This window comes from Enterobacter sp. 296B2 (assembly GCF_034106185.1).
Classification (GTDB): domain Bacteria; phylum Pseudomonadota; class Gammaproteobacteria; order Enterobacterales; family Enterobacteriaceae; genus Enterobacter; species Enterobacter cloacae_N.
Window position 1 is genome coordinate 57,672 of sequence record NZ_JAWNCA010000007.1, and the last position, 57,671, is coordinate 115,342.

Consider the following 57,671-nt stretch of genomic DNA (forward strand, 5'->3'; position numbering starts at 1 on the left):
TCTGGGCGTTAACGGCTGCATTATCTCAGGGATTGTACTGGGCTCGCTCTACGGCCTGATGCCGCTCTACCTGAACCATCAGGGGGTCAGTGATTCCGGAATCGGCTTCTGGATGGCGGTGATGGTGAGCGCGGGTATTGTGGGTCAGTGGCCGATTGGCCGCCTGGCGGACCGCTTTGGTCGTCTGCTGGTGCTGCGCGTTCAGGTCTTCGTGGTGATCATGGGATGCCTCGCCATGCTCAGCAACGCCGCGATGGCGCCCGCGCTGTTTATTCTGGGGGCTGCCGGCTTTACGCTCTATCCGGTCGCGATGGCCTGGGCCTGTGAGAAAGTTGAACATCACCAACTGGTGGCAATGAATCAGGCGCTGTTACTGAGCTATACCATCGGCAGTTTATTAGGGCCGACGTTTACCGCGATGCTGATGCAGAATTATTCCGATAATTTATTGTTTATCATGATCGCCAGCGTGTCGTTTATTTATCTCTTAATGCTGCTGCGTAAAGCGGGCGAGCATCCAACGCCTGTGGCTCACGCCTGATTAAATAAAAGCCTGTCTATGACAGGCTTTTTTATCCCTGTCACATATAAGACTTTTACGTATTGTTTGTTTTTCCCGCCTGGCGATAATTCAAATGAGTTCTACCACTAAAAGGCAACAATCATGTCTATACGTCGTTTTTCCACTACCGCACTTGCCGTAGTGTTGTCTTTAACGTTTGCAACGGCTCCGGTCATGGCTAATCCTGGTAACGGGAACGGCGGTGGTCACGGAAACGGTGGCGGACAAGGTAATGGCGGCAATCATGGTAACGGGAATTCTGGTAACTCCGGTAACCATGGTAATAAGCAAAATAGCGGACAGGATAACCCTGGAAAATCGGATAAGAGCTTCAAAAACAGCAAAGATGTCGGTAATGACGTTGATGCTCGCGTGAGCTTCGATCATGCCCGCCACCTGGCACTGAATTACGGCTTAACGGGCTATGAGTCTCTGCCTCCGGGTATTGCAAAAAACCTCGCTCGCGGTAAACCACTGCCTCCGGGCATTGCGAAGAAAACTGTGCCAGCGTCTATGCTCGGCCAGCTTCCTTCCTACCCTGGCTATGAATGGCGCGTCGTGGGTGACGATCTGGTCTTAATTGCGCTGAGTACGGCGATTGTGACTTCCGTTATTAACGGCGTCTTTAAATAGAATATAAAAAGGCCCGGTTCTCACCGGGCCTTCTCTTTAATACATGACCTTGTGACCGTACTGCTCAAGAATACCTTTCACGCGCTCCATCGTCTCTTTCTTCGGCGGCTTCACGCCATCGAGTTTGTACTCTTCGCCCATCGCCACCCATTTGTGTTTACCCAGTTCGTGATAGGGCAGAAGCTCAATTTTCTCGACGTTGCCCATGTCGCGGGTAAATTCCCCCAGGCGGTGCGCGGAATCATCGTCATCTGACCAACCGGGAACTACAACGTAGCGGATCCAGGTTTTGATGCCTTTGTCGGCAATGTATTTGGCAAACTCCAGCGTACGGTGGTTAGAAACGCCAACCAAATTCTGGTGGATCTCATCGTTCATCTGTTTGAGATCGAGCATCACCAGATCGGTCACTTCGAGCAGTTCATCAATAACCGGATCGTAGCGGCGCACAAAGCCGTTGGTGTCGAGACAGGTATGAATACCTTCTTTACGGCAGGCGCGGAACCAGTCGCGGACAAACTCAGCCTGCAGAATAGCTTCACCGCCGGACGCGGTCACGCCACCGCCGGACGCATTCATAAAGTGGCGGTAGGTCACCACCTCTTTCATCAAATCTTCCACGGTGACTTCTTTACCGCCGTGCGTGTCCCAGGTATCACGGTTATGGCAGTACAGGCAGCGCATCAGGCAGCCCTGGAAAAAGGTAATAAAGCGGATCCCCGGGCCATCGACGGTACCACAGGATTCAAAGGAGTGAATGCGACCAATAGTTGACATTGCGGTGATATCTCCGAATTTGGCCCATCCGGGGGCCTGTGTAGTTGCACAGCTCAAAGGCTATGTCGAGTCTGTTTTGGCTGTTATCCATAGAGTATAGATAGCGGACAAAAGAGACTGATGAAGCGAGGGTGTTAAAAAGGCCCCACTTGCGTGGAGCCTTTATTGTACGCTTTTTAACGCGTGATTTCAGTCAATTCCACTTACATGGACTGAGTGAAAGTACGGGTGATAACGTCCTGCTGCTGTTCTTTAGTCAGGGAGTTAAAACGTACTGCGTAGCCAGATACGCGGATGGTCAGCTGAGGATATTTCTCAGGGTGTTCCATCGCGTCGAGCAGCATTTCACGGTTCATTACGTTCACGTTCAGGTGCTGACCACCTTCGATGGACGCTTCGTGGTGGAAGTAACCATCCATCAGACCCGCGAGGTTAGTTTTACGCACTTCGTCGTCTTTACCCAGCGCGTTTGGCACGATAGAGAAGGTGTAAGAGATACCATCTTTCGCGTAAGCAAACGGCAGTTTAGCAACGGAGGTCAGAGAGGCAACCGCACCTTTCTGGTCACGACCGTGCATTGGGTTAGCACCTGGGCCGAATGGCGCGCCAGCACGACGACCGTCTGGGGTGTTACCGGTTTTCTTACCATACACAACGTTAGAGGTGATGGTCAGAACAGACTGAGTCGGGATAGCGTTACGGTAGGTAGTCAGTTTCTGAATTTTCTTCATGAAACGTTCTACCAGGTCAACTGCCATGTCATCAACGCGAGCGTCGTTGTTACCAAACTGCGGATATTCGCCTTCGATTTCGAAGTCTACGGCCAGGCCGTCTTCGTCACGAATTGGTTTAACTTTCGCGTATTTGATTGCAGACAGGGAGTCAGCAGCAACGGACAGACCAGCGATACCACACGCCATGGTGCGGATAACGTCACGGTCGTGCAGCGCCATCAGAGAGGCTTCGTAGCTGTACTTGTCGTGCATGTAGTGGATAACGTTCAGTGCAGTGACGTACTGTTTAGCCAGCCAGTCCATGAAGTGGTCCATGCGCTCCATGACTTCGTCATAGTTCAGCACGTCACCTTTGATTGGCTCAGACTTAGGACCAACCTGCATTTTCAGTTTTTCATCAACGCCGCCGTTGATAGCGTACAGCATGGTTTTCGCCAGGTTTGCACGCGCACCGAAGAACTGCATTTGTTTACCAACAACCATTGGGCTTACGCAGCAAGCGATAGCGTAATCGTCGTTGTTGAAGTCCGGACGCATCAGGTCATCGTTCTCGTACTGCAGAGAAGAGGTGTCGATGGACACTTTAGCGGCGAATTTCTTGAAGTTCAGAGGCAGTTTTTCAGACCACAGAACGGTGATGTTCGGCTCCGGAGAAGGACCCATGGTGTACAGGGTGTTCAGGAAGCGGAAGCTGTTTTTGGTAACCAGCGTACGGCCGTCAACGCCCATACCACCGATTGATTCTGTTGCCCAGATTGGGTCACCAGAGAACAGTTCATCGTATTCAGGGGTACGCAGGAAGCGAACCATACGCAGTTTCATGACCAGGTGGTCAATCATTTCCTGAGCGTCTTGCTCGGTGATTTTGCCTGCTTTCAGGTCACGTTCGATGTACGCATCCAGGAAGGTAGACACGCGACCGAAGGACATTGCTGCACCGTTCTGAGACTTAACCGCAGCCAGGTAGCCGAAGTAGGTCCACTGGATAGCTTCCTGAGCGTTGGTTGCAGGACCAGAGATATCGCAGCCGTATTTCGCAGCCATCTCTTTGATCTGACCCAGTGCGCGGTGCTGTTCAGCAATTTCTTCACGCAGACGGATAGTCGCTTCCAGGTTTACGCCGTTTTCCAGATCGGACTGCAGGGAAACAAACTGCGCGTACTTGTCTTTCATCAGGAAGTCGATGCCGTACAGCGCAACGCGACGGTAGTCACCGATGATACGACCACGACCATATGCATCTGGCAGACCCGTCAGAACGCCAGATTTACGGCAGTTCAGAATGTCTTTGGTGTAAACATCGAATACGCCCTGGTTGTGGGTTTTGCGGTATTCGGTGAAGATTTTTTTCAGCATTGGGTCCAGCTCGCGGTTATACGCTTTGCAGGAACCTTCAACCATTTTGATACCACCGAACGGGATGATTGCGCGTTTCAGTGGTGCTTCAGTCTGCAGACCAACGATTTTCTCAAGGGCTTTGTTGATGTAGCCAGCATCGTGAGAAGTGATGGTGGAAGCAACGGAGGTGTCAAAATCAACTGGCGCGTGAGTGCGGTTTTCCAGTTTAACGCCTTCCATTACGCTGTCCCACAGCTTGGTGGTCGCATCAGTTGCGCCAGCCAGGAAGGATTCGTCACCTTCATACGGGGTATAGTTTTTCTGAATGAAGTCGCGGACGTTTACTTCATTCTGCCAGTCACCTTTCGCAAAACCTTCCCAGGCTGTGGCTAACTTTTCATTAAGCTCGGACATGTAACACCTACCTTCTTAAGTGGATTTTTTATTTACTGCCTGAGAAAACCATCAATGATGATCGTCGCCACGCAGGTAAATGACCCAGTATGTCAACCCAACTAACAGACCCCCACCGATAATGTTCCCGATAGTGACGGGGATCAGGTTATCAGTAATGAAATTCATAATAGTCAGGTGAGAGAAACTTTCCGGGGATGAACCAACTGCGGTCCAGAACTCCGGGCTTGCAAAGTTGCGGATAACAATCCCCATCGGGATCATGAACATATTCGCAATACTGTGCTCAAAGCCGCTGGCAACAAACATCGCAACCGGCAGAACCATAATCATGGCTTTATCCATCAGGCTACGACCCGAGTAGCTCATCCAGACCGCCAGGCAGACCATCAGGTTTGCGAGGATGCCGAGAGCAACGGCTTCGATAAATGTATGGTGCATTTTGTGGTCGGCAGTTTGCAGGACGTTAAGGCCCCAGCCGCCGTTGGCGGTCATATACTCGCCTGAGAGCCACATCAACAGAACAAAGAGCAGACAGCCAATCAGGTTACCAACGTAGACGTTAAGCCAGTTGCGCGCCAGTTGACCCCAGGTAATTCTTCCGCTGGCCTTTGCCACGACAATCAGCACCGTTGAGGTGAAGAGGTCGGCGCCGCAGATGACGCAGAGAATCAGGCCCAGTGAGAAGCAAATACCGCCAATCAGTTTAGCTATGCCGAAAGGCATTCCGGCAGTACCGGTGGTGGCGGTGATGTAGAAGACGAAAGCGATTGAGATGAACACACCTGCGGTGATCGCCAGATAGAACGTCTTCATCGGGTGTTTCGTTGCTTTATAGACACCCGCTTCTTCGGCAACTTTTGCCATCGCGGCGGGGAGTAAAAGATCAAAAGGGTTGTCAGCTTTCACACTAACTCTCTCTTTATTAAGTCGGCGACGAGATACTAACAAAGCATTATAGAAGAGAAATTGATATAGATCATATCTCGCCTGGCTTATAGGCCCGCAGTGTGTATGGTTTTACAACAAATGCGGAGTAAGTATTTGATTATCCGTATAAAAATAAATTTTAAAAGTTATGAAAAGAGTTGAATTTTTTCGTTCGGCCCCCTTCGAAACAGTTAATTAATATGGGGTATTTACCATAAAAAGTAACAATAAAGCCCAGGCAAATATTATTATATTTACCCATGTTTAACTTTATTATTACAATCAATAATCATTGCCGAAGAGAATAAAAAACGGGGCAATGAAATTGCCCCGTAATATAGCCCAGACGATTGAATACGCCTACTGCTGTTAATGTTATGTGCGCTTATTTTGACCAGTAAGCGGCTTTTGCTTTCTGCAGCTTTTCATAGGCCTTCAGCAGAGACTGATGCGCCGGGAAGGCTTTCAGATCGCTGTCAACTGCCTGCAGACCGTAGAACGGCTCTTCACCGCTCAGCGCCGCGCTGGCGGCTTCAACCGCTTCAGCACCGTACATACGTACGAAAGCGTTCAGGTACTGCAGTGGCTCGCGATCGTCTTCCTGTGCAAGCAGCAACAGGGTTTGCAGACAGCGGTAATAGTTGGTGCGCTCGGCGGAGAAGACCGACTGGTTAAACTCCATGGTCCATTCGGTCCAGGCCAGGGCCTGATCCAGATCGCCGCCCGCCAGCGCCAGCATCGCTTTCAGTTCGCCGATGCGCAGGGTGTACCAGCCGTTGTCTTTCCCGGTCGCCAGACCCAGCAGTTCGCGCACGCGGGTAAAATCATCGTGACCCTCATCGTCCAGCTGGGCGATCAGGTTGAGATAATCTTCTTTCTCCCACTCGCTGCCCGGCAGGGACAGCAGGGTCTCACGCAGGTGCGCGCCCATGCTGTTGTTAGCCAGCCACAAATCTTCCGCCGGATAGATGTCGGACATGCCGGGCACGATGATGCGGCACGCGTAAACGCCCAGGTGTTCGTAGTCGGCAATGTAGACTTCCTGATCTTCGGCGTTGAAGATTGCCATCAGCGTGGCGAACTCTTCTTCCGTGGTACCGGCAAAGCTCCAGTCCACGAACGGATAGTCCGCGTCCTGCTTGAACATATCCCAGGAGATCAAACCGCTGGAGTCGATGAAGTGGGTTTCGAGGTTGGTATGCTCGGCCACTTCTTCATCGTCAAACGTTGGCGGGGTAAACACGTCGAGATCTTTCAGGCTACGGCCCTGCAGCAGCTCGGTCACGGTACGCTCCAGCGCCACGCCGAAGTCAGGATGCGCGCCGAAGGAGGCAAAGCAGGTGCCGTTAGTCGGGTTAAACAGCACGACGCAGATAACCGGATATTTACCGCCCAGCGAGCCGTCGTAGGCAAAGATTGGGAAACCTTCCGCTTCCAGCTTCGCGATGGATTCCACCACGCCCGGGTAGCGCGCCAGCACGTCCGCCGGGATCTCCGGCAGGCTGATGGATTCAGCGATGATGCGGTTTTTAATGTGACGCTCGAACACCTCAGACAGGCCCTGAACGCGCGCTTCGTTGCGGGTGTTACCGGCGGACATGCCGTTGGACACATACAGGTTGCCGACGATGTTCATCGGAATATAAACGGTCTGCTCGTCAGACTGACGGGTGAACGGCAGGGCGCAGATACCGCGATCTTCGTTACCCGACTGCAGATCGATCAGCATGCTGGCAGTCAGTTCGTTTTCTGGATCGTAGAAAGCGCGCAGGCGTTGATCGAGGATCCCTTCCGGCAGTTCGTCGTCTTCGGTCAGCGGGAACCATTTTTCGTTCGGATAGTGAACGAAAGGACCGTTGGCGATGGTTTCACCCAGCCAGAAGTCAGCAAAGAAATAGTTGGTGGACAGACGCTCAAAATACTCACCCAGCGCAGAGGCCAGTGCCGCTTTTTTCGTCGCGCCTTTACCGTTGGTAAAGCAGAGCGCGCAGTCTTTGTCGCGAATGTGCACGGACCAGACGTGAGGCACCGGGTTGAGCCAGGAGGCTTCTTCGATGTTAAAGCCCAGGTCGGTCAGTTTCTGCTGGAAGCGAGCGATGGAATCTTCCAGAGCGGCGTCTTTGCCGGGGATAAACGTTTGAGTCATGGCGTTCACTTTTATCGTACGTAAAGCGCGCAATGATACGGGTTTTGCGTGACGGGTGCTATCTCCGGCGAAAATAAATGGCTGGGCTATGCTTAGTGACAGTAACTGACTGTTAAGGCATAGAAAAATGAAAGCATTTGATCTCCAGCGGATGGCGTTTGATAAAGTTCCTCCTGAATTTCTGGGCGAAGTGGCGCTGCGCAGCCTGTATACCTTCGTACTCGTCTTCCTGTTTCTTAAAATCACCGGCCGTCGCGGCGTTCGGCAGATGTCGCTGTTTGAAGTGCTGATCATTCTGACGCTGGGCTCGGCGGCGGGAGACGTCGCCTTTTATGACGATGTGCCGATGGTGCCGGTGTTTATCGTTTTTGTCTCGCTGGCGCTACTTTACCGTCTTGTCATGTGGCTGATGTCGAAAAGCGAAAAGCTGGAAGATCTGTTCGAAGGGAAGCCGGTGGTTATCGTCGAGGACGGCCAACTGGCCTGGCAAAATGTGCAAAGCGCCAATATGACCGAGTTTGAGTTCTTTATGGAGCTTCGCCTGAACAGCGTTGAGCAACTGGGGCAGGTGCGTCTGGCGATTATGGAAACCAACGGCCAAATCAGCGTCTATTACTATTCTGACGACGAGGTGAAGCCGGGACTGTGTATCCTGCCGGATATGCTCATAGAGCGTTTCAGAACGGTACCTGAATCAGGCGAGTATGCTTGCGTAAGATGTAGCCATGTTGTCGCGATGCAGCCAGGGGAGCGTCAATTATGCCCCCGCTGTGCAAATCCGGAATGGACGAAGGTTAGCCGGGCCAAACGTATTACCTGACAGCCATTTTGTCGGTTTTGTCGTATCGAGGCGGCAGAATGTTTTGTGTGACGCGGGGCACATTTCCCCGGTCATAAGTTTTAGACATTGCGGCGCGTGTCACTGAATGATAAAACCGATATCCACAGTTATAACTTATGGCTTTTAGCGTGGTGAGGGGAAATGGCTCAAGTCTTTAATTTCAGTTCAGGTCCGGCAATGTTACCGGCAGACGTGCTTAAACAAGCTCAACAGGAGCTGTGTGACTGGAACGGTCTGGGTACGTCGGTGATGGAAATCAGCCACCGTGGTAAAGAGTTTATTCAGGTGGCCGAAGAGGCAGAAAAGGATTTTCGCGATCTGCTGAATATTCCCTCGAACTACAAAGTATTGTTCTGCCACGGCGGCGGCCGCGGTCAGTTTGCAGGCGTACCGCTGAATATCCTCGGTGACAAAACGACGGCTGACTACGTTGACGCGGGTTACTGGGCGGCAAGCGCCGTTAAAGAAGCGCATAAATACTGCACGCCGAATGTTATCGATGCCAAAGTGACCGTTGACGGCCTGCGCGCCGTGAAGCCTATGAGCGAGTGGCAGCTTTCTGATAACGCCGCCTATCTTCACTACTGCCCGAACGAAACCATTGACGGGATTGCCATCGACGAGACGCCAAACTTTGGCAAAGATGTTGTGGTTGCCGCCGACTTCTCCTCCACCATTCTGTCTGCGCCACTTGACGTCAGCCGCTACGGCGTTATCTATGCGGGCGCGCAGAAAAATATCGGTCCTGCGGGTCTGACTATCGTCATCGTGCGTGAAGACTTGCTGGGTAAAGCGCATAAATCCTGCCCGTCGATTCTCGACTACACCGTGCTGAACGATAACGACTCCATGTTCAACACCCCACCAACGTTTGCCTGGTACCTCTCCGGCCTGGTCTTCAAATGGCTGAAGCAAAACGGCGGCGTGGCGCAGATGGACAAGGTGAATCAGCAGAAAGCCGAACTGCTGTATGGCGTGATCGACAAGAGCGATTTCTACCGCAACGATGTAGCGAAAGCTAACCGTTCCCGCATGAACGTGCCATTCCAGCTGGCGGACAGCAGCCTGGACAAAGTGTTCCTGGAAGAGTCCTTCGCGGCAGGCCTGCACGCGCTCAAGGGCCACCGTGTGGTGGGCGGCATGCGTGCCTCTATCTATAACGCGATGCCGCTGGAAGGCGTTAAGGCCCTGACGGATTTCATGATCGACTTTGAACGTCGTCACGGTTAATTTGCTGTTTTTCACCCCCGCAGCGTCCCTGCGGGGTTTTTATTATGTTGAGTTGAGAGTTTAGTTTTCATGGAATCCCTGACGTTACAACCTATCGCGCGGGTAGATGGCACCATCAATCTGCCTGGTTCAAAAAGTGTCTCGAACCGCGCTCTGCTGCTGGCAGCTCTGGCAAACGGCACCACCGTCCTCACTAACCTGCTGGACAGCGATGACGTGCGCCATATGCTCAATGCGCTGAAAGCGTTGGGCGTTCATTACACACTCTCTGACGATCGTACCCGCTGCGAAGTGACCGGCAACGGCGGCGCACTGCAGGCGAGTGAAGAGCTTGAGCTGTTTCTGGGCAACGCGGGTACCGCGATGCGTCCGCTGGCGGCGGCCCTGTGCCTGGGGAGCAACAACATCGTGCTGACCGGCGAGCCGCGTATGAAAGAGCGTCCGATAGGTCATCTGGTAGATGCCCTGCGTCAGGGCGGCGCGCAGATTGACTATCTGGAGCAGGAAAATTATCCGCCACTGCGTCTGCGCGGGGGCTTTACCGGCGGTCACGTCGAGGTTGACGGCAGCGTCTCCAGCCAGTTCCTGACGGCACTGCTGATGACCGCGCCGCTGGCCCCACAGGATACGGTTATCACGATTAAAGGTGAGCTGGTCTCCAAACCGTATATTGATATCACGCTGCACCTGATGAAAACCTTCGGCGTTGAGGTGGAAAACCAGTCTTACCAGCGCTTCGTGGTGCGCGGGGCACAGCGGTATCAGTCTCCGGGTAACTACCTGGTGGAAGGGGATGCGTCATCCGCGTCCTACTTCCTGGCCGCGGGGGCGATTAAAGGCGGTACGGTAAAAGTGACCGGCATTGGCCGCAACAGCGTGCAGGGCGATATTCGTTTTGCGGACGTGCTGGAAAAAATGGGCGCTATTGTCACCTGGGGCGATGACTTCATCTCCTGTACCCGCGGCGAGCTGAACGCCATCGACATGGACATGAACCATATCCCGGATGCGGCGATGACCATTGCCACGGCGGCGCTGTTTGCCAAAGGCACCACCACGCTGCGTAACATCTACAACTGGCGCGTAAAAGAGACGGACCGCCTGTTCGCAATGGCGACAGAGCTGCGTAAAGTCGGCGCTGAGGTAGAAGAGGGCGAAGATTACATTCGCGTTACCCCTCCGGCAAAACTGCAGTTTGCGGAAATCGGGACCTATAACGATCACCGTATGGCGATGTGTTTCTCGCTGGTGGCGCTGTCCGATACCCCTGTGACCATTCTCGATCCGAAATGTACGGCAAAAACCTTCCCGGACTATTTCGAACAGCTGGCGCGCATTAGCACCCTGGCATAATGAATACCTGCCGCATCACCTGATGCGGCATTTCCTTACGCTTCCTGACGATCTTTCCCGCTCATTTCTTCTACACTCTGCTTCAATCATTCCGCAATTTGCACGCAAAGGTAACAGTTGCGCACGTTGGCGCGTATAATGCGCGGCGTTCATGTTAACGGTATGCCTTATTTAAGGAGAAAAAGATGACGGCAATTGCCCCGGTAATCACCATTGATGGGCCGAGTGGCGCAGGGAAAGGTACTCTGTGCAAAGCGATGGCGGAAGCATTGCAATGGCATCTTTTAGATTCGGGAGCAATCTATCGCGTGCTGGCGCTGGCTGCGCTGCATCATCATGTGGATGTCGCCTCTGAAGAAGCGCTGGTACCGCTGGCTGCGCATCTGGATGTGCGTTTTGTTTCCACCGATGGCAACCTGGAAGTGATTCTGGAAGGTGAAGACGTGAGCGGCGAAATCCGTACGCAGGAAGTCGCTAATGCGGCCTCTCAGGTGGCCGCTTTCCCACGCGTTCGCGAGGCGCTGCTACGTCGGCAGCGTGCGTTTCGTGAAGCCCCGGGTCTGATCGCTGACGGACGCGACATGGGAACCGTAGTATTTCCTGATGCACCAGTAAAAATTTTCCTTGACGCCTCTTCGGAAGAGCGTGCTCAACGCCGCATGCTTCAGTTGCAGGAAAAGGGGTTTAGTGTTAACTTTGATCGCCTTTTATCCGAGATAAAAGAGCGCGATGACCGCGATCGTAACCGCGCCGTCGCACCACTTGTTCCTGCAGAAGATGCTTTAGTACTGGATTCAACCAGTTTAACTATTGAGCAAGTGATTGAAAAAGCGCTACAATATGCGCGCCAAAAACTGGCACTCGCGTAATTGCGACCGATTTAGCAGTACCCCCGCTGCAATGGACTGACGGCGGGTATGTGAAACAACCCCATCCGGCACGGAGCCAGGTGGACGTTAATATTAACCTGAAGATTAAACATGACTGAATCTTTTGCTCAACTGTTTGAAGAATCCTTAAAAGAAATCGAAACCCGTCCGGGTTCCATCGTTCGCGGTGTTGTTGTTGCTATCGACAAAGACGTAGTACTGGTTGACGCCGGTCTGAAATCTGAGTCCGCCATTCCGGCTGAGCAGTTCAAAAACGCCCAGGGCGAGCTGGAAATCCAGGTTGGTGACGAAGTTGACGTTGCTCTGGACGCAGTAGAAGACGGCTTCGGCGAAACCCTGCTGTCTCGTGAGAAAGCTAAACGTCACGAAGCATGGATCACGCTGGAGAAAGCTTACGAAGAAGCTGAAACTGTGGTCGGTGTTATCAACGGCAAAGTTAAAGGTGGCTTCACTGTTGAGCTGAATGGTATTCGTGCGTTCCTGCCAGGTTCACTGGTAGACGTTCGTCCAGTCCGTGACACCCTGCACCTCGAAGGCAAAGAGCTTGAGTTCAAAGTAATCAAGCTGGACCAGAAGCGTAACAACGTTGTTGTTTCCCGTCGTGCCGTTATCGAATCCGAAAACAGCGCAGAACGCGATCAGCTGCTGGAAAACCTGCAGGAAGGCATGGAAGTCAAAGGTATCGTTAAGAACCTCACTGACTACGGCGCATTCGTTGACCTGGGCGGCGTTGATGGCCTGCTGCACATCACCGACATGGCGTGGAAACGCGTTAAGCACCCAAGCGAAATCGTGAACGTGGGCGACGAAATCACTGTTAAAGTGCTGAAATTCGACCGCGAGCGTACTCGTGTATCCCTCGGCCTGAAACAGCTGGGCGAAGATCCATGGGTAGCTATCGCTAAGCGTTACCCAGAAGGTACTAAACTGACTGGTCGCGTAACCAACCTGACCGACTACGGCTGCTTCGTTGAAATCGAAGAAGGCGTTGAAGGCCTGGTGCACGTTTCCGAAATGGACTGGACCAACAAAAACATCCACCCATCCAAAGTTGTTAACGTTGGTGATGTAGTGGAAGTGATGGTTCTGGATATCGACGAAGAACGTCGTCGTATCTCTCTGGGCCTGAAACAGTGCAAAAACAACCCATGGCAGCAGTTCGCGGAAACCCACAACAAGGGCGACCGTGTTGAAGGTAAAATCAAGTCTATCACTGACTTCGGTATCTTCATCGGCCTGGACGGCGGCATCGATGGCCTGGTTCACCTGTCTGACATCTCCTGGAACGTTGCAGGCGAAGAAGCAGTTCGTGAATACAAAAAAGGCGACGAAATCGCTGCAGTTGTTCTGCAGGTTGACGCAGAGCGTGAGCGTATCTCTCTGGGCGTTAAACAGCTCGCAGAAGATCCGTTCAACAACTGGGTTGCACTGAACAAGAAAGGCGCAATCGTAAACGGTAAAGTGACTGCAGTTGACGCTAAAGGCGCAACCGTAGAACTGGCTGACGGCGTTGAAGGTTACCTGCGCGCTTCTGAAGCTTCACGTGACCGCGTTGAAGATGCCACTCTGGTTCTGAACGTTGGCGACGACGTTGAAGCTAAGTTCACTGGTGTTGACCGTAAGAACCGTGCAATCAGCCTGTCTGTTCGTGCTAAAGACGAAGCTGATGAGAAAGATGCAATCGCAACTGTTAACAAACAGGAAGATGCAAACTTCTCTAACAACGCAATGGCTGAAGCTTTCAAAGCAGCTAAAGGCGAGTAATATCAGGTTCTCGGCATCATTTGAGCTGTAACGCATTTACAGCGCGAAGGATGAGGAGCAGACTTGACAGATTGCAGGATTCGTCCTGTAATCAATAACAAAGGGCGGCTACGGCCGCCCTTGTTTAATGAGTTGTTCAGCTAATTGGTTTGAAAGGAACCGGAGGAATCATGACCAAGTCAGAATTGATTGAAAGACTTGCCAGTCAGCAACCGCATATCCCTGCCAAGGCAGTGGAAGATGCCGTAAAAGAGATGCTGGAGCATATGGCCTCCACTCTTGCCCAGGGCGAGCGCATTGAAATCCGCGGTTTCGGTAGTTTTTCTCTGCACTATCGTGCTCCACGTACCGGGCGTAACCCGAAAACTGGTGATAAAGTCGAGCTGGAAGGTAAGTACGTTCCACACTTTAAGCCGGGTAAAGAGCTGCGCGATCGCGCCAATATTTACGGCAACTGAGTTTAGCCTGCCGGTTAAACTGGGTTCGAAAGAAAGCACCTGCGGGTGCTTTTTTTGTACCCGTCGCTTTCTTTCTGAAGGTGCCCCGCATTTTCCGTTTCGTTTTCTGTAACGCATAAAATACATTGCTGCGCTTGCTGTAAATCGCATTCTTCTTACCTGACGACCCGCACCACCCGCTAGCATACTGCCACCCTGAAACAGGGAGGTAGCAATGGGAATTCCCGCTTTAGGTATCTGCGCCATTCTGGCGATAGCCCCGTTACTCTGGTTACCCGAACTGCCATCGCGTTATACCGTGTGGATAATGATGGCTGGCGGGGCTGCACTGGCCGCACGCCAAAACGTACGGCTGAAGTATGTGGGGCTTACGCTGCTCTTTTGCGTGTGGGGCATTCTGGCTGCGCAAGAGAGCGTCTGGCCGATGCAGCATTTAACCGCAGGTGCCGTACAGGCCGAGGTAGAAATCGCCGCCACTGATGGTGCCACTGTGCATCAGGGAAAAATACTCACCGTTGATGGCCAGCGCTGGTGGGCGTCAACGGGCGTAACGCTTTATGGTCATTATCTGCCGCAGAAAGCGTGTGCCGGTCAGCGCTGGGCAATGACCCTCAGGCTCAGGCCGGCTCACGGCGAACTGAACGACGGAGGGTATGATCCCCAGCGCAGCGCTATTGCCCGCCATCAAACGCTGAGCGGGCGCTTTACCCATGCAGAACTCGTCGATGGGCGTTGCAGTCTGCGAGCGCAATACCTGACGTCGCTGCAAAACCGACTTTCTGCTTATCGCTGGGGCGCGGTGATCCTCGGGCTGGGGATGGGGGAACGTCTGGATGTTCCAGGAGAAATAAAAGACCTGATGCGTGAAACCGGCACGCTGCATCTGATGGCGATTTCGGGCCTGCATATCGCGCTGGCGGCCTCCATCGTCTGGTTGCTCACGCGCGGGCTTCAGTTTTTATTACCTTGCTATCGTGTCCACTGGCAAATGCCTCTGCTGGCCGGGTTATGCTTTGCCGCTTTCTACGCCTGGCTGACCGGCCTGCAGCCGCCCGCGCTACGCACGGTCATCGCACTTGCCATGCTGGCGGCGCTGCGCATCGGTGCCCGGCAGTGGTCTCCCTGGCAGGTGTGGATCTGCTGTGTCGCGGCGATCCTGGTAAGCGATCCCTTAGCCATACTATCGCAGAGTCTGCTTCTGTCTGCATTTGCCGTCGCCGCGCTGATTTTCTGGTTTCAGTGGCTACCGCTTCCTGACTGGCAACGGGCTCGACGTATTCGGCCGCTGCTGAACCTTCTCTATCTTCAGGTCGGCATGCTGTTGCTTCTCATGCCGTTACAGGTTCTGATTTTCCATGGCTTTAGCATTTCATCATTGATCGCCAATCTCTTTGCCGTTCCGCTGGTGACGTTTGTCTGCGTACCGCTGATTTTACTTGGCATGCTGCTCCATCTGCTGCCACTGGCGGGGCTGGAAAGCGGCATCTGGTATACGGCCGATAAGACGCTTGCCGGGTTGTTCTGGCTGCTGATGCGCCTGCCAGACGGCTGGCAGAGTGTGGATCAACGCTGGCAGTACATGACGTTACTGCCCTGGCTTATCATCATCGGCTGGCGTTTTCGTGCCTGGAAAACCGTTCCTGCCGTTTGTCTGGCTGGAACTGTCTTACTGGCATTTCCCCTCTGGCGAACGGCGAAAAGCGACGCCTGGACGCTACATATGCTGGATGTAGGGCAGGGGCTGGCAATGGTCATTGAACGGCAGGGTAGAGCTATTCTCTATGATACCGGGCTCGCCTGGCCGGGCGGGGATAGCGCGCAGCGGTTAATTATACCGTGGCTGCGCTGGCATCACCTGCGGCCAGAGGGGGTTATTCTCAGCCATGAGCACCTCGACCATGCGGGAGGCCTTGCATCGTTACAAAAGGAATGGCCTGAGGCGTGGGTAAGAAGTCCGCTGCGCCTGGCGGGGCATCTTCCCTGTTTTCGTGGGCAAAAATGGCGATGGCAAGGGTTAACCTTCTCCGTCCACTGGCCTCCTGAAAATTATCCGGCTCAGGGGAACAATCACTCCTGCGTGGTAAAAATTGACGACGGCGAGCAGAGCGTTCTGCTGACGGGAGACATTGAAGCACAGGCAGAACAGGCTATGCTTAGCCATTACTGGAAACATCTTACGTCAACACTCATACAGGTACCGCATCACGGCAGCAATACCTCGTCATCATTGCCGCTGGTACAGCGGGTGGAGGGACAGATTGCGCTGGATTCAGCGGCCCGCTACAACGCATGGCGGTTCCCGTCGGCTAAAGTGGTCCGGCGTTATCGAAAAGAGGGGTATATCTGGCACGATACCCCCCATTCCGGGCAAATATCGGTGACGTTTTCGCACCATCGCTGGCAAATCCGGCGCTTGCGGGATCAATTTTTACCACGTTGGTATCATCAGTGGTTTGGCGCGCCCGTAGATAACGGGTAGAATATGCGGCTATTTCAACAAATGCTGGTTTTTTGAATGCATAACGACAAAGATCTCTCCACGTGGCAAACCTTCCGCCGACTCTGGCCGATGATTGCACCTTTTAAAGCAGGCCTGATCGTGGCGGGTGTAGCGTTAATTCTCAACGCAGCCAGCGATACTTTTATGTTATCGCTCCTCAAACCGTTACTGGATGACGGTTTTGGTAAAACGGATCGCTCAGTGTTGCTATGGATGCCTCTGGTGGTTATCGGGCTGATGATCTTACGTGGTATCACCAGCTATATCTCCAGCTACTGCATCTCCTGGGTTTCCGGGAAAGTGGTTATGACCATGCGCCGTCGTCTGTTCAGCCACATGATGGGCATGCCGGTCTCATTCTTTGACAAGCAGTCTACCGGGACGCTGCTGTCCCGCATCACCTACGACTCAGAGCAGGTAGCCTCCTCGTCCTCAAGCGCACTGATTACCGTCGTGCGTGAAGGGGCGTCGATCATCGGCCTGTTCGCGATGATGTTCTATTACAGCTGGCAGCTGTCGATCATCCTTATCGTTCTGGCGCCGATAGTTTCTATTGCTATCCGTGTCGTCTCGAAGCGCTTCCGCAATATCAGTAAAAATATGCAGAACACCATGGGGCAGGTGACGACCAGCGCAGAGCAGATGCTGAAAGGGCATAAAGAAGTGTTGATCTTCGGCGGTCAGGAAGTCGAAACCAAACGCTTTGACAAAGTCAGCAACAAAATGCGTCTGCAGGGGATGAAGATGGTTTCGGCCTCTTCCATCTCTGACCCGATCATTCAGCTGATTGCCTCACTGGCGCTGGCGTTCGTTCTCTATGCGGCAAGCTTCCCGAGCGTAATGGAGACACTGACGGCGGGTACCATCACCGTGGTCTTCTCCTCTATGATCGCCCTGATGCGCCCGCTGAAATCCCTGACGAACGTGAACGCCCAGTTCCAGCGCGGGATGGCCGCCTGCCAGACGCTGTTCAGCATTCTGGATTCCGAACAGGAAAAAGACGAAGGTAAACGCGAGGTAGAGCGTGCGCGCGGCGACGTTGAGTTCCGCAACGTGACCTTCACCTATCCAGGCCGCGAAACGCCGGCTCTGCGCAATATCAACCTGACGATTCCGGCAGGTAAAACCGTTGCGCTGGTAGGCCGCTCCGGCTCCGGTAAATCCACCATTGCCAGCCTCATCACCCGTTTCTACGACATTAACGAAGGTGAGATCTTGCTGGATGGTCACGACCTGCGGGAGTACACCCTGCAGTCGCTGCGTAACCAGGTTGCGCTGGTTTCTCAGAACGTGCATCTCTTCAACGATACGGTTGCCAACAACATTGCTTATGCGCGCACTGACGAGTACAGCCGCGAGCAGATTGAGAACGCCGCGCGTATGGCCTATGCAATGGACTTTATCAACAAGATGGATAACGGTCTGGATACGATAATCGGTGAAAACGGCGTACTGCTCTCCGGCGGTCAACGCCAGCGTATCGCCATTGCGCGCGCGCTGCTGCGCGATAGCCCGATTCTGATCCTGGACGAAGCAACCTCTGCTCTGGATACGGAATCTGAACGCGCGATTCAGTCGGCGCTGGATGAACTGCAGAAGAACCGTACTTCGCTGGTGATTGCGCACCGTCTGTCCACTATCGAGCAGGCGGATGAGATCGTCGTGGTTGAGGACGGCATCATTGTTGAACGCGGAAGCCATGCTGATCTGCTGGAACACCGCGGCGTTTACGCCCAGCTTCATAAAATGCAGTTTGGCGAATGATTGCACGCATCTGGTCCGGTGAATCTCCGCTGTGGCTGCTGCTTTTGCCGCTCTCCTGGCTGTATGGCCTGGTGAGCGGCACTATTCGCCTGTTTTACCGTCTGGGGATCAAGCGCGCCTGGCGCGCGCCGGTGCCGGTTGTAGTGGTGGGTAACCTCACGGCGGGCGGCAACGGCAAAACGCCGGTGGTGATCTGGCTGGTAGAGCAGTTGCAAAAGCGCGGTATTCGCCCCGGCGTGGTGTCGCGCGGCTATGGTGGCAAAGCGGCGCATTACCCATTGCTTCTGTCGGCGGAAACCACGACCGCAGAAGCGGGGGATGAGCCAGTATTGATTTTCCAGCGTACCGGCGCGCCGGTTGCGGTCTCCCCGGTGCGCAGCGACGCCGTTCAGGCACTGCTTGCCGAACAGGCGGTACAAATCATCATCACTGACGATGGCCTGCAGCATTACGCTCTGGCGCGTGATAAAGAGATTGTGGTTATTGACGGGGTTCGCCGTTTCGGCAACGGCTGGTGGCTGCCTGCTGGCCCCATGCGCGAACGCGCTTCGCGACTGAAGTCCGTTGATGCAGTGATTGTGAACGGTGGAGAGGCAAAATCGGGTGAAATCCCGATGAACCTGCAGCCGGGTCTGGCGGTCAACCTGGCGACGGGTGAACGCCGGTCGGTTGCTGAGCTAACTTCACTGGTGGCAATGGCGGGGATTGGCCATCCGCCGCGCTTCTTCGCGACGCTGGAGCAGTGTGGCGCCCGGCTTGAAAAACGCGTTCCGCTGGCCGACCATCAGGCGCTGGTGGAAGGGCAGGTGGATGCCCTGACCGTGCCCGGACAGTCGCTGATCATGACCGAAAAAGATGCGGTGAAATGCCGTGCCTTTGCGAAAGAAAACTGGTGGTATCTGCCGGTTGACGCTGAACTCAGCGGCGAACAGCCGGAACACTTGCTCAAGGAACTGATTGCGTTGGTGCAGTAGAGACTTACGCGGTTCTGGTGGCGCTTTGACTGACAGGAAAACGCATGTCTTTACCGCAACTCTCGCTTTCAGCCGCACGTCATTTACACCTTGCCGCGCAGGGGCTGCTCAAAAAGCCCCGCCGCTGCGCGCAGCCTGCCGATATCCTCTCTACCGTCCAGCGCATGTCACTGCTCCAAATCGACACCATTAATATTGTGGCCCGTAGCCCTTACCTGGTGCTGTTTAGCCGTCTGGGAAGTTATCCTTCGCAGTGGCTGGATGAGGCGCTCTCCAAAGGGGAGCTGATGGAGTACTGGGCGCACGAAGCCTGCTTCCTGCCCCGCAGCGACTTTGCCCTGGTGCGCCACCGTATGCTTGCCCCGGAAAAGATGGGCTGGAAATACCGGCAGGCGTGGATGCAGGAACACGCGGCCGAAATAGAGCAGCTTATCAGCCATATTCAGGAAAAGGGCCCCGTTCGCTCCGCTGATTTTGAACATCCCCGCAAAGGTGCAAGCGGCTGGTGGGAGTGGAAACCGCACAAGCGTCATCTGGAAGGATTATTCACGTCAGGCAAAGTCATGGTCATTGAACGGCGTAATTTTCAGCGCGTTTATGACCTGACGCATCGCGTGATGCCCCACTGGGACGACGAGCGCGACATGCTTACTCAGGAGGCCGCCGAGGCTATCATGCTGGAAAACAGCGCCCGCAGCCTGGGTATTTTCCGTGCGCAATGGCTGGCAGATTATTACCGCCTTCGCCAGCCCGCGCTGAAGCCGCTGTTGGAGATATGGCAGCGCGAACAGCGAGTCATTCCCGTCACGGTGGAAACGCTGGGAGAAATGTGGCTGCATGCGGATCTCCTCCCTCTGCTGGCCGAGGCCCTGGAGGGGAAACTCCGGGCAACGCACAGCGCGGTGTTGTCACCTTTCGATCCGGTGGTCTGGGACAGAAAGCGCGCCGAGCAGTTGTTCGATTTCAGCTACCGGCTGGAGTGCTATACCCCGGCGCCAAAGCGGCAGTACGGCTATTTTGTTTTACCGCTGCTGCACAAGGGGCAACTGGTCGGCCGCATGGATGCCAAAATGTACCGCAAGACCGGCACGCTGGAAGTCATTGCGCTTTATCTGGAAGAGGGCGTCAGGGTCACTGCGAGCCTGGAAAAAGGGCTAACGTTCGCCATTAGCGAGTTCGCGCGCTGGCAGGGAGCTCACGACGTGACGCTTGGCCGGGTACCTGACGGGTTATTCACATCCTGTCGAAGTGGCTGGGAAACAGGCACTCCCTGAAAAGGGAATGTGTTAAGCTTTAGCGATTACCCATACGGAGGAACTATGGATCACCGTTTACTTGAAATTATTGCCTGCCCGGTATGCAACGGCAAACTCTACTACAGCCAGGACAAACAGGAGCTGATTTGCAAGCTGGACAGTCTGGCCTTCCCGCTGCGTGACGGCATTCCGGTATTGCTGGAAAACGAAGCCCGTTCCCTGGTGGCAGAAGAGAGCAAACCATGAGTTTTGTCGTCATTATTCCTGCGCGTTATGCCTCAACGCGTCTGCCGGGTAAACCGCTGGTGGATATCAACGGCAAGCCGATGATTGTGCATGTCCTTGAGCGGGCGCGTGAGTCCGGTGCCGACCGCATTATCGTTGCAACCGACCATCCTGATGTCGCCCGCGCGGTTGAAGCCGCAGGCGGTGAGGTGTGCATGACCCGCGCCGATCACCAGTCCGGCACCGAGCGTCTGGCTGAGGTGGTTGAGAAATGTGGTTTCAGTGACGATACCGTCATCGTAAACGTGCAGGGCGACGAGCCGATGATCCCGGCCGTTATTATCCGTCAGGTGGCGGAGAATCTGGCGCAGCGCCAGGTCGGTATGGCGACGCTCGCGGTGCCCATTCACCACGCTGAAGAGGCATTCAATCCGAATGCGGTGAAGGTTGTCATGGATGCCGAAGGCTACGCGCTCTATTTCTCGCGCGCCACGATCCCCTGGGATCGCGATCGCTTTGCGGTATCAAAAGAGACCATCGGTGATTCCTTCCTGCGCCATATTGGGATCTACGGCTATCGCGCCGGCTTTATTCGTCGCTATGTTGCCTGGGCGCCGAGCCCGCTGGAGCATATCGAAATGTTGGAGCAGCTTCGCGTCCTCTGGTATGGCGAAAAAATCCACGTTGCCGTTGCCCGCGAAGTACCGGGAACGGGTGTTGATACGCCGGAAGATCTTGAGCGCGTCCGCGCCGAGCTGCGCTAATCCCGCCTGCATCCCTCCTTTCGGGGGGATGTCCTCTCCCCGCTAATTCCCCTTTCTTTACCCTAATTGATCTCTTCCGGGTGACATCTTCACGCTGTGCGCTCATTATAAAAGCAGTAGTCTTAATGGGGGTAATCTCATATGGAACAGCTGCGTGCCGAACTTAGCCATCTTCTGGGTGAGAAGTTAAGCCGGGTCGAATGCGTGAGTGAAAAGGCCGATACCGCGCTTTGGTCGTTGTATGACAGCCAGGGCAACCCGATGCCGCTGATGGCCAGAAGTTTCACCTCGCCGGGCGTTGCCAGGCAGCTTGCGTGGAAAATGTCGATGCTGGCGCGGGAGGGGACCGTCCGTATGCCGACCGTGTACGGCGTGATGACGCATGAGGAACACCCCGGTCCGGACGTACTGCTGATTGAGCGTTTGCGCGGCGTGCCCGTTGAAGCGCCCGCGCGCACGCCGGAACGCTGGGAGCAGCTGAAAGACCAGATTGTCGAGGCGCTGCTGGCCTGGCACCGTCAGGATAGCCGCGGGCTTGTCGGTCCGGTCGACAGCACTCAGGAAAACCTGTGGCCGCTGTGGTATCGCCAGCGGGTGGAAGTGCTGTGGGGGACGCTTAACCAGTTCAACAATACCGGTTTAACCATGCAGGACAAACGTATCCTGTTTCGTACCCGCGAGTGCTTGCCGGCGCTGTTCGAAGGATTTAATGACAACTGCGTTCTGATCCACGGCAATTTTACTCTGCGCAGCATGCTAAAGGACTCCCGCAGCGATCAGCTTCTGGCAATGTTGGGGCCGGGGATCATGCTCTGGGCGCCGCGCGAATATGAGCTGTTCAGGCTCAGCGACAGCGGGGCGGCGGAAGGGTTACTGTGGCACTACCTTCAACGCGCTCCCGTTGCAGAGGCGTTTCTCTGGCGACGCTGGCTCTACCTGCTCTGGGACGAAGTGGCGCAGCTGGTCAACACCGGACGTTTCAATCGCGCCAACTTCGATCTTGCGGCGAGGTCACTCCTGCCCTGGCTCGCCTGACGATCCTTTCAGCCACTGCCAGAGGCGTCCGAGCGTCTCGTAGCCGACGCGATCGCTATGCATCAGCCACATCGGAGATGGAATAATCCGCTCCCATGGGTTGAGCGGCGCGCTGATGGCCATCTGGTTTGCCGGTGCGGGAAGCGGGTGCAGACCTTGTTTCTCGAAGAAGATCATCGCTCTTGGCAGGTGCGAGGCGGAGGTCACCAGTAAGAACGGAACATCGCCAATCGCCTGCTTCACCGCAGCGGCCTCTTCCTCGGTATCCTTTGGGCTGTCCAGGGTGATAATCGAGGAACGCGGGACGCCGAGCGATTCCGCGATTCTGGCACCCGCTTCCGCCGTACTCACCGGGTTCGTTTTTGCCGCCGCGCCGGTGAAGATCATTTTTGATCCCGGATTCGCCAGCCAGAGGCGAATGCCCTCGTTTAGCCGCGGCAGGCTGTTGTTAATCAGGTTCGAGCTGGGGGCCCAGTCAGGATCCCATGTATATCCGCCGCCCAGCACCACGATGTATTCAACTTTCTGGTTTCCCTGCCACGTTGGGTACTTAGCTTCGATGGGACGTAACAGGCCATCCGCCACCGGTTGCAGGCTCAGCAGCAGCAGGACAAGCCAGCCGAACGTGATAAGCGTTTTGCCACTTTTCTGAAAGCGACTAAACCACACCAGCGCCAGCCCCAGCGCAATGATGATGAGTAGCAGCGGAAGGGGAAGCATCATCCCTCCAACGTATTTCTTAAGGGTAAAAAGCATCCTTTTTGGTTCCTTTTTTGACCATATAGCAGGTGATTACCCGTGATATTACACCAGAGAGGTTCATTCTCCGCGCGGGTGTGACAAAATAGCGGTTTTGCAGTTAGCGAGTGGAACTCTCCCAATGCGGGATCGCAATTTTGATGACATCGCGGAAAAGTTTTCGCGCAACATTTATGGCACCACGAAAGGGCAGCTCCGTCAGACGATCCTCTGGCAGGATCTGGACACCATTCTGGCTACCTTTGGCGGCCAAACGTTGCGCGTGCTGGACGCCGGAGGCGGTGAAGGGCAGACGGCGATAAAAATGGCCGGGCTCGGTCATCACGTCACGCTTTGCGATCTTTCTGCTGAAATGGTCGCCCGCGCGACGCGTGCCGCAGAAGAGAAAGGTGTGAGCGACAACATGCATTTTATACAATGCGCCGCTCAGGACATCGCACAGCATTTGGAAACCCAGGTTGATCTGATATTGTTTCATGCGGTGCTGGAGTGGGTAGCCGATCCGCTAAGCGTGTTACAAACCCTGTGGTCGATGTTGCGCCCGGGCGGCACGCTGTCGCTGATGTTCTACAATGCTAACGGCTTCCTGATGCACAATATGGTGGCAGGAAACTTCGACTATGTTCAGGTCGGGATGCCCAAAAAGAAAAAACGCACGCTTTCCCCGGACTATCCGCGCGATCCGCAGCAGGTTTACGGCTGGCTGGAAGAGATTGGCTGGCAGATCGTCGGGAAGACGGGCGTCAGGGTGTTTCATGATTATCTGCGTGAAAAACACAAACAGCGTGACTGTTTTGACACCTTAACAGAATTAGAAACGCGGTATTGCCGCCAGGAGCCTTTTGTCAGCCTTGGCCGCTATATTCACGTCACCGCGCACAAGCCGCAGATGCAAGGATAACCTATGAGTGAATTTTCCCAGACAGTCCCCGAACTGGTTGCCTGGGCCAGGAAAAACGATTTCTCCATCTCGCTGCCGGTAGACAGACTCTCTTTCCTGCTGGCGGTTGCCACGTTGAACGGCGAGCGGCTGGACGGTGAAATGAGCGAGGGTGAACTGGTGGATGCGTTCCGCCACGTCAGTGATGCGTTTGAGCAAACCAGCGAAACCATTAGCGTGCGTGCCAACAACGCGATCAACGATATGGTGCGTCAACGTCTGCTGAACCGCTTTACCAGCGAGCAGGCGGAAGGAAACGCCATCTATCGCCTGACGCCGCTGGGCATCGGCATCACCGATTACTATATTCGCCAGCGCGAATTTTCCACGCTGCGTCTTTCCATGCAGCTCTCGATCGTGGCCGGTGAGCTTAAGCGCGCCGCCGATGCGGCGGATGAAAACGGTGACGAATTCCACTGGCATCGCAACGTTTACGCGCCGCTGAAATACTCGGTGGCCGAGATTTTCGACAGTATCGATCTCACCCAGCGCCTGATGGACGAACAGCAGCAGCAGGTGAAAGACGATATCGCGCAGCTGCTGAATAAAGACTGGCGAGCGGCCATCTCCAGCTGTGAACTTTTGCTGTCAGAAACCTCTGGTACGCTGCGTGAACTGCAGGATACGCTGGAGGCCGCAGGGGACAAGCTGCAGGCCAACCTGCTGCGCATCCAGGACGCGACCCTGGCGCACGACGATCTGCATTTTATTGACCGTCTGGTGTTCGATCTGCAGAGTAAACTCGACCGCATTATCAGCTGGGGCCAGCAGTCGATCGATCTGTGGATCGGCTATGACCGCCACGTGCATAAATTTATCCGTACCGCGATTGATATGGATAAAAATCGCGTCTTTGCCCAGCGTCTGCGTCAGTCGGTACAGACCTACTTTGATGCGCCGTGGGCGCTGACCTATGCCAATGCCGATCGTCTGCTGGATATGCGCGACGAAGAGATGGCATTGCGCGATGAAGAGGTGACCGGTGAATTGCCGCCGGATCTGGAATACGAAGAATTCAACGAAATTCGCGAGCAGCTTGCGGCCATGATCGAAGAACAGCTCGCTGTCTACAAAACCAGACAAGCGCCGCTGGATCTTGGACTCGTGGTGCGCGACTATCTGGCGCAATATCCTCGCGCGCGCCATTTCGACGTTGCCCGCATTGTGGTAGACCAGGCGGTGCGCCTGGGTATCGCGCAAGCAGATTTCACCGGACTGCCGCCGAAGTGGCAGCCAATTAACGATTACGGAGCCAAGGTACAGGCGCATGTCATTGACAAATATTGAACAAGTGATGCCAGTTAAGCTGGCACAGGCGCTGGCGAATCCGTTATTTCCGGCGCTGGACAGCCAGCTGCGTGCCGGTCGTCACATTGGCCTGGACGAGCTGGATAATCACGCCTTTTTGATGGACTTCCAGGAGTACCTGGAGGAGTTTTACGCCCGCTATAACGTGGAGCTTATCCGCGCGCCGGAAGGCTTTTTCTACCTGCGCCCGCGCTCCACGACCCTGATCCCGCGCTCTGTTCTCTCCGAGCTGGACATGATGGTCGGCAAAATTCTTTGCTATCTCTATCTCAGCCCGGAACGTCTGGCGAATGAAGGGATCTTCACCCAGCAGGAACTTTACGACGAGCTGCTGACGCTGGCGGATGAGAGCAAGCTGCTCAAGCTGGTGAACAACCGCTCCACGGGGTCGGATCTCGATCGTCAGAAATTACAGGAAAAGGTTCGCTCTTCCCTGAACCGTCTGCGCCGTCTGGGGATGGTCTGGTTTATGGGCCACGACAGCAGCAAATTCCGCATTACGGAATCGGTCTTCCGCTTCGGCGCCGACGTGCGTGCGGGCGATGACGCGCGTGAAGCGCAGCTTCGCATGATCCGCGACGGTGAAGCGATGCCGGTGGAAAACCATTTGCAGCTCAACGACGAGCATGAAGAGAATCTGCCGGATAGCGGGGAGGAAGAGTAATGATTGAACGCGGTAAATTTCGCTCACTGACGCTGATTAACTGGAACGGCTTCTTTGCCCGAACGTTCGATCTGGATGAGCTGGTCACGACGCTCTCCGGCGGTAACGGGGCGGGGAAATCCACCACCATGGCGGCGTTTGTTACGGCGCTGATCCCCGATCTGACGCTACTTCACTTCCGTAACACCACCGAAGCGGGTGCGACAAGCGGCTCCCGCGATAAGGGGCTGCACGGTAAGCTGAAAGCGGGCGTCTGTTATTCCGTGCTGGACGTCATTAACTCGCGTCACCAGCGCGTGGTGGTGGGCGTGCGCCTGCAGCAGGTCGCCGGTCGCGACCGTAAAGTGGATATCAAACCGTTTGCCATCCAGGGGCTGCCAACCTCCGTGCAGCCGACCGCGCTGCTCACGGAAACCCTGAACGAACGCCAGGCGCGCGTGTTGACGCTGCAGGAGCTGAAGGACAAGCTCGAAGCTATTGAAGGCGTGCAGTTCAAGCAATTCAACTCGATTACCGACTATCACTCCCTGATGTTCGATCTGGGCGTGGTGGCGCGCCGTCTGCGCACCGCATCAGACCGTAGCAAATACTACCGTCTGATCGAAGCCTCCCTGTACGGCGGTATCTCCAGCGCCATTACCCGCTCCCTACGAGACTACCTGCTGCCGGAAAACAGCGGCGTGCGTAAGGCCTTCCAGGATATGGAAGCGGCGCTGCGTGAAAACCGCATGACGCTGGAAGCGATTCGCGTTACCCAGTCTGACCGCGACCTGTTTAAACACCTGATCAGCGAAGCCACTAACTACGTGGCGGCGGACTATATGCGTCACGCCAACGAGCGCCGCGTCCATCTCGACCAGGCGTTAGAATACCGCCGCGAACTGTTTACCTCCCGTAAACAGCTGGTGGCCGAGCAGTACAAGCACGTCGAGATGGCGCGCGAGCTGGGCGAGCACAACGGTGCCGAAGGCGATCTGGAAGCCGATTACCAGGCTGCCAGCGATCACCTGAACCTGGTGCAGACCGCGCTGCGCCAGCAGGAAAAGATCGAGCGCTACGAAGCGGATCTCGATGAGCTGCAGATTCGTCTCGAAGAGCAAAATGAAGTGGTGGCCGAAGCCGCCGAGATGCAGGAAGAGAACGAAGCCCGCGCCGAAGCTGCCGAGCTGGAAGTGGACGAGCTGAAAAGCCAGCTTGCAGATTACCAGCAGGCGCTGGACGTGCAGCAGACGCGTGCGATTCAGTACAACCAGGCGCTGCAGGCGCTACAGCGTGCGAAAGAGCTGTGCCATCTGCCAGACCTGACGCCGGACAGCGCCGACGAGTGGCTGGATACCTTCCAGGCCAAAGAGCAGGAAGCCACCGAGAAACTGCTCTCGCTTGAACAGAAAATGAGCGTCGCGCAAACGGCGCACAGCCAGTTTGAGCAGGCTTATCAGCTGGTGGTCGCGATTAACGGCCCGCTGGCGCGTAATGAAGCCTGGGACGTAGCCCGTGAACTGCTGCGCGACGGCGTGAACCAGCGCCATCTGGCCGAGCAGGTGCAGCCGCTGCGTATGCGCCTGAACGAACTGGAACAGCGCCTGCGCGAGCAGCAGGAAGCCGAGCGTTTGCTCGCTGAGTTCTGCAAGCGCCAGGGCAAACAATACGATTTCGACGAGCTTGAGGCACTGCATCAGGAGCTGGAAGCACGTATTGCGGCCCTGTCTGATACCGTATCAAACGCCAGCGAACAGCGTATGACGCTGCGTCAGGAGCTGGAACAGCTTCAGTCTCGTTCGAAGACGCTTCTGGAGCGTGCGCCGGTCTGGCTGGCAGCGCAAAGCAGCCTGAACCAGCTCAGCGAACAGTGTGGCGAGGAGTTTGAATCCAGCCAGCAGGTGACCGAATACCTGCAGCAGCTGCTGGAGCGCGAGCGCGAAGCCATCGTTGAGCGTGACGAAGTGGGCGCGCGCAAGCGTGACGTGGATGAAGAAATCGAGCGCTTAAGCCAGCCGGGCGGGTCAGAAGATCCGCGTCTGAATACCCTGGCCGAGCGTTTTGGCGGCGTACTGCTGTCTGAGATTTACGATGACGTTGGCCTGGACGATGCGCCGTATTTCTCCGCGCTGTACGGTCCATCCCGCAACGCAATCGTGGTGCCGGATCTGTCGCTGATTTCTGAGCAGCTGGCAGGGCTTGAGGATTGTCCGGAAGATCTCTATCTGATCGAAGGGGATCCGCAGTCGTTCGATGACAGCGTCTTCAGCGTTGACGAGCTGGAAAAAGCGGTGGTGGTGAAAATTGCCGATCGCCAGTGGCGTTACTCCCGCTTCCCCGAGCTGCCGCTGTTTGGTCGCGCCGCGCGCGAAAGCCGCATCGAGAGCCTGCACGCCGAGCGTGAAACGCTGTCTGAACGTTTTGCGACCCTGTCGTTTGACGTGCAGAAAACCCAGCGTCTGCACCAGGCGTTCAGCCGCTTTATCGGAAGCCATCTCGCCGTGGCGTTTGAAGCCGACCCGGAAGCGGAAATCCGCAAGCTCAATACCCGCCGTGGCGAGCTGGAGCGCGCGATTACCAGTCATGAAAGTGACAACCAGCAGAGCCGCGTCCAGTTTGAACAGGCGAAAGAGGGCGTCGCTGCCCTTAACCGCATCCTGCCGCGCCTCAACCTGCTGGCGGATGATACGCTGGCCGACCGCGTGGATGAGATCCAGGAGCGTCTGGATGAAGCCCAGGAAGCAGCGCGTTTCGTGCAGCAGCACGGCAACCAGCTGGCGAAGCTGGAGCCCGTGGTGTCTGTACTGCAAAGCGACCCGGAACAGTTCGAGCAGTTAAAAGAAGATTATGCCTGGTCGCAGCAGGTGCAGCGCGAGGCGCGCCAGCAGGCGTTTGCTCTGACGGAAGTGGTGCAGCGTCGGGCCCACTTCGGCTACTCCGATTCGGCTGAAATGCTGAGCGGTAACAGCGACCTGAATGAAAAACTGCGTCAACGCCTTGAGCAGGCGGAAGCGGAACGTACCCGCGCTCGCGAAGCGATGCGCAGCCACTCGGCGCAGCTGAATCAGTACAACCAGGTGCTGGCCTCGCTGAAAAGCTCCTTCGACACCAAGAAAGAGCTGTTAAACGACCTGCAGAAAGAGCTGCAGGACATTGGCGTCCGTGCCGACAGCGGGGCGGAAGAGCGTGCGCGCATTCGTCGTGACGAGCTGCATAGCCAGCTCAGCAATAACCGTGCGCGTCGTAATCAGCTGGAGAAAGCGCTCACCTTCTGCGAAGCGGAAATGGATAACCTGACCCGTCGCCTGCGCAAGCTGGAGCGCGACTATCACGAAATGCGTGAGCAGGTCGTGACGGCGAAAGCGGGCTGGTGCGCCGTGATGCGCATGGTGAAAGACAACAACGTTGAACGTCGCCTGCACCGTCGCGAGCTGGCATACCTCTCTGCCGATGAGCTGCGTTCGATGTCGGATAAGGCGCTGGGTGCGCTGCGTCTGGCGGTGGCGGATAACGAACATCTGCGCGATGTATTGCGCATGTCAGAGGATCCGAAACGTCCAGAACGTAAAATTCAGTTCTTCGTGGCCGTTTATCAGCACCTGCGCGAGCGTATTCGTCAGGACATCATCCGTACCGACGATCCGGTCGAAGCCATCGAACAGATGGAAATTGAGCTGGGGCGTCTGACGGAAGAGCTGACCTCCCGCGAGCAGAAGCTGGCGATCAGCTCCCGCAGCGTGGCGAACATCATTCGCAAAACCATTCAGCGCGAGCAGAACCGTATCCGCCAGCTGAACCAGGGGCTGCAGAGCGTCTCGTTTGGTCAGGTCAACAGCGTGCGTCTTAACGTCAACGTCCGTGAAGCCCACGCGACGCTGCTGGAAGTGCTCTCTGAGCAGCACGAGCAGCATCAGGATCTGTTCAACAGCAACCGTCTGACCTTCTCCGAAGCGCTGGCGAAGCTGTATCAGCGCCTGAATCCGCAGATTGATATGGGCCAGCGTACGCCGCAAACCATCGGTGAAGAGCTTCTGGACTACCGTAACTACCTGGAAATGGAAGTTGAGGTTAACCGTGGCTCAGATGGCTGGCTGCGTGCGGAATCCGGGGCGCTCTCTACCGGTGAAGCGATCGGTACCGGGATGTCAATTCTGGTGATGGTGGTGCAGAGCTGGGAAGATGAAGCACGTCGTCTGCGCGGGAAAGATATCTCCCCATGCCGACTGCTGTTCCTGGATGAAGCGGCGCGTCTCGATGCCCGCTCTATTGCCACGCTGTTCGAGCTTTGCGAACGTCTCGATATGCAGCTCATCATTGCGGCACCGGAAAACATCAGCCCTGAAAAAGGCACCACCTATAAACTGGTGCGTAAAGTGTTCCAGAACAGCGAACACGTGCACGTTGTCGGGCTGCGTGGCTTTGCGCCGCAGCCGCCGGAGTCACTGCCGGAAACCACGGCAGACGCGTCCTGAGGCGTTTTGTTACAAAGAGCGGCGCAGAAGCGCCGCTTTTTTTATTCACTTAACTTGTGCTCAGGGCTGCGTTATCTTTAAACTTCTTTACATAAGGTAAGGCAGCAGAGTTGTCGTCTACCTATAATAAAAGAAAGCCCCACCGTGATGGGCATGTCGTGAAAACAGGGGGCAAGGGATGTTGCTAAAGAAAGAATGTGGTCGTCAGCTGTCAGCGCTGAGTTTATGCCTGGCAGTGATGTTTGCTCCACTGTTAACCGCCCAGGCCGACGAGCCTGAAATTGTGCCGACTGACAGCTCCGCAGCGACAGGCGCGCAGCCGACGTCATTGTCTCAGCCGCTGGAACAGTCTCCGGCAACGGCCATCATGGGCGGGATTAAGCCGTTGCCGGAAGGCATCGACGTCGAATCGCTCAGCCAGCAGCTCCAGACGGGGCTGCCGTCAGGCTACACGCCCGCCTATATCAATCAGCTCACGCTGCTTTATGCTGCCCGCGATATGAAACCCATGTGGGAAAACCGTGAAGCCGTGCGCGCCTTCCAGCAGCAGTTGGCGGAAGTGGCGATTGCGGGCTTTCAGCCGCAGTTTACGAAGTGGGTTGAACTGTTAACCGATCCTGCCGTCACCGGTCAGGCGCGGGATGTGGTCCTTTCCGATGCCATGATGGGCTACCTGCAGTTTGTGGCGGGTATTCCGGTTAACGGCAACCGCTGGCTGTACAGCGATAAGCCCTATAAGCTGGCGACGCCAGCCCTGTCGGTGATTAACCAGTGGCAATTAGCGCTGGATAACGGCGACCTGCCGCGCTTCATTGCCAGCCTCGCGCCGGCGCATCCGCAGTATGCCACCATGCACCAGTCGCTCCTCGCGCTGGTGGGGGACTCGCGGCCATGGCCGCAAATGCGGGGGACCGCAACGCTGCGGCCGGGTCAGTGGAGCAGCGATGTGCCTGCCCTGCGCGAGATCCTGAAACGCTCCGGTATTCTTGATGGCGGGCCGACGATTGCCTTGCCGGGCGACGATCCGCAAAGCGCGGTGGTCAGCCCGTCAGCGCCCGTGAAAGAGAGCAAGGCCACTACCCTGAGTAATAAGCCCGCGGCCTATGATCGCGAACTGGTCGCCGCGGTTAAACAGTTCCAGGCCGCTCAGGGGCTAGGAGCCGATGGCGTCATTGGCCCGTCAACGCGTGACTGGCTTAACGTATCGCCTGCGCAGCGGGCAGGGGTGCTGGCGCTCAATATTCAGCGTTTGCGCCTGCTGCCGGGCACGCTGTCAACCGGCATTATGGTTAACATCCCGGCCTATTCCCTGGTCTATTATCAGGATGGTAGCGAGAAGCTGGCCTCGCGCGTGATTGTCGGGCGTCCTGATCGTAAAACGCCGATGATGAGTAGCGCGTTAAATAACGTGGTGGTTAACCCGCCGTGGAACGTACCGCCGACGCTGGCGCGTAAGGACATTCTGCCTAAGGTCTGGAACGATCCGGGTTATCTGGAACGTCATGGCTATACGGTAATGCGTGGCTGGAACAGTAAAGAGGCGATCGATCCTTATATGGTCGACTGGTCGACGATCACGCCATCTAACCTGCCGTTCCGCTTCCAGCAAGCACCTGGCGCACATAACTCGCTTGGACGCTATAAATTCAACATGCCGAGTTCAGATGCTATCTATCTGCACGATACGCCGAACCACAATCTGTTCCAGAAAGATACCCGGGCACTGAGTTCAGGCTGCGTGCGCGTGAATAAAGCTTCGGAGCTGGCCAACATGCTGTTGCAGGATGCGGGCTGGAACGATACGCGTATTTCTGACGCCCTGAAGCAAGGGGATACGCGCTACGTGAATATTCGCCACAACATTCCGGTCAATCTTTACTATCTGACGGCGTTTGTGGGCGAAGACGGGCGCACTCAGTACCGTACAGATATTTACAATTATGATCTCACCGCGCGATCCGGCGCACAAATTTTGCCAAAAGCGGAACAATTAATCAGGTAAATGAAGCAGTTCGGGAAAAATGATTGTCGTAAGTTATGGTGAATCGGGGCCAATATCGCTGTAAGCCGCGTATTCACTGGGGTTGGGCGCCTTGACGTACCCCGTTTTGCCAGTTAAGGTGCCCTTCGTGCGCTAAGCATATTACGATTTCTTTGACCTGTAGACCTGATTATCATGGACAAATTTGACGCTAATCGCCGCAAGCTGCTGGCGTTAGGTGGTGTTGCGCTTGGCGCAGCGGCCATCTTACCGACGCCAGCATTTGCCACCCTCTCGACACCTCGTCCGCGCGTTTTAACGCTCAGCAATCTTCACACCGGTGAGTCGCTAAAAGCGGAGTTTTTCGATGGCAGAGGCTATATTCAGGATGAATTAGCAAGACTCAACCATTTTTTCCGTGATTTCCGCGCGAATAAAGTAAAAGCCATCGACCCTGGACTGTTTGATCAGCTTTTCCGCCTTCAGGGCCTGCTGGGCACCAGCAAGCCGGTGCAGCTTATTTCTGGTTATCGCTCGATTGATACCAATAATGAACTGCGCGCCCATAGCCGTGGGGTAGCGAAAAAAAGCTACCACACGAAGGGACAGGCAATGGATTTCCATATTGAAGGCGTTTCGTTAGCCAATATTCGCAAAGCCGCGTTATCTATGCGCGCTGGTGGTGTAGGATATTACCCACGTAGCAACTTTGTGCATATTGATACCGGGCCGGTTCGGCACTGGTAATAACGAAACACAGGAGCAGTATGAACTATCGTATTATTCCGGTTACCGCGTTCTCCCAGAACTGTTCATTAATCTGGTGCGAACAAACCAAACTGGCCGCGCTTGTCGATCCCGGCGGTGACGCTGAGAAAATCAAGCAGGAAGTTGCCGACAGCGGCGTGACGCTGATGCAGATTTTACTGACGCATGGTCACCTCGACCATGTGGGTGCAGCGGCTGAACTGGCTAAATATTACGGTGTGCCGATTATCGGCCCGGAAAAAGAGGATGAGTTCTGGCTGCAGGGGTTACCCGCCCAAAGCCGCATGTTTGGCCTTGATGAGTGTCTGCCTTTGACGCCCGATCGTTGGCTAAACGAAGGAGAGCGCGTTAACGTAGGGAATGTGACTTTACAGGTGTTGCATTGTCCTGGGCATACGCCAGGCCATATCGTCTTCTTTGACGACCAGTCCCGTCTGCTGATATCCGGCGATGTGATTTTCAAAGGTGGCGTAGGACGCAGCGATTTTCCGCGTGGCGATCACGGGCAGCTGATTCAGTCGATCAAACAGAAGTTATTGCCGCTGGGTGATGACGTAACGTTTATCGCAGGACACGGTCCGATGTCGACGCTGGGCTATGAACGGCTCCATAACCCGTTCCTTCAGGATGAAATGCCTGTCTGGTAACCAGCATAAAAAAAAGCCTGCTTAACGCAGGCTTTTTTGTGGGCGCTATTACAGGACGGCGACAATCGCTTCGCACAGTGGCGCCATGTTGTCAGGGGTCATGCCTGCAACGTTCACGCGGCCAGAGGCTACGGCGTATACGCCGAACTCTTCGCGCAGACGAAGAACCTGCTCTTTAGTCAGGCCGCTGAACGAGAACATGCCGTTCTGTTTGATGATGAAGCTGAAGTCGCGGTCTGCGCCTTTCTCAGCCAGGGTGTTCACAAACAGCAGGCGCATGCGCTGGATACGCTGACGCATATCGTTCAGCTCTTGTTCCCAGATCGCGCGCAGCGCATCGTTGCTCAGAATGGTCGCAACAACAGACGCACCGTGTGCCGGCGGGTTAGAGTAGTTAGCGCGGATAACGGATTTCATCTGGCTGAAGGCGCGATCGGCGGTTTCATCGTTAGCCGCAACCAGCGTACAGGCACCTACACGCTCATTGTACAGACCAAAGTTCTTGGAGTAGGAGCTTGCAACGATCAGCTCCTGATGCACGGCTGCGAACGCGCGCAGGCCTTCGGCATCTTCTTCCAGACCGCGGGCGAAGCCCTGGTAAGCAAAGTCAAACAGCGGCAGCCAGCCTTTCTCAACGGAGAGCTTCGCCAGGTGTTCCCACTGCTCAAGCGTTGGATCGATACCGGTCGGGTTGTGGCAGCAGCCGTGGAACAGCACCACGTCACCCGCCTGCGCTTCGCTCAGGCTTGCCAGCAGGCCGTCAAAGTCCAGAGCGTGGTTCGCCGCGTCGTAGTAAGCATATTCCCGCACTTCCAGGCCCGCAGAGTTAAAGACGCTCTTGTGGTTCGGCCAGCTTGGGTTGCTCACCCATACGCGCTTAACAGAGGTGTTTTTCGCAAGGAAATCCGCCGCAACGCGCAGCGCGCCGGTACCGCCAGGGGTCTGCGCCGTGCGCGCACGTTTGTCACTCACAATTGCGCTGCCTTTACCGAACAGCAGCTCCTGGGTGCAGCGACCAAATTCAGGGATACCATCAATACCGAGGTAGTTTTTGGTGGTTTCATTTTCCAGCAGATACTGCTCAGCTTTCTTAACGCTGGTCAGTACCGGAGTTTTGCCGGTTTCATCTTTATATACACCAATTCCCAGGTTGATTTTGCCAGGGCGGTCGTCGGCACGAAACAGATCGGCCAGGCCCAGAATAGGGTCGGCAGGAGCGGCGGTAATGTTCTCAAACATGACGAAGTTCCATTGTGATTACAGAAGTGAAATCCGCTATCAGGTTAACGGTAGATTTACAAAATGCCAACCGTTTGCGACGAAAAGCGTGCGGCTTTTCAAAAGTCGCCATTATTTTCTGTCAGGCATAAAAAAACAGGGCCGAAGCCCTGTTCATTATGCATATAACAAAGTGGTGTTCTGATTAGAACTGGTAAACTGCAGCCAGACCCAGTTGGTCGTCGGTACCAACCCAGCCGCCGCCAGTGCGCTTGGCCTGATCTTCGTCGATCAGGTTGATACGGTAGTCAGCAGACACGTTGAAGTTTTTATTGAAGTAGTAAGTTGCGCCTACTTCAACGTATTTAGCCAGATCTGCATCGCCGCCGGCTACGGTGTTCAGGTTTTTACCTTTACTCTGCACGTAGGACAGGGATGGACGCAGGCCGAAATCGAACTGGTACTGAGCGATAACTTCGAAGTTCTGGGTTTTGTTCGCTACGTTGAACACGTCACCATTAGCATCCGGAGTATTGGAACCGGTGCTGTTACCCAGGATGCTCATGTTGCGAGTTTCTGCGTACACAGCTGCCAGATACAGGCTGTTAGCATCGTATTTACCACCGATTGCCCATGCTTCAGCTTTGTCGCCTTTGCCATCAGCTTTCTGGTCGAGAGTACGGTTAGCATTACTGTATGCGCCGGTCAGACCAAAGCCACCGCCGAAGTCGTAACCCACAGAGTAACCAACACCGTCGCCGTTGGCACGACGCAGATCAGCACGCTCGTTTTTAGCCTGGTACTGGATACCGAAGCTCAGACCATCAACCAGACCGAAGAAATCGCTGTTACGGTAGGTCAGCAGGCCAGTAGAACGGCTGGTCATGTAGTTATCAACATAACCACCGCCCCAGGTTTCGCCGGACCAGGTTGGCGCCATGTCGGTGTAAGACTCAACATCGTATACGATGCCGTAGTTACGGCCATAGTCGATGCTGCCAGCGTCAGCCATTTTCAGACCCGCGAAAGCCAGACGAGTACGGGTAGAGTTGTTTGAAGACTGCTCACTTTCAGCTGAGCTGGCCAGTGCACGGTATTCCCACTGGCCATAACCGGTCAGTTGGTCGTTGATCTGAGTTTCGCCTTTGAAACCGATCTGCGCGTAGGTGGAGTCTGCGTTGTTGGTATTATCGCCGTTGGTAACGAAATCACGCTCAGCGTTAATTTTTCCGTACAGATCCAGTTTGTTGCCGTTCTTGTTATAGATTTCTGCAGCGTTAGCTGCACCGGCTACCAGCAGGGCAGGGATTACCACTGCCAGAATATTGCGCTTCATCATTATTTATTACCCTCATTGGTTTTTTTATGACACTCGCCACTGCCGTCAATAAATTCTGTCAATAAATATTTCCGGAACTATTGATGAGAGTTAGGTGTCTTTATGTATCTGACAGGCATCTTTCCATTCACCGAAGCGTTTCGCTAGCCTGAAAGTGCTACAATTCTCAAGATTGAGTTACAGAAAGAAAATATGTGTAACTAAATATGTATTTTTAGGAACTTTGTGAACCATCTCAAATTTCAGAGCGGCCTGGCGAACTAAGCAACAGCACCTTTCCTATATATATGAATTCCTTATGTTTAATTTGAATAAAGGCAATTCCTATAAACGAATGTTAAACGACTCGTTTTTTCTTATGACCATAGAAAGACTTCTGGATGGCTGAAAAATTGGTTGAAATTTGTGCTATTACTTCAGGCTGTAATAATCGCAATAAGACTGAGGTTTATTTTTTGTGGCTGGATATTTCGCGGAAACAAAACGTAACAGGTAGTGGTTGTGACGGGGTGGTGGTTTATAAACGCTGACTTTACGCTGACAAAAACTGACAAGGCAGAATAAAATAATGGCCAGCAAATGCTGGCCATTGTCTGTTGTGTTACTTAGAAGCTGGCGTTGCGCGGAGTACGCGGGAACGGAATCACGTCACGCACGTTCTGAACACCGGTTACGTAGGCGATCAGACGCTCGAAGCCCAGACCGAACCCTGCGTGCGGAACGGTGCCATAACGGCGCAGATCGCGATACCAGCTGTAGTCCGCAGGGTTGAGACCCATCTCTTCCATGCGCGCGTCAAGCACGTCCAGACGTTCTTCACGCTGAGAACCACCGATGATTTCACCGATGCCCGGCGCCAGTACGTCCATCGCTGCCACGGTTTTCCCGTCTTCGTTAAGACGCATATAGAAGGCCTTAATGTCTTTCGGGTAGTTTTTAACGACAACCGGCGCTTTGAAATGTTTCTCGGCGAGATAGCGTTCGTGCTCAGACGCCAGATCGACGCCCCAGTAAACCGGGTTCTCGAACTTCTCACCGCATTTTTCAAGGATCGCTACCGCGTCGGTATAGTCCACCTGCGCAAAGTCGGCGGAGACGAAACGCTCCAGACGCGCCACCGCATCGCTGTCTACGCGCTCTGCGAAGAATTTCATGTCGTCAGGACGCTCTTCCAGAACCGCTTTGAATACGTACTTCAGCATCGCTTCTGCGAGACCTGCAACGTCATTCAGATCGGCAAACGCCACTTCCGGCTCCAGCATCCAGAACTCCGCCAGGTGGCGGCTGGTGTTGGAGTTTTCGGCGCGGAAGGTTGGGCCGAAGGTGTAGATCTTAGACAGCGCACAGGCGTAGGTTTCGCCGTTGAGCTGGCCGGATACCGTCAGGAAGGCTTCTTTACCAAAGAAGTCTTTGTCATAGTCCACTTTACCTTCCGGCGTGCGCGGCAGGTTTTCCATGTCCAGCGTCGAGACGCGGAACATTTCGCCTGCACCTTCCGTATCGGATGCGGTGATCAGCGGGGTAGACACCCAGAAATAACCCTGCTCATCGAAGAAGCGATGCAGCGCCTGGGCCAGCGTATGACGCACGCGGGCCACCGCACCAATCAGGTTGGTACGCGGACGCAGGTGCGCCACTTCACGCAGGTATTCAATGCTGTGACGTTTTGCCGCCATCGGATAGGTGTCCGGATCTTCAACCCAGCCGGTCACTTCAATGGCAGAGGCCTGGATCTCGAAGCTCTGTCCCTGACCCGGGGATGCCACAACCACACCGGTGACGATAACGGAACAGCCCGTCGTCAGGCGCAGAACGTCATCATTGTAATTGGGCAGAGAATTATTAATGACGGCCTGTACAGGATCAAAGCAGGAACCGTCATAGACGGCAAGGAAGGAGATGCCAGCTTTAGAATCTCGGCGAGTACGCACCCATCCGCGCACGGTGACCTCCTGGTCAACGGCGACACGGCCCTGGAGTACGTCGGCTACAGGCACAACGCTCATAATATTCTCTCTGTTAATAGTCGGAAAAAATAAACACTTGTCCACCCTTATGGGGGGATATCTATGTTACCTGCCATCCGCTATCAGACAAGTAAATTTCGCAGTCAAAAGAGAAGAATTGAGAAATAAATAAGGGAAGGGAGCCCTGAAGGCTCCCGTAAGCGCTTAACTGGCTTTTTTGATCTGAGGGAGATCGAACGCTTTGCGCAATGCGCGGACAAACGCTTTGTCATGGCAGATGGTTTTACCCGGGCTGTCGGAGAGCTTTGCCACCGGCTTGCCGTTACATTCCACCAGCTTTATAACGATATTCAGAGGTTTTACCTGAGGAATGTCGCAGGTCAACCGGGTACCGATCCCGAAGCCCAGATTAATTCTGGCATTGAAATGACGATACAGTTCTACGGCTTTCGCCAGGTCGAGATTATCGGAGAAGACCAGCACCTTGCTCATCGGGTCAATACCGAGTTTTTGATAATGGGCAATCGCCTTTTCGCCCCATTCAACCGGATCCCCGGAGTCGTGGCGTAACCCCTGGTAACGTTCAGCGAACTCGGGACCAAAGTCGCGCAGGAAGGCATCCATCGTAATGCAGTCGGTCAGGGCGATCCCGAGTTGATCCGGGTACTCTTCAAGCCAGGCGGCCAGCGCCGCACGCTGGCTGTTAGCCAGGTCAGGGCTAATTTGCTGATGTGCCTGGAACCACTCGTGTGCCTGGGTGCCCATTGGCGTCAGGTTGAGGCGACGCGCCAGATCGTAGTTACTGGTGCCCACGAACCACGGCTCCTGCTGCAGACGTTCAACGATAGCCTGCTGAACCTCGCGAGAGAAGCGGCGACGGGTGCCGAAATCCATCAGGCGGAAGCGGGACATATCCAGCCCTTCGGTCAGGGTAGAGAATGCTGCAAGTTTGTTTTCCAGCGAGGCGACCGCCTGTTCGACGCCGGTTTCAGGCGAACGGTAGCGGTGGGCCAGCTCGCTGATAACGGCGAGAAGCGGCACTTCCCACATGATCACTTCCCGCCACGGACCTTCAAGACGAATATCCAGCTTGCCGTTTTCGTTGGTCACGGTGACCTGTTCAGGCTTATAGCGGAAGTCGCGCAGCCAGTTCAGATAGTCCGCTTTGAAGAAAGGCAGGCCAGAAAGCCACTGGTATTCATCGTCCTGCAGCGTCAGATGCTGCATCGCATCGACCTGTTCACGAATGGAGTCTGCGTAGATACCGAGCAAGTCGTCACCACGGCAGCGGAATTCCGCCGCGACGTGAACGTCATAGTAATGGTGGAAAACGGCTTGCTGCATATGCAGTTTATACGCGTCGGTATCCAGCAACGTATGCAGAACCGGAGAAGCGAATTGAGTCATAGGTGCGCTGTAGCATCCTCTCACGGGAGCGTTTAGTACAATAAACAACTCCGGAGTATACCTTGTTTAGTGATTTATTGAACCCCGATCACAACATAAGCACACTTTATGGTCGAGCGCATTTCGTGCCCCGTGTTATACAAATGTAGCGAAAAAGGTGTTTCTGCCTGAAAAGATGAACATTCTGCATAGCGCGTTTTGCGCAACAGGAATATATTGAAACGTTACTCGACAAACGATGCATAAGGTTTTCTATGACACAACAGCCACAAGCCAAATACCGCCACGACTACCGCGCGCCGGAATACCTGATTAGCGATATCGATCTGACTTTTGACCTGGATGCCGCAAAAACCGTTGTGACAGCGATAAGCCAGGTGATGCGCCACAGCGCGACTGCCGTACCGCTGCGTCTGGATGGCGAAGATCTGACGCTGGTCTCCCTGCATATTAATGATGAACCCTGGTCAGACTATAAAGAAGAAGGCAACCAGCTGGTCATCGACAACCTGCCGGAACGCTTTACGCTGCGCATCGTGAATGAAATCAGCCCTGCCGCCAACACGGCGCTGGAAGGGCTTTACCAGTCAGGCGTGGCCCTGTGTACCCAGTGTGAAGCAGAAGGTTTCCGCCACATTACCTGGTATCTGGACCGCCCGGATGTGCTGGCGCGTTTTACGACGAAAATCATTGCCGATAAAACGCTCTACCCGTTCCTGCTCTCCAACGGCAACCGCGTCGGTGAGGGTGAGCTGGAAAATGGCCGTCACTGGGTGCAGTGGCAGGATCCATTCCCGAAACCATGCTACCTGTTTGCGCTGGTGGCCGGTGATTTCGACGTGCTGCGCGATACCTTTAAAACCCGCTCTGGCCGTGAAGTGGCGCTGGAGCTGTTCGTTGACCGCGGCAACCTCGACCGCGCGCCGTGGGCGATGACCTCGCTCATCAACTCCATGAAGTGGGACGAAGAGCGCTTTGGTCTCGAATATGACCTCGACATCTATATGATCGTCGCCGTCGACTTCTTCAACATGGGCGCAATGGAGAACAAAGGCCTTAACGTCTTTAACTCCAAGTACGTGCTGGCACGTACGGATACCGCCACCGATAAAGACTACCTCGATATCGAGCGCGTGATCGGCCACGAATATTTCCACAACTGGACCGGTAACCGCGTCACCTGCCGCGACTGGTTCCAGCTGAGCCTGAAAGAGGGCCTGACCGTCTTCCGTGACCAGGAGTTCAGCTCCGATCTCGGCTCGCGGGCGGTCAACCGCATCAACAACGTGCGTACCATGCGCGGCCTGCAGTTTGCGGAAGATGCCAGCCCAATGGCGCACCCAATCCGTCCGGACAAAGTCATCGAGATGAACAACTTCTACACCCTGACGGTGTACGAGAAGGGTGCTGAAATTATCCGCATGATCCACACCCTGCTGGGTGAGGAGAACTTCCAGAAAGGGATGCAGCTCTATTTCGAGCGCCACGACGGCAGCGCGGCCACCTGCGATGACTTTGTGCAGGCGATGGAAGATGCGTCCAATGTTGATCTCTCTCACTTCCGCCGCTGGTACAGCCAGGCCGGGACCCCAATTGTCACCGTTAAGGACGACTACAATCCGGAAACCGAGCAGTACACTCTGACCATCAGCCAGCGCACGCCGCCAACCGCTGAGCAGGAAGAGAAATATCCGCTGCACATTCCGTTCAGCATTGAGCTGTACGACAATGAAGGCAACGTCATCCCGCTGCAGAAGGGCGGCCACCCGGTGCACCACGTGCTGAACGTGACTCAGGCAGAGCAGACCTTTATCTTCGACAACGTCTACTTCCAGCCGGTGCCTGCGCTGCTGTGCGAATTCTCCGCGCCGGTGAAGCTGGAGTACAAGTGGAGCGACCAGCAGCTGACGTTCCTGATGCGTCACGCGCGCAACGATTTCTCCCGCTGGGACGCCGCGCAAAGCCTGCTGGCAACCTATATCAAGCTCAACGTGAACCGCTACCAGCAGGGCCAGCCGCTGACGCTGCCGGTGCATGTGGCAGACGCGTTCCGCGCCATCCTGCTGGATGAGAAGATTGATCCGGCGCTGGCGGCTGAAATTCTGACCCTGCCGTCTGCGACGGAAATTGCGGAGCTGTTTGACATCATTGACCCGATTGCCATCGTGGCCGTGCGTGAAGCGCTGACCCGCACGCTGGCGACCGAACTGGCGGATGAGTTCCTGGCGCTCTACAACGCCAACAAGCTTGACGCGTATCGCGTGGAACATGCGGACATCGGTAAACGTTCTCTGCGCAATACCTGCCTGCGCTATCTTGCGTTTGGCGAGGCAGAGCTGGCGAACACGCTGGTGAGCAAGCAGTATCACGAAGCGGATAACATGACGGATGCGCTGGCCGCGCTGTCGGCAAGCGTTGCCGCCGAACTGCCGTGCCGTGATGCGCTGATGCAGGAGTACGACGACAGGTGGCACCAGGATGGCCTGGTGATGGACAAGTGGTTCATCCTGCAGGCGACCAGCCCGGCGGCGGATGCCCTCAGCAAGGTCCGCAGCCTGCTGAAGCACCGTTCGTTCACCATGAGCAACCCGAACCGTGTGCGCTCGCTGATTGGTGCATTTGCCAGCAGCAACCCGGCCGCGTTCCACGCCGAAGACGGCAGCGGCTATCAGTTTATGGTAGAAATGCTGACCGAGCTGAACAGCCGTAACCCGCAGGTGGCGTCCCGCCTGATTGAGCCGCTAATTCGTCTGAAACGCTACGACGCGAAGCGTCAGGCGAAGATGCGAGCCGCGCTTGAGCAGCTGAAAGGGCTGGAGAACCTGTCTGGCGATCTGTACGAGAAGATTGCTAAGGCCTTAGCTTAATACGAAAAAGTGCCGGGGGGCGTTACGTTTACGGGGCCTAAATTTGTTTTTCCCCCTCTCCCCGTGGGAGAGGGCCGGGGCGAGGGCATCAGGCATTAGCCTTAGCTCGTTCTAACTCCGTACCCCCGCGCTTCATCACCCGATCCAACACCTCCGCTTCCAGCTCCGCCAGTCTTGCTGAGCCCACGCGACGAGGCCGCGGAAGATCCACTGTCAGATCAAGACCTATTTTCCCATCCTCTATTAACAGCACCCGGTCAGCCATCGCCACGGCTTCGCTCACGTCATGCGTCACCAGCAGCACCGTAAATCCGTGCGCCTGCCAGAGCGATTCAATCAAATCCTGCATTTCGATCCGCGTCAGGGCGTCCAGCGCACCGAGCGGCTCGTCAAGCAGCAGCAGGCCGGGACGGTGAATCAATGCCCGCGCCAGCGCCACGCGCTGCTTTTGTCCTCCCGAGAGGGCCGCAGGCCATTCACCTGCGCGGTTTTCCAGCCCGACGGCGGCCAACGCCCGACGGGCTTCCTCCCGCCAGTTTCCTTTGAGCCCCAGCCCGACGTTATCAATCACCGTTTTCCACGGCAGCAGGCGCGCGTCCTGAAACATCATGCGGGTATCATCCTGAATATTGGCCAGCGGCGTTGTTCCCGCCAGAATGTCGCCGCCGTTGGGGGCTTCCAGTCCGGCCAGAAGACGTAGCAGCGTACTCTTCCCACCGCCGCTTCGCCCGACAACGGCCACAAATTGCCCGGCGGGAATATGCAGATCCAGCCCGTTGAGAATGGTGTTTTCGCCGTAGCGTTTGGTTACGCCGTTCAGCAGCAGCGGCGTGCCCTGATTTAGTCGTGCAGTATTCATGCTTTCGCCTCCTGAAGGGTGTAGGCCGGGTTCCAGCGCAGCCAGCTGCGCTCCAGCCACTGGGCGCTAACGTCAGCGAGTTTGCCGAGCAGGGCATAAAGAATAATGGCAACCACCACCACGTCCGTTTGCAGGAATTCGCGTGCGTTCATCGCCAGATACCCGATGCCGGAGTTGGCCGATATAGTTTCCGCCACAATCAGGGTCAGCCACATCAGGCCGAGCGCAAAGCGCACCCCGACCATGATGGAGGGCAGGGCGCCCGGCAGGATCACGTGAGTAAAGAGAGAAAAACCCGACAAGCCGTAGCTTCGTGCCATCTCCACCAGACCACGATCGATATTGCGGATGCCGTGCCAGGTGTTGATGTAGATCGGGAACAGCGTGCCCAGCGCCACGAGGAAGATCTTGGCGCTTTCATCAATCCCAAACCATAAAATCACCAGCGGGATCAGCGCCAGATGCGGCACGTTGCGCAGCATCTGAATGGAGGTATCCAGCAGCCGCTCGCCCCAGCGGGAAAGGCCGCTAATCAAGCCCAGAACCAGACCGATGCTGCCGCCGATGGAAAACCCAATCACGGCGCGCCAGGAGCTGATCGCCAGATGCTGCCACAGCTCGCCGCTGACGCTCAGCGACCAGAACGCTTCGATAACGCCCTCGGGAGAGGGCAGAATGCGGCTCGACAGCCAGCCGGTGGACGACGCGAGCTGCCAGAGAGCCACGATGCCGACGGGCAAAAACCACGGTGCGGCGCGCAGCAGCCATTTTTGTGAAGTGGCAGACATGGTCACTCCTTAGCTTTGTGCGGCTTTACGTGGAATAAACTCGTTTGCCACCGCTTCGCCCTGCAGCTGGAGCCGCTGCGGCTGCGGAATTTCTGGAATGGCGACGTCCAGATGTGGGAATAACAGCTCGCCCACCTTGTAGGCCTCTTCCAGGTGCGGATAGCCGGAGAGGATAAAGCTGTCGATGCCCAGGTCAGCGTATTCATTAATCCGCGCGGCCACGGTTGGCCCGTCGCCCACCAGCGCCGTGCCCGCGCCGCCGCGTACCAGACCGACGCCCGCCCACAGGTTCGGGCTGATTTCCAGATTCTCGCGCTTGCCGTTGTGCAGAGAGGCCATGCGGTGCTGCCCGACGGAATCGGTTTTGGCAAACGCAGCCTGCGCCTTTGCGATGGTCTCATCGTCCAGGTGGGAGATCAGACGGTCTGCCGCCTGCCAGGCTTCTTCATTGGTTTCACGCACAATCACGTGCAGGCGAATCCCAAAGCGTACCCTGCGGCCATGGGCGGCGGCTTTGGCGCGGACCTGGGCAATTTTCTCTTTCACCAGCTCGGGCGGCTCGCCCCAGGTCAGATAGAGATCGACCTGCTCGGCGGCAAGATCCTGTGCCACATCCGACGATCCGCCAAAATAGAGCGGAGGGCGCGGCTGCTGCACCGGCGGGAAGTAGAGCTTCGCGTCGCGAACGTGAATATGCTTGCCTTCGAAGGTGACGGTCTCTCCTTCCAGCAGGCGCCGCCAGACGTGGGTAAACTCGGCGGAGGCTTCATAGCGTTCGGTATGGTCGAGGAACACGCCGTCGCCCGCCAGCTCCTGCGGATCGCTGCCCGTCACCAGGTTAAACAGGGCGCGGCCGTTGGAGAGTCTGTCCAGCGTTGCCGCCTGACGCGCCGCCACGGTGGGTGAAACGACGCTCGGGCGCAATGCAACCAGGAATTTAAGGCGCTGGGTGACCGGGATCATCGACGCAGCCACCAGCCAGGCATCCTCGCACGAGCGTCCGGTCGGGATCAGCACGCCGGTAAAACCGATTCGGTCCGCCGCCTGCGCAATCTGCTGCAGGTAGGCATGGTCAACCGGGCGCGAGCCCTCTTCTGTGCCAAGATAGTGTCCATCGCCGTGGGTGGGTAAAAACCAGAAAAGATTCAGACTCATGATTTAGCTCCTTCTTTGCCTGCGGGCTGCCAGATGCGTTCGCGGATATCGACCTGTTTTGGCACCAGGCGGTTTTGATAGAAGAGGTCAGCGGTTTGTTGCTGAAGCGCGGCGACGTGTGCATCCACGGGCGCAATGGTGGTGGGCGGACGGTGGTTGAGATAGCTCGCGATCACCGGTTCAGGCAAGCCCATGGTCTTCGCCAGCAGGGCAATGCTCGCCTGACGCTGGGTCTGGGTCAGCGCATCGGCCTGGGTAAAGGTATCCAGTACGCCCTGAATAAATGCACCGTTCTTTTCCGCGTAAGGGCGCGCGGCGAGGTAGAACGAGCCGGTCTGTTTCAGCGTAGTGCCGTCTTTCAGCACCCGAACGCCCCCTTGCAGTAAGACTGCGGAGTAGTACGGATCCCAGATAGCCCAGGCATCAACGTTCTTCTGCTGGAACGCGGCGCGCGCGTCGGCAGGCGTCAGGTAAACGGGCTGAATGTCCGTGAACTTGAGCCCGGCTTCCTGTAAGGCGCGCAGCAGCAGGTTGTGCGAGCTGGAACCTTTCTGGAAAGCGACCTTATGCCCTTTAAGGTCTGCGACGCTTTTAATCTCACTGTTTTCAGGTACCAGAATGACTTCGGCTTTCGGTTTAGCGGGTTCTACGCCGACATATACCAGGTCTGCCCCGGCAGCCTGAGCAAAAATAGGCGGGATATCGCCCGTGCTGCCCAGATCGATACTGCCGACGTTCAGCGCTTCAAGCATCTGTGGCCCTGCCGGGAACTCTACCCAGGAAAATTTGGTGTCCGGGAAGCGTTTTTCCAGCAGCTGGTGGCTTTTTGCCAGCACCATGCTGACGCTGCCTTTCTGATAGCCAATGCGTAAGCTGTCCGGTGCGGTTTCTGCAGCCTGCGCCAGCGCGGTAAACGCCATCAGGCCAGCCAGTCCGAGGTAGGTTAAGGTTTTAAACATGTGCGACTCCCTGCGGCGGATTAAAAGAAGGAACCTGGATATCCCGGCGATGCAGCGCGTGCCAGAAGGTTTCCAGCGCAGCATCAAGGCGGGTTTGCAGATTCGGCGTAAAGTGCGGCTTATGCTGGTAGTCAATGACCTGTGAATCATCCGCGAAAACCCCGTGGAGGATCTCCTGAGCCTTCAGGGCGTTCAGCACCGGCTTCAGGGCATAATCCACCGCCAGTAAATGGGCAACCGTACCGCCCGTTGCCAGCGGCAGAACCACTTTGCCGTCCAGTGCGCGCTCGGGGAGAAGATCGAGCAGGGTTTTCAGCGCGCCCGAAAATGAGGCTTTATAAATCGGGGTCGCAACGATGAGGCCGTCCGCTTCCTTGAGCTGCTCAATGAGGGTTTTCAGCGCGGGGCTGTCGAAGCGGGCATACAGCAAATCTTCAGGTTCGAAGTTATGCAGATTCCAGTGGCACACTTCCACGTCGAGGGCGTTGAGCTTTTCACGAGCATATTCCAGCAGGGCGCTGGAGCGCGAAGGGAATCGTGGACTGCCGGCCAGGGTAATGACGCGCATACTTCCTCCTTATAACTAATTGTTTGCTTTTATCTAACATTCATAACAATTTTCAGGAGTGTGACATCGCGCGGTTATTCCACTAAATGATTTATCCGCAATTAAAATGCGAAAAAGCGCATAAGAAATAGACAGGGAGGTAAACGATTGCGTTTTACGCCGATTTTTTGCCGCAGGTCAATTCCCTTTCTGAGCGGGATCGCCCATAATCCCCTCCCGGTTTGCACACCGGGAATCCAGGAGAGTTCATGTACTACCCCTTCGTTCGTAAAGCCCTTTTCCAGCTCGACCCCGAGCGCGCTCATGAATTTACATTCCAGCAATTACGTCGTATTACCGGAACGCCTTTGGCCGCTCTGGTGCGTCAGAATGTGCCGGAAAAACCTGTGCAGTGCATGGGTCTGACCTTTAAAAATCCGCTGGGTCTGGCGGCGGGTCTGGACAAAAATGGCGAGTGCATTGATGCCCTGGGCGCGATGGGCTTTGGCTCTATCGAAATCGGTACCGTCACGCCGCGCCCACAGCCGGGAAATGACAAGCCGCGCCTGTTCCGCCTGGTTGAAGCCGAAGGGCTGATCAACCGCATGGGCTTTAATAACCTCGGTGTTGATCACCTTGTTGAGAACGTAAAAAAAGCCCATTTTGACGGGATATTAGGCATCAATATCGGCAAAAATAAAGACACGCCGGTAGAGCAGGGTAAAGATGACTATCTGATTTGTATGGAAAAAGTCTACGCCTATGCCGGTTATATCGCGGTGAATATTTCTTCACCCAATACCCCGGGGCTGCGTTCCTTACAATATGGCGAAGCGCTGGACGATCTTCTGAGTGCCATTAAAAATAAGCAAAATGAACTCCAGACGATCCACCATAAATATGTTCCGGTCGCGGTTAAGATCGCCCCGGATCTTTCTGCCGAAGAATTGATCCAGGTTGCCGACAGTTTGGTTCGCCATAATATTGACGGTGTGATTGCAACGAATACCACGCTCGATCGTTCGCTCGTTCAGGGAATGAAAAACTGTGACGAAGCGGGTGGGTTAAGCGGACGTCCGGTACAATTAAAAAGCACCGAAATTATTCGCGCTTTGTCTGCGGAATTAAAAGGCCGTTTACCGATTATTGGCGTCGGCGGTATCGACTCGGTGATTGCCGCGCGCGAGAAGATGGCGGCCGGTGCATCACTGGTGCAAATCTATTCCGGCTTTATTTTTAAAGGACCGCCGCTGATTAAAGAAATCGTTACTCATATCTAATCTTTTCTCTTAATCAGACAACCAGGGCTTTATTTCCAGCCCTGGTTGTTTTATATTCCGTCACTGTTGCTTATTTAGACATTATAGTCTTTTATTACTAATGTTATAAACGAAGCGGCGAACAGGACATTTTTAGTACAGGACGTTTGGGGACGGGAGAGACACATGCGAATTAAACCTGACGATAACTGGCGCTGGTATTTTTGCGACGAGCATGATCGTATGATGCTCGATTTAGCCAATGGCATGCTGTTTCGTTCTCGTTTTGCCCGCCGAATGTTAACCCCGGACGCGTTTTCCCCGTCGGGCTTTTGCGTTGATGATGCAGCGCTTTATTTCTCCTTTGAAGAAAAATGCCGCGATTTGATGCTCTCTAAAGAGCAGCGTGCCGAACTGGTATTAAATGCGCTGGTGGCTATCCGTTTCCTGAAACCGCAAATGCCGAAAAGCTGGCATTTCCTGCCTCACGGCATGGACTGGACGCCAGCAACGGGCGATGCGGCCAGCGTTAACCTGAGCGATACCGCCGAAGAGGTGAGTTTATTAGTCGTTGAGCCGGGCGAAAATGCCGCACTCTGTCTGCTGGCGCAGCCCGGCGTGACGATTGCCGGGCGGGTTATGCAGTTAGGTGATGCTATCAAAGTCATGAATGACAGGCTGAAGCCACAGCTGCGCGTAGATTCCTTCAGCCTCGAACAGGCGGTTTAAGCTTCCAGCTCTACCGACGTTTTCGGTACGCAGCTACAGCACAGAATTGTGCCGTCATTTCCAATTGCAGATTTCTTCAGCGCACTCACTTCACCCTCAAGCAGCTTGATGCGGCAGCATCCGCAGATTCCCGCGCGGCAGGAATACGGTACGCGAATACCGGCTTGCTCCAGTTGCTCCAGCAGCACCTGCTGATTGTTGCCGCGAATAATCTTGCCCTGCCAGTGAATATCCACCGCAGAGGCGACGTTCGTCTCGGCCTCGACCATTTCTTCTTCCTGGCCTGCGCCATACACTCTGGCCGGCCCGCGGGCGAGAATTTCAACCTCATCGCCTACGCGAATCACGCCGCTGGAGCGGGGGATCAGGTTCTGGCCGAAATCGACATCACCGTTATCCTGCGCGGTACGGAACGATTGCAGGGTTTTCAGCGGCTCGCCGGAAGGGTGCTTCTGGCCTTTTTCAGGACTTACCGTCGTGAAGATGCAGCGACTGCAGGGCTTCACCACGTCGAAAATAACGCTGCCGATGCGGATCGTTTTCCAGGTGTCTTCTTCCCATGCGTTAGCCCCCGTTACCACCAGGTTTGGGCGGAACTGCTCCATCTGCACGCTGGCTTTGCAGCGGTTTTGTAAGTCACGCAGCGACGCCTCGTTGGTCAGCAGGAACGGGAAGCCATCGGCAAAGGAGAGCGGTACGGCCTCGTGGCGCTTTACGCGACGCGTCAGTTCCGGACCAACCCAGCGCAGCTGCACGTCGCGGGAGAAGAAACCGCTCAGCCAGCGGTTAATCTCATCCGGGGCAATGCGCGCGGTAAAATGGTTGCCCCATACTTCCGTTGGCGCGTCGACAGCCGCAAAATCAGCAAAGCGAATCACCGTGCTGGAACCGTCCGGCGCGGTCAGATGCAAACCGTCATGAAGCGGGGAAGGGGTAAAGCGAACCATCTGCGGGAACTGGCGTGCGGTAATGAACGTGCCGTCAGGCTCGGTGACCATAAAAATACGATCGAAGGCGAATCCGCTCATGTCGGCCAGCGCGTGAGAGACGCCAATGCCGCGCATGGATTTCACCGGATGAATAAAAAGCCTGGATAACGTCGCCACTGCACACTCCCGCAAATGAAAATAAGCCTTCAACTTTATGACATACACGCCATATTAGCTATAATGCGCGACAATTTTCTAAGAGTAAAAGTGACGATATGAATTCTCTGTTTGCCAGTACGGCCCGTGGGCTGGAAGAGCTGTTAAAAACTGAACTGGAAGCCCTGGGCGCGCAAGAGTGCCAGGTGGTTCAGGGTGGTGTCCATTTTGAGGGCGACACGCGGCTTATTTACCAGAGCCTGATGTGGAGCCGTCTGGCGTCGCGCATCATGCTGCCGATGAAGGAGTGCAAGGTCTATAGCGACCTGGATCTCTACACCGGCGTACAGATGATCGACTGGACAGAGATTTTCACGCCGAACGCCACCTTCGCGGTGCATTTCAATGGCGTGAACGACGAGATCCGCAACAGCCAGTACGGCGCCCTGCGCGTCAAAGACGCCATTGTGGACTGCTTCACGCGTAAAAATAAGGAACGTCCGAACGTCGATCGCGAAAACCCGGACCTGCGCATCAACGTCTGGCTGAACGGCGACACGGCGAGTATTTCTCTCGATCTAAGCGGCGCAGGCCTGCACCTGCGCGGCTACCGCGATCGCACCGGTATGGCGCCGATCAAAGAAACCCTGGCCGCCGCCATCGTAATGCGCTCCGGCTGGCAGTCGGGCACGCCGCTGCTCGATCCGATGTGCGGTTCCGGTACGCTGCTGATTGAAGCGGCCATGCTGGCCACCGACCGTGCGCCGGGGCTGCACCGCGGCCACTGGGGCTTCAAAGGCTGGGCACAGCACGACGAAGCGCTCTGGAAAGAGGTTAAAGACGACGCGCAGACTCGCGCGCGTAAAGGCCTGGCGGAGTACACCTCGCATTTCTACGGTTCGGACAGCGATCCGCGCGTGATTGAACGTGCCCGCAGCAACGCCCGTCGCGCCGGTATCGGCGAGCTGGTGACCTTCGAGGTGAAAGACGTGGCGAACCTGACCAACCCGCTGCCGAAAGGCCCGTACGGTACCGTGATCAGCAACCCGCCATACGGCGAGCGTCTGGACAGCGAGCCGGCGTTGATTGCCCTGCACAGCCTGCTGGGACGCAACATGAAGGACTACTTCGGCGGCTGGAACCTGTCTCTGTTCAGCGCCTCGCCGGAGCTGCTGAGCTGCCTGCAGCTGCGTGCCGATCGCCAGTTTAAAGCGAAAAACGGCCCGCTGGACTGCGTGCAGAAAAACTACCATCTGGCGGAGAAAGCGGCGGACAGCAAGCCTACCGGCGTGGCGGAAGATTACGCCAACCGTCTGCGCAAGAATCTGAAGAAGTTTGAGAAGTGGGCTAAACAGGAAGGGATCGAGTGTTACCGCCTGTACGATGCCGACCTGCCGGAGTACAACGTGGCGGTTGACCGCTACGCGGACTGGGTGGTGATTCAGGAATATGCGCCGCCGAAAACCATTGATGCGCAAAAAGCGCGTCAGCGTATGCTGGACGTTATTGCGGCAACTATCGCCGTGCTGGGCATTGCACCGAACAAGCTGGTGCTGAAAACCCGCGAGCGTCAGAAGGGTAAAAACCAGTACCAGAAAATGGGCGAAAAGGGTGACTTTATCGAAGTGGGCGAATACAACGCCCGCCTGTGGGTGAACCTGACCGACTATCTTGATACTGGCCTGTTCCTCGACCACCGTATCGCCCGCCGCATGCTCGGCCAGATGAGCAAGGGGAAAGATTTCCTCAACCTGTTCTCCTATACCGGGAGCGCGAGCGTGCACGCCGGTCTCGGCGGCGCGCGCAGCACCACTACGGTGGATATGTCCCGTACCTATCTGGAGTGGGCGGAGCGCAACCTGCGTCTCAATGGCCTGACCGGACGCCAGCATCGCCTGATGCAGGCCGACGTGCTGGGCTGGCTGCGCGATACCGACGAGCAGTTCGACCTGATCTTTATCGATCCGCCGACCTTCTCCAACTCCAAGCGCATGGAGGATAGCTTTGACGTTCAACGCGATCACCTGCGCCTGATGACCGACCTGAAGCGCCTGCTGCGCAAAGGCGGCACCATTATGTTCTCGAACAACAAACGCGGCTTCCGTATGGATCATGACGGCTTAGCAGCCCTGGGCCTGAAAGCACAAGAAATCAGCCAAAAAACGCTGTCTCAGGACTTCGCCCGCAACCGTCAAATTCATAACTGCTGGTTGATTACCGCGGTCTGAAAGGAAAAATAAATGTCATTAATTAGTATGCACGGCGCGTGGCTCTCTTTCAGCGACTCGCCGCTTCTCGATAATGCAGAGCTGCATATCGAAGATAACGAGCGCGTCTGTCTGGTGGGCCGTAACGGCGCGGGTAAATCCACGCTGATGAAAATTCTCAACCGCGAGCAGGGGCTGGATGATGGCCGCATCGTGTACGAGCAGGATCTGATTGTCTCCCGCCTCCAGCAGGACCCGCCGCGCCATGTGACCGGCAGCGTGTACGATTTCGTGGCGGAAGGCATCTCTGAGCAGGCCGAATACCTGAAGCGCTATCACGAGATTTCGCATCTGGTGATGACCGACCCGAGCGACAAGAACCTCAACGAACTGGCGAAAGTGCAGGAGATGCTCGATCACCACGGCCTGTGGCAGCTGGAAAACCGCATTAATGAAGTGCTGGCGCAGCTCGGTCTGGAACCGGATATGGAGCTCTCGGCGCTCTCCGGCGGTTGGCTGCGTAAAGCGGCTCTGGGCCGCGCGCTGGTCAGCGGGCCGAAGGTGTTGCTGCTGGACGAACCGACCAACCACCTGGATATCGAAGCGATTGACTGGCTGGAAGGGTTCCTGAAAACCTTCAGCGGCACCATCATCTTCATCTCGCACGACCGTTCGTTTATTCGCAATATGGCGACGCGCATTGTCGACCTCGACCGCGGCAAGCTGGTCACCTATCCCGGCGATTACGACACCTATCTGCTGGAGAAAGAAGAAAACCTGCGCGTGGAAGAATTGCAGAACGCCGAGTTCGACCGCAAGCTGGCGCAGGAAGAGGTGTGGATCCGCCAGGGCATCAAGGCCCGTCGCACCCGTAACGAGGGCCGCGTGCGCGCGCTGAAGGCCATGCGCCGTGAGCGCAGCGAACGCCGTGAAGTGATGGGCAGCGCCAAAATGCAGGTGGAAGAGGCGTCCCGCTCTGGCAAGATCGTCTTCGAAATGGAAAACGTCAACTACCAGGTAGACGGCAAGGTGCTGGTGAAAGATTTCTCCGCGCAGGTTCAGCGCGGCGATAAAATTGCGCTGATTGGTCCGAACGGCTGCGGTAAAACCACGCTGCTTAAGCTAATGCTGGGCCAACTGCAGGCCGACAGCGGCCGCATTCACTGTGGCACGAAGCTGGAAGTGGCCTACTTCGACCAGCACCGCGCGGAGCTGGATCCGGATCGCACGGTAATGGATAACCTCGCTGAAGGTAAGCAGGAAGTGATGGTAAACGGTAAGCCGCGCCACGTGCTGGGCTACCTGCAGGACTTCCTGTTCCACCCGAAACGTGCGATGACGCCGGTGCGCGCGCTCTCCGGCGGGGAGCGTAACCGTCTTCTGCTGGCTCGTCTGTTCCTGAAGCCAAGCAACCTGCTGATCCTCGATGAACCGACGAACGATCTGGATGTCGAAACGCTGGAATTACTGGAAGAGCTGATCGACGGTTATCAGGGAACCGTGATGCTGGTTAGCCACGATCGTCAGTTCGTGGATAACACCGTGACCGAGTGCTGGATCTTCGAAGGTGAAGGGCGAATTGGCCAATACGTCGGCGGTTATCACGATGCAAAAGGCCAGCAGTCGCAGTCTCTGGCGCAGAAACAGTCGAAGTCCAGAACAAGTTCTGAACCTGCTGTAACAAAAGCAGAAACTGTCAAGAAAACCTCGGCTAAACTAAGCTATAACCTGCAGCGCGAACTGGAGGGGCTACCTCAGCGTCTCGAAGAGCTGGAGGCTGCGCTTGAGGAGCTGCAAGCGCAGGTGGCTGATGCGTCATTCTTCACCCAATCGCATGACTATACTCAGAAAGTACTGGCTGAAATGTCCGCGGCTGAAAAAGCCCTGGAAGAAGCATTTGAGCGCTGGGAGTACCTTGAGTCTCTGAAAAACGGCGCATAAACAGGGATTAAATATGTGTGACCAGCACCATGCCGACAGGCATATATTATGCTCGCAATGCGATATGCTCGTGGCGTTGCCAGAGCTTGGTCACGGACATAAAGCCCTGTGTCCACGCTGTGGCGCGACGTTGACAACCGAGTGGGACGCGCCGCGGCAGCGTCCCACTGCCTACGCGCTGGCAGCACTGTTCATGCTGCTGCTCTCCAATCTCTTCCCCTTCATCTATATGAAGGTCGGTGGGATGACAAGCCAGGTGAATCTGCTTGAAATCCCGGGCGTGATGTTCTCGGAAGATTACGCCAGCCTCGGCACCTTTTTTCTGCTGTTTGTCCAGATAGTCCCGGCGTTTTGCCTGGTCGTCATCCTTTTGCTGGTCAACCGTGTCAGAATGCCGGCATCACTGAAAATCCGGCTCGCGCGTATCCTTTTTCAGCTCAAAAGCTGGGGGATGGCCGAGATTTTTCTGGCGGGGATACTGGTCAGTTTCGTGAAGCTGATGGCGTACGGCGATGTGGGGATTGGCAGCAGCTTTATTCCCTGGTGTCTGTATTGCGTTCTGCAGCTGCGCGCTTTCCAGTGCGTGGACAGGCGCTGGGCCTGGGATGATATCGCCCCGGCACCGACGCTCGCGCAGACGGTGAAGGTGGGCGTGCCGGGTATTCGTCAGGGGCTCCGTTCTTGTCCGTGCTGTACCGCCGTGCTGCCTGCCGATCTCGAGGTTTGTCCGCGCTGCGAAACGAAGGGCCATGTTCGCCGTAAAAACAGCCTGCAGTGGACGATGGCGCTGCTGGTGACCTCCGTCATGCTGTATCTGCCCGCCAATATTCTGCCGATTATGATCACCGATTTGCTCGGCGACAAAATGCCCTCGACGATCCTCGCCGGGGTCATACTGCTGTGGGGCGAAGGATCCTATCCTGTCGCCGGCGTGATTTTCATCGCCAGTATCATGGTGCCCACCTTGAAAATGATCGCGATTGCCTGGCTCTGCTGGGATGCAAAAGGCCACGGAAAGCGCGACAGCGAACGCATGCACCTGATTTACGAAGTGGTCGAATTTGTCGGTCGTTGGTCAATGATCGACGTGTTTGTAATTGCCGTTCTCTCTGCGCTGGTGCGGATGGGCGGTTTGATGAGTATTTATCCCGCGATGGGGGCTTTAATGTTTGCACTGGTCGTGATTATGACCATGTTTGCGGCCATGACCTTCGACCCTCGTTTATCGTGGGATCGTGAGCCTGAATCAAGCCATGAGGAAGAGTAAGAGCATGGAAAATAAGAGTGGAGAGGCGAAAGTGCAGAAGGTCAAAAACTGGTCGCCGGTGTGGATTTTTCCCATTGTGACTGCGCTGATCGGTGCCTGGATCCTGTTTTATCATTACAGCCATCAGGGGCCGGAAGTGACGCTGATTACCACCAATGCCGAGGGGATTGAGGGCGGTAAAACGACCATCAAAAGCCGTAGCGTGGATGTGGGCGTGGTGGAAAGCGCAACCCTGACCGACGATTTAACCCATGTGGAGATTAAGGCGCGCCTTAATGCCGGCATGGAAAAACTGCTGCACGGCGACTCTGTTTTCTGGGTAGTTAAACCGCAGGTGGGGCGTGAAGGGATCAGCGGCTTAGGGACGCTGCTTTCGGGTGCCTACATCGAGCTGCAGCCAGGTGCAAAAGGCAACCAGCCGGCGCAGTACCAACTTCTGGATTCACCGCCGCTGGCACCGCCTGATGCAAAAGGTATCCGCGTGATCCTCGACAGTAAAAAAGCGGGCCAACTCACGGCGGGTGACCCGGTACTGTTCCGCGGCTATCGCGTGGGGTCGGTGGAGAAAAGCACGTTCGATCCTCAGAAAAGAGCTATCAGCTATCAGCTGTTCATCAATGCGCCTAACGATCGTCTGGTCACCAGCAACGTCCGTTTCTGGAAAGACAGCGGCATCGCAGTGGATCTGACCTCGGCGGGCATGCGCGTTGAAATGGGATCGCTGACAACGCTGTTTGGCGGCGGTGTGAGCTTTGACGTACCGGAAGGGCTCGACCTGGGGCAGCCGGTTGCGGAGAACACCGCTTTCCGCCTGTTCGACGATCAAAAAAGCATTCAGGATGCGCTCTACACCGATCACGTTGACTTCCTGATGTTCTTCAAAGATTCCGTCCGCGGTCTGCAGCCGGGAGCGCCTGTTGAGTTCCGCGGTATTCGCCTTGGTACGGTTGGACAAGTTCCGTTCTTTGTGCCTGGCCTGCAGCAGGTACTGGATGATGATTACCGCATACCGGTGCTGATTCGTATTGAACCCGAACGCCTGATCAATCAGATTGGCGAGAATCAGGATATTGCCACCCACATCAGCCAGCTGATGGAACGCGGTCTGCGTGGATCGTTGAAGACGGGTAACCTGGTGACCGGTGCGCTGTATGTGGATATGGACTTCTACCCGAAAGCACCGCCGATTACCGGTATTCGCGAATTCGGTGGCTATAAGATCATCCCAACGGTGAGCAGCGGTCTGGCGCAGATCCAGCAGCGTCTGATGGAGACGCTGGATAAGATCAACAATCTGCCATTGAACCCAATGATTGAAGCAGCGACAGGTTCATTGCATCAAAGCCAGGCGACAATGCAACGCCTGCAGGCCACGCTGGATAACATCAATAAGATCACCGCCAGCCAGAGCATGCAGCAGCTGCCGCAGGATATGCAGAAAACGCTGCGTGAGCTGAACCGCAGTATGCAGGGCTTCCAGCCCGGCTCGGCGGCATACAACAAGATGGTCGCAGATATGCAGCGTCTCGATCAGGTCTTGCGCGAACTGCAGCCGGTTCTGAAAACGCTCAACGAGAAGAGCAATGCGCTGGTGTTCGAAGCGAAAGATAAAAAGGATCCTGAGCCGAAGAGGGCGAAACAATGAAAAAATGGCTAGCGATTGCAGGAGCGATGGTACTCACGGCCTGTAGCTCCGGGAGCGAAACGAAAAGCTACTACCAGCTACCGATGGGGACGCAGGCGGTTACGCAAAGTAGCGCCTCGCAGGGCAACCGTCTGCTGTGGGTTGAGCAGGTCGCCGTGCCAGATTACCTGGCCGGCAACGGAGTGGTCTATCAGACCAGCGATGTGCAGTACGTTATCGCCAACAACAACCTGTGGGCCAGTCCGCTGGATCAGCAGCTACGCAATACGCTGGTGGCGAATCTTGGCAGTCAGCTTCCGGGCTGGGTTGTTGCCTCCCAGCCTCTG

At 55.6% G+C, this 57,671-nt stretch carries 45 protein-coding genes (2 of these 45 cut by a window edge); 30 read left to right on the plus strand and 15 right to left on the minus strand.

All coding sequences use genetic code 11. The features are described 5' to 3' along the window. Together URZ40_RS07380 and URZ40_RS07385 are read left to right on the plus strand one after the other, a co-directional pair. A protein-coding gene (locus URZ40_RS07380) for an MFS transporter (protein ID WP_320720194.1) crosses the window boundary here: on the plus strand, window positions 1-541 show its 3' portion. Its footprint begins 608 nt before the window's first position; the window shows 541 of its 1,149 coding nt (coding positions 609-1,149); the start codon falls outside the window, past its left edge; the stop codon is at window positions 539-541. Between the two features lie 123 nt (window positions 542-664). Continuing rightward, window positions 665-1,195, plus strand: a complete 531-nt coding sequence (locus tag URZ40_RS07385) for an anti-virulence regulator CigR family protein (RefSeq protein ID WP_316380046.1) — start codon at window positions 665-667, stop codon at window positions 1,193-1,195. Between the two features lie 36 nt (window positions 1,196-1,231). Here URZ40_RS07385 and pflA read toward each other — a convergent pair whose 3' ends face one another. The 4 genes from pflA to ycaO form a co-directional block, all read right to left on the minus strand. After that, complete coding sequence (gene pflA, locus URZ40_RS07390; protein ID WP_014883212.1) at window positions 1,232-1,972, minus strand: pyruvate formate lyase 1-activating protein; 741 nt, start codon at window positions 1,970-1,972, stop codon at window positions 1,232-1,234. Window positions 1,973-2,175: 203 nt separating this feature from the next. Next, window positions 2,176-4,458 carry a formate C-acetyltransferase gene (gene pflB, locus URZ40_RS07395; RefSeq protein WP_023338210.1) on the minus strand — a complete coding sequence of 761 codons (2,283 nt, stop codon included), beginning with the start codon at window positions 4,456-4,458 and terminating at the stop codon, window positions 2,176-2,178. A 51-nt stretch (window positions 4,459-4,509) separates the two neighbouring features. Continuing rightward, window positions 4,510-5,367 (minus strand): formate transporter FocA, encoded by an 858-nt coding sequence (focA, locus tag URZ40_RS07400; protein ID WP_162874957.1) that lies wholly within the window; start codon window positions 5,365-5,367, stop codon window positions 4,510-4,512. A 406-nt stretch (window positions 5,368-5,773) separates the two neighbouring features. Next, entirely contained in the window at window positions 5,774-7,534 is a 1,761-nt protein-coding gene (ycaO, locus tag URZ40_RS07405; RefSeq protein WP_162874956.1) for a 30S ribosomal protein S12 methylthiotransferase accessory factor YcaO, read from the minus strand. 127 nt (window positions 7,535-7,661) lie between these two features. On the opposite strand from ycaO, the gene URZ40_RS07410 reads away from it, so the two are divergent. The 13 genes from URZ40_RS07410 to URZ40_RS07470 all read left to right on the plus strand — a co-directional run bounded on the left by URZ40_RS07410 (window position 7,662) and on the right by URZ40_RS07470 (window position 22,588). After that, a complete protein-coding gene (locus URZ40_RS07410; protein ID WP_116340962.1) occupies window positions 7,662-8,354 on the plus strand; it encodes a DUF421 domain-containing protein in 693 nt (230 codons plus the stop codon). A 162-nt stretch (window positions 8,355-8,516) separates the two neighbouring features. Beyond that, window positions 8,517-9,605, plus strand: a complete 1,089-nt coding sequence (gene serC, locus URZ40_RS07415) for a 3-phosphoserine/phosphohydroxythreonine transaminase (RefSeq protein WP_163328591.1) — start codon at window positions 8,517-8,519, stop codon at window positions 9,603-9,605. Window positions 9,606-9,674: 69 nt separating this feature from the next. After that, the gene (aroA, locus tag URZ40_RS07420) at window positions 9,675-10,958 is read left to right on the plus strand and encodes a 3-phosphoshikimate 1-carboxyvinyltransferase (RefSeq protein WP_233002288.1); all 1,284 of its coding nucleotides are present in this window, start codon (window positions 9,675-9,677) and stop codon (window positions 10,956-10,958) included. A gap of 185 nt (window positions 10,959-11,143) precedes the next feature. After that, window positions 11,144-11,827: a (d)CMP kinase gene (gene cmk, locus URZ40_RS07425; protein ID WP_024907794.1), complete on the plus strand. Its 684-nt coding sequence runs from the start codon at window positions 11,144-11,146 to the stop codon at window positions 11,825-11,827. 111 nt (window positions 11,828-11,938) lie between these two features. After that, window positions 11,939-13,612: a 30S ribosomal protein S1 gene (gene rpsA, locus URZ40_RS07430; RefSeq protein WP_008499966.1), complete on the plus strand. Its 1,674-nt coding sequence runs from the start codon at window positions 11,939-11,941 to the stop codon at window positions 13,610-13,612. A gap of 170 nt (window positions 13,613-13,782) precedes the next feature. After that, the gene (gene ihfB, locus URZ40_RS07435; protein WP_008499965.1) at window positions 13,783-14,070 is read left to right on the plus strand and encodes an integration host factor subunit beta; all 288 of its coding nucleotides are present in this window, start codon (window positions 13,783-13,785) and stop codon (window positions 14,068-14,070) included. A gap of 214 nt (window positions 14,071-14,284) precedes the next feature. Further along, window positions 14,285-16,549 carry a ComEC family protein gene (locus URZ40_RS07440; protein WP_320720199.1) on the plus strand — a complete coding sequence of 755 codons (2,265 nt, stop codon included), beginning with the start codon at window positions 14,285-14,287 and terminating at the stop codon, window positions 16,547-16,549. Window positions 16,550-16,585: 36 nt separating this feature from the next. After that, window positions 16,586-18,334: a lipid A ABC transporter ATP-binding protein/permease MsbA gene (gene msbA / locus URZ40_RS07445; protein ID WP_166710643.1), complete on the plus strand. Its 1,749-nt coding sequence runs from the start codon at window positions 16,586-16,588 to the stop codon at window positions 18,332-18,334. Beyond that, window positions 18,331-19,308, plus strand: coding sequence for a tetraacyldisaccharide 4'-kinase (gene lpxK / locus URZ40_RS07450; protein WP_302218971.1), 978 nt, complete (start codon window positions 18,331-18,333; stop codon window positions 19,306-19,308). The genes msbA and lpxK overlap by 4 nt, the downstream gene beginning before the upstream one ends. 44 nt (window positions 19,309-19,352) lie before the next feature. Next, on the plus strand, window positions 19,353-20,582 hold the full coding sequence (locus URZ40_RS07455) for a winged helix-turn-helix domain-containing protein (protein ID WP_320720200.1): 1,230 nt from the start codon (window positions 19,353-19,355) through the stop codon (window positions 20,580-20,582). 45 nt (window positions 20,583-20,627) lie between these two features. Then, complete coding sequence (gene ycaR / locus URZ40_RS07460; protein WP_006174474.1) at window positions 20,628-20,810, plus strand: protein YcaR; 183 nt, start codon at window positions 20,628-20,630, stop codon at window positions 20,808-20,810. Further along, on the plus strand, window positions 20,807-21,553 hold the full coding sequence (gene kdsB, locus URZ40_RS07465; protein ID WP_116340948.1) for a 3-deoxy-manno-octulosonate cytidylyltransferase: 747 nt from the start codon (window positions 20,807-20,809) through the stop codon (window positions 21,551-21,553). The genes ycaR and kdsB overlap by 4 nt, the downstream gene beginning before the upstream one ends. 141 nt (window positions 21,554-21,694) lie before the next feature. Further along, window positions 21,695-22,588, plus strand: a complete 894-nt coding sequence (locus URZ40_RS07470; RefSeq protein WP_116340946.1) for a YcbJ family phosphotransferase — start codon at window positions 21,695-21,697, stop codon at window positions 22,586-22,588. Here the strand turns inward: URZ40_RS07470 and elyC are convergent. Next, window positions 22,565-23,344, minus strand: coding sequence for an envelope biogenesis factor ElyC (elyC, locus tag URZ40_RS07475; RefSeq protein WP_116340944.1), 780 nt, complete (start codon window positions 23,342-23,344; stop codon window positions 22,565-22,567). The genes URZ40_RS07470 and elyC overlap by 24 nt on opposite strands. 124 nt (window positions 23,345-23,468) lie before the next feature. Here elyC and cmoM point away from each other — a divergent pair, with 124 nt between their 5' ends. The 7 genes from cmoM (at window position 23,469) to URZ40_RS07510 (ending at window position 34,106) form a co-directional block, all read left to right on the plus strand. Continuing rightward, window positions 23,469-24,248, plus strand: a complete 780-nt coding sequence (gene cmoM / locus URZ40_RS07480) for a tRNA uridine 5-oxyacetic acid(34) methyltransferase CmoM (RefSeq protein ID WP_116340942.1) — start codon at window positions 23,469-23,471, stop codon at window positions 24,246-24,248. A gap of 3 nt (window positions 24,249-24,251) precedes the next feature. Further along, the gene (gene mukF, locus URZ40_RS07485) at window positions 24,252-25,574 is read left to right on the plus strand and encodes a chromosome partition protein MukF (RefSeq protein ID WP_041910621.1); all 1,323 of its coding nucleotides are present in this window, start codon (window positions 24,252-24,254) and stop codon (window positions 25,572-25,574) included. After that, the gene (gene mukE, locus URZ40_RS07490) at window positions 25,555-26,259 is read left to right on the plus strand and encodes a chromosome partition protein MukE (RefSeq protein ID WP_008499954.1); all 705 of its coding nucleotides are present in this window, start codon (window positions 25,555-25,557) and stop codon (window positions 26,257-26,259) included. The genes mukF and mukE overlap by 20 nt, the downstream gene beginning before the upstream one ends. Next, window positions 26,259-30,710 (plus strand): chromosome partition protein MukB, encoded by a 4,452-nt coding sequence (gene mukB / locus URZ40_RS07495; RefSeq protein WP_166710647.1) that lies wholly within the window; start codon window positions 26,259-26,261, stop codon window positions 30,708-30,710. Before mukE ends, mukB begins: the two co-directional genes overlap by 1 nt. A 178-nt stretch (window positions 30,711-30,888) precedes the next feature. Then, window positions 30,889-32,712, plus strand: a complete 1,824-nt coding sequence (gene ldtD / locus URZ40_RS07500) for a L,D-transpeptidase (protein WP_320720202.1) — start codon at window positions 30,889-30,891, stop codon at window positions 32,710-32,712. Between the two features lie 174 nt (window positions 32,713-32,886). Further along, window positions 32,887-33,438, plus strand: a complete 552-nt coding sequence (locus tag URZ40_RS07505; RefSeq protein ID WP_028012580.1) for a YcbK family protein — start codon at window positions 32,887-32,889, stop codon at window positions 33,436-33,438. A 20-nt stretch (window positions 33,439-33,458) separates the two neighbouring features. Continuing rightward, a complete protein-coding gene (locus tag URZ40_RS07510) occupies window positions 33,459-34,106 on the plus strand; it encodes an MBL fold metallo-hydrolase (protein WP_116340934.1) in 648 nt (215 codons plus the stop codon). Window positions 34,107-34,154: 48 nt separating this feature from the next. Here the strand turns inward: URZ40_RS07510 and URZ40_RS07515 are convergent, their stop codons facing one another. From URZ40_RS07515 to pncB, 4 genes are all read right to left on the minus strand, one after another. Continuing rightward, window positions 34,155-35,345 (minus strand): amino acid aminotransferase, encoded by a 1,191-nt coding sequence (locus tag URZ40_RS07515; protein WP_061098686.1) that lies wholly within the window; start codon window positions 35,343-35,345, stop codon window positions 34,155-34,157. Window positions 35,346-35,529: 184 nt separating this feature from the next. Beyond that, window positions 35,530-36,663 carry a porin gene (locus URZ40_RS07520; protein WP_302218973.1) on the minus strand — a complete coding sequence of 378 codons (1,134 nt, stop codon included), beginning with the start codon at window positions 36,661-36,663 and terminating at the stop codon, window positions 35,530-35,532. A gap of 605 nt (window positions 36,664-37,268) precedes the next feature. Next, complete coding sequence (gene asnS / locus URZ40_RS07525) at window positions 37,269-38,669, minus strand: asparagine--tRNA ligase (RefSeq protein WP_048960458.1); 1,401 nt, start codon at window positions 38,667-38,669, stop codon at window positions 37,269-37,271. A 165-nt stretch (window positions 38,670-38,834) separates the two neighbouring features. Beyond that, complete coding sequence (pncB, locus tag URZ40_RS07530) at window positions 38,835-40,037, minus strand: nicotinate phosphoribosyltransferase (RefSeq protein WP_302218974.1); 1,203 nt, start codon at window positions 40,035-40,037, stop codon at window positions 38,835-38,837. 254 nt (window positions 40,038-40,291) lie between these two features. On the opposite strand from pncB, the gene pepN reads away from it, so the two are divergent. After that, window positions 40,292-42,904: an aminopeptidase N gene (gene pepN / locus URZ40_RS07535; protein WP_320720204.1), complete on the plus strand. Its 2,613-nt coding sequence runs from the start codon at window positions 40,292-40,294 to the stop codon at window positions 42,902-42,904. 88 nt (window positions 42,905-42,992) lie between these two features. Here the strand turns inward: pepN and ssuB are convergent, their stop codons facing one another. Genes ssuB through ssuE form a run of 5 tightly spaced genes read right to left on the minus strand, consistent with a single transcriptional unit; the run spans window position 42,993 to window position 47,233 of the window. After that, window positions 42,993-43,763 (minus strand): aliphatic sulfonates ABC transporter ATP-binding protein, encoded by a 771-nt coding sequence (gene ssuB / locus URZ40_RS07540; protein WP_116340924.1) that lies wholly within the window; start codon window positions 43,761-43,763, stop codon window positions 42,993-42,995. Beyond that, on the minus strand, window positions 43,760-44,551 hold the full coding sequence (gene ssuC / locus URZ40_RS07545; protein ID WP_116340922.1) for an aliphatic sulfonate ABC transporter permease SsuC: 792 nt from the start codon (window positions 44,549-44,551) through the stop codon (window positions 43,760-43,762). The genes ssuB and ssuC overlap by 4 nt, the downstream gene beginning before the upstream one ends. Before the next feature lie 9 nt (window positions 44,552-44,560). Beyond that, the gene (gene ssuD, locus URZ40_RS07550) at window positions 44,561-45,706 is read right to left on the minus strand and encodes an FMNH2-dependent alkanesulfonate monooxygenase (RefSeq protein WP_116340920.1); all 1,146 of its coding nucleotides are present in this window, start codon (window positions 45,704-45,706) and stop codon (window positions 44,561-44,563) included. Next, entirely contained in the window at window positions 45,703-46,665 is a 963-nt protein-coding gene (locus URZ40_RS07555; protein WP_320720206.1) for a sulfonate ABC transporter substrate-binding protein, read from the minus strand. The genes ssuD and URZ40_RS07555 overlap by 4 nt, the downstream gene beginning before the upstream one ends. Next, the gene (gene ssuE, locus URZ40_RS07560; protein WP_116340916.1) at window positions 46,658-47,233 is read right to left on the minus strand and encodes an NADPH-dependent FMN reductase; all 576 of its coding nucleotides are present in this window, start codon (window positions 47,231-47,233) and stop codon (window positions 46,658-46,660) included. The genes URZ40_RS07555 and ssuE overlap by 8 nt, the downstream gene beginning before the upstream one ends. Window positions 47,234-47,481: 248 nt before the next feature. Here ssuE and pyrD point away from each other — a divergent pair, with 248 nt between their 5' ends. Next, window positions 47,482-48,492 (plus strand): quinone-dependent dihydroorotate dehydrogenase, encoded by a 1,011-nt coding sequence (gene pyrD / locus URZ40_RS07565; protein ID WP_032638810.1) that lies wholly within the window; start codon window positions 47,482-47,484, stop codon window positions 48,490-48,492. 165 nt (window positions 48,493-48,657) lie between these two features. After that, a complete protein-coding gene (gene zapC / locus URZ40_RS07570) occupies window positions 48,658-49,200 on the plus strand; it encodes a cell division protein ZapC (RefSeq protein WP_163328621.1) in 543 nt (180 codons plus the stop codon). Here zapC and URZ40_RS07575 read toward each other — a convergent pair. Beyond that, complete coding sequence (locus tag URZ40_RS07575; protein ID WP_320720207.1) at window positions 49,197-50,306, minus strand: YcbX family protein; 1,110 nt, start codon at window positions 50,304-50,306, stop codon at window positions 49,197-49,199. The genes zapC and URZ40_RS07575 overlap by 4 nt on opposite strands. Before the next feature lie 98 nt (window positions 50,307-50,404). On the opposite strand from URZ40_RS07575, the gene rlmKL reads away from it, so the two are divergent. The 5 genes in view from rlmKL to pqiC are tightly spaced (at most 13 nt apart) and all read left to right on the plus strand, a layout consistent with a single transcriptional unit that may run on beyond the window. Continuing rightward, window positions 50,405-52,513, plus strand: coding sequence for a bifunctional 23S rRNA (guanine(2069)-N(7))-methyltransferase RlmK/23S rRNA (guanine(2445)-N(2))-methyltransferase RlmL (gene rlmKL / locus URZ40_RS07580; RefSeq protein ID WP_316380057.1), 2,109 nt, complete (start codon window positions 50,405-50,407; stop codon window positions 52,511-52,513). Window positions 52,514-52,525: 12 nt separating this feature from the next. After that, complete coding sequence (locus tag URZ40_RS07585; protein WP_028012596.1) at window positions 52,526-54,433, plus strand: ABC transporter ATP-binding protein; 1,908 nt, start codon at window positions 52,526-52,528, stop codon at window positions 54,431-54,433. A gap of 13 nt (window positions 54,434-54,446) precedes the next feature. After that, window positions 54,447-55,700, plus strand: coding sequence for a membrane integrity-associated transporter subunit PqiA (gene pqiA, locus URZ40_RS07590; protein WP_233002303.1), 1,254 nt, complete (start codon window positions 54,447-54,449; stop codon window positions 55,698-55,700). A gap of 4 nt (window positions 55,701-55,704) precedes the next feature. Then, complete coding sequence (gene pqiB, locus URZ40_RS07595) at window positions 55,705-57,345, plus strand: intermembrane transport protein PqiB (protein WP_116340907.1); 1,641 nt, start codon at window positions 55,705-55,707, stop codon at window positions 57,343-57,345. Beyond that, window positions 57,342-57,671 carry the 5' portion of a membrane integrity-associated transporter subunit PqiC gene (gene pqiC / locus URZ40_RS07600; RefSeq protein ID WP_316380059.1) on the plus strand. It continues 237 nt past the right edge of the window, so 330 of the gene's 567 nt are visible here — the first part of the coding sequence; its start codon is at window positions 57,342-57,344; its stop codon lies beyond the right edge, outside the window. Before pqiB ends, pqiC begins: the two co-directional genes overlap by 4 nt.

Excerpts from the sequence above, each read along its gene's own strand:
- URZ40_RS07385 (WP_316380046.1), top strand. The coding sequence starts at position 665 with ATGTCTATACGTCGTTTTTCCACTACCGCACTTGCCGTAGTGTTGTCT.
- pflA (WP_014883212.1), bottom strand. The coding sequence starts at position 1,972 with ATGTCAACTATTGGTCGCATTCACTCCTTTGAATCCTGTGGTACCGTC.
- pflB (WP_023338210.1), bottom strand. The coding sequence starts at position 4,458 with ATGTCCGAGCTTAATGAAAAGTTAGCCACAGCCTGGGAAGGTTTTGCG.
- ycaO (WP_162874956.1), bottom strand. The coding sequence starts at position 7,534 with ATGACTCAAACGTTTATCCCCGGCAAAGACGCCGCTCTGGAAGATTCC.
- URZ40_RS07410 (WP_116340962.1), top strand. The coding sequence starts at position 7,662 with ATGAAAGCATTTGATCTCCAGCGGATGGCGTTTGATAAAGTTCCTCCT.
- serC (WP_163328591.1), top strand. The coding sequence starts at position 8,517 with ATGGCTCAAGTCTTTAATTTCAGTTCAGGTCCGGCAATGTTACCGGCA.
- aroA (WP_233002288.1), top strand. The coding sequence starts at position 9,675 with ATGGAATCCCTGACGTTACAACCTATCGCGCGGGTAGATGGCACCATC.
- cmk (WP_024907794.1), top strand. The coding sequence starts at position 11,144 with ATGACGGCAATTGCCCCGGTAATCACCATTGATGGGCCGAGTGGCGCA.
- rpsA (WP_008499966.1), top strand. The coding sequence starts at position 11,939 with ATGACTGAATCTTTTGCTCAACTGTTTGAAGAATCCTTAAAAGAAATC.
- ihfB (WP_008499965.1), top strand. The coding sequence starts at position 13,783 with ATGACCAAGTCAGAATTGATTGAAAGACTTGCCAGTCAGCAACCGCAT.
- URZ40_RS07440 (WP_320720199.1), top strand. The coding sequence starts at position 14,285 with ATGGGAATTCCCGCTTTAGGTATCTGCGCCATTCTGGCGATAGCCCCG.
- msbA (WP_166710643.1), top strand. The coding sequence starts at position 16,586 with ATGCATAACGACAAAGATCTCTCCACGTGGCAAACCTTCCGCCGACTC.
- lpxK (WP_302218971.1), top strand. The coding sequence starts at position 18,331 with ATGATTGCACGCATCTGGTCCGGTGAATCTCCGCTGTGGCTGCTGCTT.
- URZ40_RS07455 (WP_320720200.1), top strand. The coding sequence starts at position 19,353 with ATGTCTTTACCGCAACTCTCGCTTTCAGCCGCACGTCATTTACACCTT.
- ycaR (WP_006174474.1), top strand. The coding sequence starts at position 20,628 with ATGGATCACCGTTTACTTGAAATTATTGCCTGCCCGGTATGCAACGGC.
- kdsB (WP_116340948.1), top strand. The coding sequence starts at position 20,807 with ATGAGTTTTGTCGTCATTATTCCTGCGCGTTATGCCTCAACGCGTCTG.
- URZ40_RS07470 (WP_116340946.1), top strand. The coding sequence starts at position 21,695 with ATGGAACAGCTGCGTGCCGAACTTAGCCATCTTCTGGGTGAGAAGTTA.
- elyC (WP_116340944.1), bottom strand. The coding sequence starts at position 23,344 with ATGCTTTTTACCCTTAAGAAATACGTTGGAGGGATGATGCTTCCCCTT.
- cmoM (WP_116340942.1), top strand. The coding sequence starts at position 23,469 with ATGCGGGATCGCAATTTTGATGACATCGCGGAAAAGTTTTCGCGCAAC.
- mukF (WP_041910621.1), top strand. The coding sequence starts at position 24,252 with ATGAGTGAATTTTCCCAGACAGTCCCCGAACTGGTTGCCTGGGCCAGG.
- mukE (WP_008499954.1), top strand. The coding sequence starts at position 25,555 with ATGTCATTGACAAATATTGAACAAGTGATGCCAGTTAAGCTGGCACAG.
- mukB (WP_166710647.1), top strand. The coding sequence starts at position 26,259 with ATGATTGAACGCGGTAAATTTCGCTCACTGACGCTGATTAACTGGAAC.
- ldtD (WP_320720202.1), top strand. The coding sequence starts at position 30,889 with ATGTTGCTAAAGAAAGAATGTGGTCGTCAGCTGTCAGCGCTGAGTTTA.
- URZ40_RS07505 (WP_028012580.1), top strand. The coding sequence starts at position 32,887 with ATGGACAAATTTGACGCTAATCGCCGCAAGCTGCTGGCGTTAGGTGGT.
- URZ40_RS07510 (WP_116340934.1), top strand. The coding sequence starts at position 33,459 with ATGAACTATCGTATTATTCCGGTTACCGCGTTCTCCCAGAACTGTTCA.
- URZ40_RS07515 (WP_061098686.1), bottom strand. The coding sequence starts at position 35,345 with ATGTTTGAGAACATTACCGCCGCTCCTGCCGACCCTATTCTGGGCCTG.
- URZ40_RS07520 (WP_302218973.1), bottom strand. The coding sequence starts at position 36,663 with ATGATGAAGCGCAATATTCTGGCAGTGGTAATCCCTGCCCTGCTGGTA.
- asnS (WP_048960458.1), bottom strand. The coding sequence starts at position 38,669 with ATGAGCGTTGTGCCTGTAGCCGACGTACTCCAGGGCCGTGTCGCCGTT.
- pncB (WP_302218974.1), bottom strand. The coding sequence starts at position 40,037 with ATGACTCAATTCGCTTCTCCGGTTCTGCATACGTTGCTGGATACCGAC.
- pepN (WP_320720204.1), top strand. The coding sequence starts at position 40,292 with ATGACACAACAGCCACAAGCCAAATACCGCCACGACTACCGCGCGCCG.
- ssuB (WP_116340924.1), bottom strand. The coding sequence starts at position 43,763 with ATGAATACTGCACGACTAAATCAGGGCACGCCGCTGCTGCTGAACGGC.
- ssuC (WP_116340922.1), bottom strand. The coding sequence starts at position 44,551 with ATGTCTGCCACTTCACAAAAATGGCTGCTGCGCGCCGCACCGTGGTTT.
- ssuD (WP_116340920.1), bottom strand. The coding sequence starts at position 45,706 with ATGAGTCTGAATCTTTTCTGGTTTTTACCCACCCACGGCGATGGACAC.
- URZ40_RS07555 (WP_320720206.1), bottom strand. The coding sequence starts at position 46,665 with ATGTTTAAAACCTTAACCTACCTCGGACTGGCTGGCCTGATGGCGTTT.
- ssuE (WP_116340916.1), bottom strand. The coding sequence starts at position 47,233 with ATGCGCGTCATTACCCTGGCCGGCAGTCCACGATTCCCTTCGCGCTCC.
- pyrD (WP_032638810.1), top strand. The coding sequence starts at position 47,482 with ATGTACTACCCCTTCGTTCGTAAAGCCCTTTTCCAGCTCGACCCCGAG.
- zapC (WP_163328621.1), top strand. The coding sequence starts at position 48,658 with ATGCGAATTAAACCTGACGATAACTGGCGCTGGTATTTTTGCGACGAG.
- rlmKL (WP_316380057.1), top strand. The coding sequence starts at position 50,405 with ATGAATTCTCTGTTTGCCAGTACGGCCCGTGGGCTGGAAGAGCTGTTA.
- URZ40_RS07585 (WP_028012596.1), top strand. The coding sequence starts at position 52,526 with ATGTCATTAATTAGTATGCACGGCGCGTGGCTCTCTTTCAGCGACTCG.
- pqiA (WP_233002303.1), top strand. The coding sequence starts at position 54,447 with ATGTGTGACCAGCACCATGCCGACAGGCATATATTATGCTCGCAATGC.
- pqiB (WP_116340907.1), top strand. The coding sequence starts at position 55,705 with ATGGAAAATAAGAGTGGAGAGGCGAAAGTGCAGAAGGTCAAAAACTGG.